Consider the following 56,411-nt stretch of genomic DNA (forward strand, 5'->3'; position numbering starts at 1 on the left):
CATTGGCGATGCGGTTGACCTGCTCGGCCAGGGCGCGGCCACGCTGACCGGCCTGCGCCAGCAGGGCGTCACGGCTCTGGGCCGGGAACTGGGCATAGAGCTCCAGCACATCATTGGCGCCGGCCATGATGGACACCAGTGCCTTGCTGTCGAAACCGCCGGCTGCAAAGGCCGCGTCCACCTGGGCCTTGACGCCCGCCACCTTGGCACCTGCCGTGGCGTAGATCTTGCCCGTGGGCGAAGCCACCTTGTTGGGATTGCACTCGGGGAACACCAGGCCGAAGGCGCTGGCCAGGGACTGCGTCCACAAGGGGTAGACCGCGCAATCCAGCGCATCGGTGCTGGTGAGCGCATTGACCATGTACTTGCGGCCCTCGGACGTGATCACGCTGGCCTCGTCGCCGAAGGCCATGATGCGTGTGGGCTTGAAGGGCTCGATCTGGCCGCCACCGCCGCCGCAGGCGGTCAACACGGCCGCAGCCGCCAGCGCCAGTGCGCCTTGCTTCAGAAACTTCATCAACTCTCCAGACATTGAAGACTGCATTCAGACGGGGTCCGACTCGCCCCCGGCGGCAAAGGCCGCGGCCGCGCGCGACAAGCGATCCTGCACACCGTCCCAGGCGCTGTCCGTGGGCGGCATCTCGATCCAGATTTCACGAGCACCGCCTGCATCCAGCTCGCGCAGCACCGCGAACAACTCGAAAGCCGCCGCCACCGCATCATCGGGCATGACTCGCCACTGCGTGATGCCGGCGGCCGGCGACAGCGTTCGGGAATATACCGCCAGCCCGTCGGGCCACTGCGCGGCCTGCGAAAGTCTCGATTTGAGCAACTCGGAGGGCAGCAAAGCGACCCGGGCCTGGGGCGCGTAATGCGCCGCCAGCGTGCCGGAGGCGCGCGGCGTGCCCCCGTCGCGGGCGCGCAGGGGCTCGCCGGCCGCGGCCTCGATCTGGGCCGGGGTCAGGATGCCGGGGCGCAGCAGCACCGGATGGCCACGGCTGCAGTCCACGATGCTGGACTCGATGCCGACGGCGCAGGCACCGCCATCCAGAATGAGCAGCTCGGGCCCGAACTCGCTGCGCACATGTTCGGCCCGCGTGGGGCTGACCTTGCCGAAGCGGTTGGCACTGGGTGCGGCCACCCCCAGCACGCCCAGGCTGCGCGCCTCGCTCAGCAGGGCGCGGGCCACCGGGTGGGCGGGGCAGCGCAGGCCCACACTGTCCTGGCCACCAGCGGCGGCCGCGGCCATGCCCGGCGCGCGCGGCACGATCACCGTCAGAGGCCCAGGCCAAAAGGCCTGCATCAGGCGCAGGGCGACCGGCGGCAGCTCGCGGCAAAAGGCCTGCGCGTCGGCCATGTCCAGCACGTGGACGATCAGGGGATGGTCGCTGGGCCGGCCCTTGGCCGCAAAGATCTTGGCCACGGCCGCGTCCTCGTCGGCGCGAGCCCCAAGGCCGTAGACGGTTTCGGTGGGCAGGGCCACCAGCTCGCCCGCGGCCAGGGCCTGGGCGGCCTGACGCAGGGCGTGGGGGTCGTGGCCGTCAAGCAGCATGGTTCACCAGGTTTCGGGCAGGCCCAGCAGGGCCGCCGCACGGCGGGCGGTGGCACGGGCCGCCTCGGGCGTGGCCGCGCTCACATTCAGATGGCCCATCTTGCGGCCACGTCGCGCGTTGGCCTTGCCGTAGAGGTGCAGATGAGTGCCCGGCAGGGCCAGCACACCGGCCCAGTCGGGCTCGCGGGCCGCGCTGGCGGGATCCTGCGGGTCGAACCAGAGATCGCCCAGCAGGTTCAGCATCACGGTCGGCGAGTGCAGGCGGGGCGTGATCAGGGGCAGGCCGGCCAGGGCACGCACCTGCAGCTCGAACTGCGAGGCGTCGCAGGCATTGAGCGTGTAGTGGCCCGAGTTGTGCGGGCGGGGCGCCATCTCGTTGACCACCAGACGACCATCCTGCAGCAGGAAGAACTCGATGCAGAGCACGCCCACATAGCCCATCTCGGTGGCGATGCGCGCGGCCGACTCGGCGGCACGGGCCTGCAGGGCCGCATCCACGGCCGGGGCCGGCACCTCGGTCACGGCCAGGATGCCGTCGCGGTGCAGGTTTTGCTGCACCGGGAACTGCACCACCGTGCCATCGCGGCCACGGGCCACGATCACCGACAGCTCCAGCTGCAGAGGCAGCAGTTGCTCCAGCACGCAAGCGACCTGCTTGAGCTCGCTCCAGGCGGCCTGCAGCTCGGCACGGCTGCGCACCCGCACCTGCCCCTTGCCGTCATAACCCATACGGGCGGTCTTCAGGATGCCGGGCAGCAGGCTGTCGGGCACGGCCTGCAGATCGGCCTCGGTGGCGATGACCGCATAGGGCGCGCCGTCCACACCGGCGGCGCGGAAATGCGCCTTCTCGGCCGCGCGGTCCTGGCAGATGGCCACGCAGCTCGCGGCGGGCGCCACCGGTCGCTGGGCGGCCAGCAGTTCCAGGGCATGCGCGGGCACGTTCTCGAACTCGGTGGTGATGGCGTCACAGGCCGCGGCCAGGGCGGCCAGGGCGGCCTCGTCCAGGTAGTCGGCGCGGATGTGTTCATGGGCCACGGCGCCGGCCGGGCTGTCCGCATCGGGGTCCAGCACCACGGTGCGATAGCCCAGGCTCTGCGCCGCATGCAGGAACATGCGACCCAGCTGGCCCCCACCGAGCACGCCCAGGGTGGCGCCGGGCAGCAGAACGTCGCTCATCAGACCAGGTCCTTCGTCATGGCGCGGGCCTTCTCGGTCTGGGCCACGCGGTAGGCGGCCAGCTTCTCGCGCAGGGCGGCATCACCGCTGGCCAGCATGGCCACGGCGAACAGGGCCGCATTGCCGGCGCCGGCCGTGCCAATGGCAAAGGTGGCCACCGGAATGCCCTTGGGCATCTGCACGATGGAGTGCAGGGAATCCACGCCCTGCAGATGGCGGCTGGCCACCGGCACGCCCAGCACGGGCACCGGGGTCTTGGCCGCCAGCATGCCGGGCAGATGCGCCGCACCGCCGGCCCCGGCAATGATGGCGCGCAGGCCGCGGCCCTCGGCGGCCTCGGCATAGGCAAACATCTCGTCGGGCATGCGGTGGGCCGAGACGACCTGCGCCTCGAAAGGGATGCCGAACTCGGAGAGAATGTCGGCGGCGTGCTTCATGGTCTCCCAGTCACTGCTGGAACCCATCACCACGCCGACCAGGGGGGAGACGTTGCTCACGGCTCGCTCCAATCGCTGAACAGGCGGAAAAGAAACCTTGAATTGTAGGCGGGTGCCGCCAAGTCCCCAGCCGAGCCCTCGAGACCCCCATGATCGACATCACCATACAGAACTTCGAAACCGAGCTGCTGCAGGCCTCCATGAGCCAGCCGGTGCTGCTGGACATCTGGGCCCCCTGGTGCGGCCCCTGCAAAAGCCTGGGCCCGGTGCTGGAGAAGCTGGAGACGGCCTACGGCGGCCGCTTCCTGCTGGCCAAGCTCAATAGCGACGAGCAGCCCGAAATCGCTAGCCAGCTCTCCCAGGCCTTTGGCGTGCGCTCCATTCCCTTCTGCGTGATGTTCGTCGGCGGCCAGCCGGTGGACGGTTTCGTGGGCGCGATTCCCGAGGCCCAGATCCGCGAGTTCCTAGACAAGCATGTGCCCAGCGGCGAGGCCCTGGAGGCCGAGGAAGAACTGGCCGAGGCCGAGGAGCTGCTGGCCGAAGGCGATCTGGATTCCGCCCTGGCCAAGCTGGCCCAGGCGGTGGATACCGATCCGGCCAACGAGACCGCACGCTTCGATCTGGTCAAGGCCCTGCTGGAACTGGGCCGCCTGGCCGAGGCCCAGGCCGCCTTCGCGCCCGTGGCCGCGCGTGCCGCCGACACCCTGACCCCGCACGCCCGCTTCGCCGCCCTGGCCCAGTGGATTGCCGCCATGGAGACCGCGGCCCGCGTCGATCCCGCGGCCCTGCAGGCCGCCATCGCCACCAACAAGCGCGACTTCGAGGCCCGCTACGCCCTGGCCCAGAGCCATATGGCGGCCCAGCGCTTTACCGAGGCCATGGACGAGCTGCTGGAGATCATCATGCGCGACAAGACCTGGAACGGCGAGGCCGCGCGCAAGCTCTATGTGGCCGTGCTGGAGCTGCTGAGCAAGCCCGCGCCCAAGCCGCAGGCCGGCGCCGAACCCAAGAGCACGCTAGAAATCGCCGGCCACGCCGTGGTGCCCACCAGCGACCCGCTGCTGGACCAGTACCGCCGCAAGCTGAGCATGGCCCTGTTCTGAGGGCCTGACACGCTCAGGGCCGGCCCAGACCGGCCGTGTCCAGTGTGGCCGCCCAGTGCGCCTGCTGGCGCTCGAACTCGGCCCATTCGGCCGCCGCCAATGCCGCGTGACGCTCGGCCGCGCTCGCATCACCCAGGGCGCCGTAGACCTGGGCCAGGCGGCTGTGGGTGGCGGCGCGGTCATCCACATCGCAGGCCGGATCCAGCTCGAATTCGGCCTCCTGGGCCTGTCGCAGAGCCTGCTCGCGCTGGCCCAGATTGACCCGGCACCAGGCCAGATCGGCCAGCAAGCTGCTGCCCAGACGCGCCAGCCCCAGGGCCATGGCCTGGGGCAGATAGGCCTCGTACAGGGCCTGGGCCTGGGCGTAGTCGCCCTGCACCACCAGGATCTGGGCTCGCAGCACCGGCGTGAGCTCGGACATGGCCGAGCCGCCGACGGCCGCGTCGTAGTGCTTGACCGAGTCGGCCCCCAGCAACAGCTCAGGCACCGGGCGGGCCGGATGGGCCAGACTCTCGCGGCGCTGCCGGGCGCAGCGCACCTCGATCATGTTGTAGATCAGGGCCGACTGGGTGGCGTCATCGCCCTCGGCGGCCGCATGGCGACGGGCCAGGCCGTACCAGGCCTGGGCGGTTTCAAGCCGCCCGGCAAAGTCGTAGGCCAGGCCCAGGGCCACGGCCAGACGGCTGCGCGCATCATGCTGGGCCTCGCCCGCCAGGCGCAGGCAGGTCTGGGCCTGATGGGCCACCAGCGCCACATCGTGCTGAACATAGGCGATATGGGCCAGCCAGGCCGCACACAGGGCCTCCAGCTGTCTCAGCCCGGCCATCTGCGCCATGGCCTGAGCCCGGCGGATCTTGTCACCCGCGGCGCTGCCAAAGTCGCTGAAATAGCTCATCAGGCCCTCGGCGTAATGCAGCCAGGCGCCGAGTATGGGATGCGGGTGCTGGAAGGCCAGCTGATGCAGGGCCGTCAAGGCCTCGCGCGCTTCGGCCATGCGCCCGTGACGCGCCAGCAGCACCGCGCGCTGCACGCGCCAGCTGCCCGCCAGGATGGGGTCACTGGCCCCGGCGATGGCCTGATCCAGACGTTGCAGCAGGCGGGAGCTGATGGCCATGACCGGACCTCAGCGGGTCAGGCGTTCCAGGGCCTCGCGGTACTTGGCCGCGGTGTTCGCTATCACCTCGGCCGGCAGGGTCGGCGCGGGGGCCACCTTGCCCCAGGGCTTGCCGTCCACCTGGGCCTGCTCCAGCCAGTCGCGCAGGAACTGCTTGTCGTAGCTGGGCGGGTTGCTGCCCACGGCATAGCTCTCGGCGGGCCAGTAGCGCGAGGAGTCGGGCGTCAGCACCTCGTCCATCAGGGTCAGGGTGCCGTCGGCATCCAGGCCGAACTCGAACTTGGTGTCGGCAATGATGATGCCCTTGGTGGCGGCATAGTCGGCCGCGCGCCGGTACAGGGCGATAGAGATGGTGCGCACGCGCTCGGCCAGGTCGGCACCGATGATCTCCACGCAGCGCTCGAAGCTGATGTTCTCGTCATGGTCGCCCATCTCGGCCTTGGTGGCCGGGGTGAAGATGGGCTCGGGCAGCTTGGAAGCATTGTTCAGGCCGGCCGGCAGCTTGACGCCGCAGACCTCGCCCTTGGTCTTGTATTCGGCCCAGCCGCTGCCGGCCAGATAGCCGCGCACCACGGCCTCGATGGGCAGGGGCTTGAGACGCTTGACCAGCATGGAGCGCTCGCGCACCTGCTCACGGTCGGCCTCGGTGCTGACGGCGGACAGCGGGTCGTCGCCGGTCAGGTGGTTGGGGACGATATCGCCCAGCTTCTCGAACCAGAACAGGGCCATCTTCGTCAGCAGCGCGCCCTTGCCGGGAATGGGCTCGCCCATGATGACGTCGAAGGCCGAGATGCGATCCGAGGCCACCATCAGGATGCGGTCCTCACCGACCGCGTAGTTCTCGCGCACCTTGCCGCGCGCGATCAGGGGAAGAGAGGTGAGCGAGGAGGTATGCAGGGCAGCGGTCATGGTGGGCTCGGGCGGAAAAACCGGATTTTAGGTCAGCCCGCCGCGCCGCCCTCCATTTGCGCAAAGCCCAGATAGCGGGCCTCGAAGCGCGCCTTGCCCGCGCGGGCAAAGGCCGCTTCGTCCCAGTCGCCCTCGCCCAGCCGGGCGCGGAGCTCGGGGCGGAAGCGGTAGACAAAAGCGTCCAGCACGCGCCCATCCTCCAGGTGCACCGCCACGCTCACGCGCTCGTACTCGGGGCCTTCGAAGGCATCCAGCCGCGCCCAGGCAGATTCGGGCACATCCAGATAAAGCCGACCCGCCACCTCGGCGCCGGGCGCGGGCTGCAGGCCCGGGTACTCCTGGCCCTGCACCGGATGGCGGGCATGGTCGGCCAGGCGTGCCGGCAGCGAGGCCGGCAGGGCCTGCGGCGCCAGGCCGCAGACACGCGCCATGATGTCGGCCCACATCAGCGAGCCGTAGGTGAAGGCATGCGCCACCGCAGGCTCGCGCGCCGGGACTTACTGGACGACCTGGGCCAGCTCGCCGCGGGCATAGGCCGCGGCGATGTCCACCAGGGTGCGCGGCTGGATCTTGCCAGCCTGGCCTTCGCAGCCGAACTCCAGATAGCGCTGCTTGCACACCGCCTTGGCGGCCTCGCGGGCGGGCTTGAGCCACTCGCGGGCATCGAACTTGTCGGGGTTCTCGGCCAGGAACTTGCGCACCGCGCCGGTCATGGCCAGGCGGATGTCGGTGTCGATATTGATCTTGCGCACGCCATGCTTGATGGCTTCCTGGATCTCCTCGACCGGCACGCCGAAGGTCTCCTTCATCTTGCCGCCGTACTGGTTGATGATGGCCAGCAGTTCCTGCGGCACGCTGGAGGAGCCGTGCATCACCAGATGGGTGTTGGGGATGCGGGCGTGGATTTCCTTGACGCGACTGATGGCCAGGATGTCGCCGGTGGGCTTGCGGCTGAACTTGTAGGCGCCGTGGCTGGTGCCGATGGCAATCGCCAGCGCGTCCAGCTGGGTGGCCTTGACGAAGGTGGCGGCCTCTTCCGGGTCGGTCAGCATCTGGCTGTGGTCCAGCTTGCCAACGGCACCGATGCCATCTTCCTCGCCGGCGTCGCCGGTTTCCAGATTGCCCAGGCAGCCCAGTTCGCCCTCGACGGTGACGCCCACCATGTGGGCCATCTCCACCACGCGGCGGGTCACGTCCACGTTGTAATCAAAGCTGGAGGGGGTCTTGCCGTCTTCCATCAGCGAGCCGTCCATCATCACCGAGCCGAAGCCCAGGTCGATGGCGCCCTGGCAGACCTTGGGGCTGGTGCCGTGATCCTGGTGCATGACCAGGGGGATGTGGGGGTACATCTCGGCGGCGGCCTGGATCAGATGCTTGATGAAGGGCTCGCCGGCGTACTTGCGGGCACCGGCGCTGGCCTGCAGGATGACCGGGGCGCCCACCTCGTCGGCCGCGGCCATCACGGCCTGCACCTGCTCGAGGTTGTTGACGTTGAATGCCGGGATACCGTAGCCGTTTTCGGCGGCATGGTCCAGCAGCTGGCGCATGGAAACGAGAGGCATGGTCGGCCCTCCAGGGAGTTGTGAATTCTTGGGCGCGGCTCCGGATCCCGTAACCACGCCGTAACTGCGCGGGATTCTAGCGGCCCCATCGCCGCCGCGCCCCCCGGAAATGCGGGCAAGCGCGCTTGCGCGCGCCGCGCCCGAAGGCTAGCCTAGTCCGCGTGACCGTTCGCCTCGACCTTGACCATCTCACCCTGTGGATGACCGCCGCAGCGCGCGAGCATTCCCTGGATCTGACCAACCATGTGGCGGAGCGAACCGGGGCCAGCCGCCGGGCGGTGCAGGCCGCACTGCGCCGCCTGGTGGACGCCCAGTGGCTGCGCCGCGAGGGCAGCCGCAGCCGGCCCGTCTACCACCCGGGGGCCCTGCGTCAGGTGGCGCGCAGCTACACCCTCTACGGCCTGCAGGAAGACATCCCCTGGCAGCGCGACTTCGCGCCACATTTCGAACTGCCCCGCCATGTGGCGCGCATGCTGCAGCATGGCTTCACCGAGCTGCTGAACAATGCCATCGACCACAGCGGCGGCAGCAGCGTTACCGTCTCCCTGCGCCAGACGCCCAGCCATGTGCAGCTGCTGGTCTCGGACGATGGCTGCGGCGTCTTCGACAAGATTTGCAGCAGCTTCGACATCACCGATGCCCAGCACGCCATGCTCGAGCTGAGCAAGGGCCGGCTCACCAGCCAGCCCGAGGCCCATACCGGGCGCGGCCTCTTCTTCTGCTCGCAGCTGGCCGATGTGTTCGACATCCACGCCAACAACACCGCCTACCAGCGCCGCGCCTGGGAGGCCAGCGGCTGGCAGGCCGGTCGCGCCCTGCCCCGCCAGGGCAGCTCCATCTATATGGCCATCGCCCTGGACACCACGCGCAGCCTGGACCAGGTCATGGAGGCCTGGAGCCTGGCGGGCGACGGCATCGAGTTCGACCACACCCGGGTGTGTCTGCGCCTGCTCGCGGGACCGGGCCAGGCCCTGGACTCGCGCGCCCAGGCACGCCGTGTGGCGGCCCGGCTACCCTCCTTCAAGCGGGTGGAAATCAGCTTCGAGGGAGTGGAAGACGTCGGACATGGCTTCACGGACGAGCTGTTCCGTGTGTTCGCCCGGGCCCGACCGGAGGTCGAGCTGGTGCCCACCCACATGACGCCCCGCATTGCGGCCCTGGTGGCCAGCGCGCGCAAGGGCTGAGCCTGCAGCTCAATCCACCCGGCAGACCTTGAGCATATTGGTGCCGCCGGGGTAGCCCATGGGCTCGCCGCAGGTGATGGCATAGGTGTCACCCGGCATCAGCACGCCGCGCTCCACCAGCAGCTGCTCGGCCGCCTTGAGGGCCTGGTCGCGGTCGTCAAACTTGGGCATCAAAAGCGGCCGCACATTGCGGTAGAGATTGAGCTTGCGCTGGCTCACCTCCTGGGTGGTCAGGGCAAAGATGGGCACATTGATGCGGTGGCGGCTCATCCACAGCGCAGTGGAGCCTGACTCGGTCAGGGCCACGATGGCCTTGCAGCCCAGGTGGTAGGCGGTGAACAGGGCGCCCATGGCGATGGACTGGTCGATGCGGCCAAACTGGCGGCCGGTAAAGTCGGTATCCAGGTTCACGAACTCGGCGCGCTCGGCCTCCAGCGCGATGGCGGCCATCTGCTCGATGGTCTCCACCGGGTACTTGCCGGCGGCGGTCTCGGCGCTGAGCATCACGGCATCGGTGCCGTCCAGCACAGCATTGGCCACATCGGACACCTCGGCGCGGGTGGGCACCGGGTTCACGATCATGGACTCCATCATCTGGGTGGCGGTGATGGTTACCTTGTCCAGCTCGCGGGCCAGCTTGATCATGCGCTTTTGCAGGGCCGGCACGGCGGCATTGCCCACTTCCACGGCCAGATCGCCGCGCGCCACCATGATGCCGTCGCTGGCCTTGAGGATGGACTCCAGCTGGGGAATGGCCTCGTAGCGCTCGATCTTGGCGATCATGGCCGGCTTGTGACGCCAGGGCTCGCCGGCCACATTGGCCAGCTGGCGGGCCATTTCCATATCGGTGGCATTCTTGGGGAAGCTCACCGCCAGGTATTCGCACTGGAAGGACATGGCGGTCTTGATGTCCTCCATGTCCTTGGCCGTCAGGGCCGGGGCGGTCAGGCCGCCGCCCTGCTTGTTGATGCCCTTGTTGTTGGACAGCTCACCGCCCAGCTTGACCGTGGTGTGCACCTGGGAGCCCTTGACCGAATCCACGGTCAGCACCAGCAGGCCGTCGTTGAGCAGCAGGGTGTCGCCGGGCTTCACATCGCGCGGCAGCTCCTTGTAGTCCAGGCCCACGATCTGCTCATTGCCCAGCTCGGTGCGGTCGGCATCCAGGATGAAGGGCGTGCCGGGAATCAGCTCGATCTTGCCGTTCTCGAACTTGCCCACGCGGATCTTGGGGCCCTGCAAGTCGGCCATGATGGCCACCGAGCGGCCGGCCGCGGCAGCGGCCTCGCGCACCATGCGGGCGCGGTCGATATGGTCCTGGGCCTTGCCATGCGAGAAGTTCAGGCGCACGACATCCACGCCGGCCCGGATCATGCGCTCCAGCACCTCCGGGGACGAGGAGGCCGGGCCGAGGGTGGCAACGATCTTGGTGGCGCGGGTCATGATGGGGCTGTCTCTCGCTGAAATCTAGTTACAGCGAAAGATTATGGACCGCAACATGGCCCGCGCCATGGTTTCAGCAGGTTTCAGCCGCGCGCCGCATGCACATCCGCGGCGGCCAGCGCCGTCATATTGACGATGCGGCGCACCGTGGCCGAGGGCGTGAGGATGTGCACCGGAGCCGCCGCGCCCAGCAGGATGGGGCCGATGGTCACGCCTTGGCCGGCCACGATCTTCAACACATTGAAGAGGATGTTGGCCGCATCCAGCGACGGCAGCACCAGCAGATTGGCCGCGCCCTGCAGCTTGCTGTCGGGCAGGAAGGTGGCGCGCACGCTCTCCGACAGGGCCGCATCGCCATGCATCTCGCCCTCGCACTCGATCTCGGGATGCGCCGCGGCGAACAACTCGTGCGCCCGGCGCATCTTCTGCGCCGAGGGCCGCTTGCTGGAGCCGAACATGGAATGCGAGACAAAGGCCAGCTTGGGCGGCAGGCCAAAGCGGCGCAGCTCCTCGGCCGCCATGGCGGCGATCTCGGTCAGTTGCTCCGCATCCGGGCTGTCATTGACGAAGGTATCAGTCACGAACAAGGTCTGCTTGTCCAGCATCACCGCGTTCATGGTGGCAAAGCAATGGGCCCCCTCGCGCAGGCCGATCAGGTCGGACACATGCTCCAGATGCGAGTCGAAGCGCCCCACCATGCCGCAGATCATGGCGTCGGCATCGCCCAGCTTGATGGCCAGGGCGCCGATGGTGGTGTTGGAGCGGCGCACCGCGGCCTTGGCCATGTCCGGCGTGACGCCGTTGCGCCCCATCAGCTGGTGATAGGTCTCCCAGTACTGGCGGAAGCGCGGATCGTTCTCGGGGTCGATCACCGCCACATCCTGGCCCAGCTTCAGGCGCAGGCCGGCGCGTTGCACGCGCATGGCGATCACCTCGGGGCGCCCGATCAGGGTGGGACGGGCCAGGCCTTCGTCCAGCACCACCTGCACCGCGCGCAGCACGCGCTCGTCCTCGCCCTCGGCGTAGATCACGCGCGCCGGCTTGGCCTTGGCGGCCGCGAACACCGGGCGCATGAACATGCCGGTCTGGTAGACAAAGCGCGAGAGCTCCTGGCGGTAGGCCTCCAGATCCGCGATGGGGCGCGTGGCCACGCCGGACTCGGCCGCGGCCTGGGCCACGGCCGGGGCAATGCGCAGGATCAGGCGCGCATCAAAGGGCTTGGGAATCAGGTAGTCGGGGCCGAAGGCCAGGTCTTGCCCGGCATAGGCGGCCGCCACCTCGTCGCTGGTCTCGGCCTTGGCCAGGGCGGCGATCTCGCGCACGCAGGCCAGCTTCATGGCTTCCGTGATCTTGGTCGCACCGCAATCGAGCGCGCCGCGGAAGATATAGGGGAAGCACAGGACGTTGTTGACCTGGTTGGGATAGTCCGAGCGGCCGGTGGCGATGATGCAGTCGGGCCGCGCGGCCTTGGCCAGCTCGGGACGGATCTCGGGCTCGGGGTTGGCCAGGGCCAGGATGATGGGCTTGTCCGCCATGGTCTTGACCATCTCGGGCGTCAGCACGCCGGCGGCCGAGCAGCCCAGGAAGACGTCGGCGCCCGCGATCACCTCGGCCAGGGTGGTGGCCGCGGTGGTCTGGCAGTAGCGCTGCTTGCTCTCGTCCAGCTTGCCGTCCTTGGCATCCTGGCGCCCTTCGCGGATCACGCCCTTGGAGTCGACCACAAAGATGTGCTCGCGCTTCACGCCCAGGCCCACCATCACATCCAGGCAGGCGATGGCCGCAGCCCCCGCGCCCGAGGCCACCAGCTTGACCTGGCCGATGTCCTTGCCCACCAGCTCCAGGCCGTTGAGCAGGGCGGCGGCGCTGATGATGGCCGTGCCGTGCTGGTCGTCATGGAACACCGGAATGTTCATGCGATCGCGCAGCTGCTTCTCGATATAGAAGCACTCGGGCGCCTTGATGTCCTCCAGATTGATGCCGCCCAGCGTGGGCTCCATGGCCGCGATGATCTCGACCAGCTTGTCGGGGTCGCGCTCGGCCAGCTCGATGTCAAAGACATCGATGCCGGCAAACTTCTTGAACAGGCAGCCCTTGCCCTCCATCACAGGCTTGGCGGCCAGGGGACCGATATCGCCCAGGCCCAGCACCGCCGTGCCATTGGTGACCACGCCCACCAGATTGGCGCGCGAGGTGTAGTCGGCCGCCAGCGAGGGATCGGCCTCGATGTCCAGACAGGGATAGGCCACGCCCGGCGAGTAGGCCAGGGACAGGTCGCGCTGATTGGACAGGGCCTTGGTGGGGGTGACGGAAATCTTGCCGCGCGTGGGGGCGCGGTGATAGTCCAGCGCGGCCTCGCGCAGGGCGGCCTCAGCCGGCGACAGATTGGACTTGTTGGGGCTGCTGCTCATCCCGCGTCTCCTCAATACAGGGCGGGCAAGATTACCCTGCTTATCCCTGCGCGCCGATGCCGAGTGTTTTGCCTGCCATGCAAAGATGGCAAGGTCCCCGCCGTCGACGTATGCCTGCGCCACAGGACTTCAGGTGGCGGAAAACCCCGTTCTGCGCCCCGCCTCGCGCCCGCGCGTGAATTGCGCACGCATGCAATCCTGCCGGCGCCGCGAAAATACCGCGCCTCTCCGAACGCCCCCATCATGTCCGACAAGCCTTACCTGCGGCGCCGCGCTTGGCTGCGCCAACAACTGCTCTTGCCGCTGCTGAGCTCGCTAGGCGGCGCTGCCGCGCTCATCCATGCCAGCTCGGCTCGAGCGCAAGCCACCGGCGCCCAGGCCGTCAATGGCTCGGGCGCCTCCTTCCCGTCCCTGGTCTATCAGCGATGGGCGGCCAGCTATCTAAAGGCAACAGGGCACCAGGTCAGCTATCAGCCCACCGGTTCCGGTGAGGGACAACGCCTGGTCAGCGCTCGCCAAGTGCACTTCGGCGGCAGCGATTCGCCGCTGCCGCCAGAAGAACTGAGCAAGCGCGAGCTGATTCAGATGCCCATGCTGGTGGGTGGCATCGTGCCCGTCGTCAACCTGCCGGGCCTCAGCGATGCCAGACTGCGCCTGAGCGGCCCCGTGCTCGCCGCGCTGATGAGCGGGGAGATTGAGCGCTGGAACGATGCCCAAATCAGCGCCCTGAACCCCGGGCTCAGCCTACCCGCTCTGCCCGTGCGGCGTGTGGTACGGGCCGACAAGTCCGGCACCAGCGAGGGCTTCACGCAATACCTGAGCACCGTGTCGCCAGGTTTTGCCAAGCGCGTCGGCGCGAGTTCACAGCCCAAGTGGCCCGGCGAAGTCGAGTCCGCCGAGGGCAATGATGGCGTGGTCAAGGCCTTGAAGGCCCGGGCCGGCACTCTGACGTATGTGAGCTACGACCGCGTGCAGCGAGACCGGCTCAGCAGTGCCAGCCTGCTCAACGCGGCGGGCCAGTGGGTCTCAGCCGGGGAAGCTGGTTTCCGCTCGGCCATTGCCAACAGCGATGTGGCCCGCAAAGGCGACGACCGGGCCTCTCTGATGAACCGTGAAGGGGCCGAGAGCTGGCCCATCACCATGACCAGCTTCATCCTGATTGACGCCCGTCCGCCCAGCGGCGCGGCCGCGACACCAGTGCTGCGCTTTCTGTACTGGTGTCTGATGCATGGAGACGAGTTGCTGCGCGGCACGGGCTTCGCACCGCTGCCAATCGCGCTTCAATCCAAGCTGGCTGCAAGACTGAGCTTGGTCAAACCCCGCGACAACAAGCCCCCGGTGTACCAAAGCGCTTGAAGCCTCAAGACTGCCAGTGGTGGTTCAGGCGCAAGCACTGGAAGTCAGGCAATCCGGCCAACCAGTCTGCAATACAACGTCGCTGCTCGCGATCGGTCTTGAGTGATCGCAGTCGCTGCAGAGGCTCGGCAGGTAGACAGCGCTCGGGATCGGCCCAACACGCCTGCAGCATCGCCTGAACCGTCGCGAGACTGCGGGACAGCGTCGGCGCTAGCTCGGGAGCATGAAAGACCTTGCGATTCACAAGCTCGCTGAGCTGTCTCAACCACAGCCGCGCCTGCGGCATAAGGCTTGCCTGATACCGCAGCAAGGGCGAGTCCAGACCGACCATCTCATCCACCTCGACCGAAACCACGAAGGCATTGACAAGAGCCCCGATCGCCCGGCGGCGACGCAACTCGGAGCTGCCAAACAATGCCTCTGAAACCGCAGTGTGATCGGCCACATCCACCGCGTTCGCCCAAGCTCGGTCCGGCATAAGCTTGCGCCAGTCATCCGGGCCGATCCGCCCGAGCACGATGCCGTCCTCCAACTCATGCACACCATGGGCGATCTCCGAGGCAAGGGCGACAATGCTGCTGTCCCAAGACGGAGTGCCCGCCTTGCCCGCATGGTGCGATTGAGCGGGAAGGGCGGGTCGAAGAAAGCGCTCTGCGTCAGCCGGAGACAGGCACTCCATCAACCAGCTTGCCGCCCCTGCATCCTCGTCATAAAAAGCGCCTGGCGGCAGCGTTCCATGGGGCCCAACGACGGAGCTCATTGCCGCAGGGTAAGCAAGACACCCTAAGAGCACGCGGCGCGACAAGTCCAGGCCATGACGCTCGGAATAACACTCCAGTGCGCTGACCGCACGAAAGGCCTGCGCATCAGTTTGATAGCCCCCGATGTCCGACGTCCAGCTTTGCAGGGCAATTTCTCCCCCTTTGCCCATGGGCGTACAGCCCAAGAAACGGGCAAAGGCAATGGCCTCGATCAGATTGGGATCAGGCATGACCTCGCGCCAAGCTGCATGAGGGGAGTGCAGTGCATCCAGGGCGCGCAGCAAGCCACGCGACAGCTGTGCCACTTCCAGCGCTTGGGTAAGCCGCGTCCGCATCAGGTCCCCCTGATCCAGACCGGGAAGGACGTACTTGCCCTGAAGTCGACGAAAGCCGGCACAGTGCAGGACGCGAGCCCTGTCACGGGCATAGGGATTGCGATAGCCCCCTCTGGCCCGACTGATTTCCTCGCCGGACCTCCGCTGCGACCACACCGCCATGGACTGGTAGCGAACGATCATTTCGGATTGCATGGTGGCTTCCATGGCGACTCCTCAGGGTGTGCGCTGATGGCAGACTCAATGCTCCCTGCTGCAAACCTTAGGCGCCGCCCCTCGCACCCAACAGGCTTGCTCGTGCGCGCAAGATCGGTTGGCGTGAAGCACGCCACGTTTTTACCCATGCTTGTGTCGGCTCAACTAGACTGCTGCGCCTCTTCTAGCCCGCTAAGCGGCAACCTCAGGGTAAAGCAACTCCCCTGCCCCGGGGTCGACTCCACCTCCAATCGGCCCCTATGCTTCTTGACGATGGAATAGGACAGCGACAAGCCCAGGCCCGTTCCCTTGCCCACGGGTTTGGTGGTGAAGAAGGGCTCAAAGATGCGCGCCATGACCTGCTCGCTCATGCCGCAGCCGTTGTCCCGGATGGCGATGCAGGCCCAATCGGACTCCTGCCAGGACCGGATGCTGATCTGTCCGGCAGACTCGATGGCTTGGCTGGCATTGACCAGCAGGTTCATCAGGACTTGATTGATCTGGGCGGCAAGGCAATAGACGGGAGGCAGCCGGGCCAGACCTTTGTGAACCACGGCCTTGAACTTGATCTCATGAGTCAGCATGTTCAGGGTGGACTCCACGCACTCGTTGAGGTCTGCGTAAACCCATTCCGCGGCATCCACCCTCGAAAAGTTCTTAAGGTCCTGAACAATACGCTTGACCCGCTGCAGGCCCTCAATGCTCTCTGCAATCATTCGAGGCATGTCTTCGGACAGATAGTCCAGATCCATGGACTGCGCCAAAGCCTGAGCACGCGCTCCAGCCCCCCCCTCCACCAAGGGCCCAGCCTGGCGGTAGAGTTGCAGCAGATCCAGCAAATCACGCACATCCCTGGCCAGGGAGCCCAGATTGCTGTTGACGAAGCCGATCGGGTTGTTGATCTCGTGGGCCACGCCAGCCGCGAGCTGGCCGATCGAGGCCATCTTCTCCTGAGCCGCCACCTGCCGCTGCAACTCCCCGAGCTGCTCATAGGCGCGTGCATTGTCCAGCGCCACGGCGGTATAGGCACAGAGGTTGCGAAAAATCAGTTGTTCATGCTCGCCAAAGCAGCCGGGTGTGGTCCCGACCACCCGCATCACACCCAGCTCGCGATCAGCGAGCTGCAGCGGCGCCACCATGCACTGCCCGCGCCCGGGTTCGGTCTGGGTTCCTTCACCCATCAACAGCACAGCTCGGCCGCTCAACACCCTCGCACATTCATGTTCCACATCGGCCACGGCAATCGGCCCCGGTGTGTCGCCGACGTCGGACTGACCGAAAGCGCAGCACAGCTGCTCGCCGCACTCATCGAGCAAATAGACCGTCAGTTGCTCCGCCTGAAGCAGATCGCGCACATGGCCTTGGAGCAACTGCAACACCCGCTCGGTGCTAAGTTGTGACGTGATTTCCTTGCCGCAATCACCCAGTCGCAGCAAAACGGAATGCAGACTCTGCAGGGCTGCGGCACGCTCAGCCTCAGACTGGGCCAGTTGACGCAGATGCTCCTGCTCCGCCCGAGCCTTCTCCACTTGGTGCTGCACATGCAGCAGTGCCGCCTGTTTTCCCGACTCCTCGGTAAAAACCTGTTGTCGCAGCTCGCTGGCACGCTGGCTCAAGACATAGGCTTGACTGAAATCACCCGTCTGCGCGTGCAGAGCCGCCGCCATTTCAAGTAGGGCCGGCGGTGGTCGGTAGCCCGACAGCGCCTCAGCTTGGCTCAGGGCAGCATCAGTCCAGGTCAGCAATTCCGAAGCACTGGAGCCAACGGCTTGGTCGATTTTCGCCAGCGTCCACAGAACGTCGACCAGGGTGCTGCGCTCTCGCTGCTGCTGCGCGACTTCTCGCGCATGCAGGCCGGCAGCACGCGCTTCGTCCAGTCGCCCCGCCCGCAACAGAGCGCGCGCCCGCCCCAAAGCGGCATCCGTGTGCAAGTCCTTGGAATCGACGCAAAGCGCGCACTCGGCGAGGCGTGTGAAATTCTCTAGAGCACGGTCGTTTTGCTCCAAATCGAGTTCAACCTCGGCCAGGTACTTCAGGGCCAGCAGTGCGCTGCGATTATGAGGATGTTCGATGAGTAAGCTCTGGCATTCCAGCAGCAGATCCCGCGCGGCAGAAAGCTGGCCGATGCGACGCATTGCATCCCCGGTTTGGGCCAACGCCAGTGACAGCGCCCCTGGCCAACGTGCCTGCCGCGCAAGGCCCAGCCCCTGCTGCAACCACTCAACAGCCCGCGGATAGTCGGACATGCTGGTGTAGGTGTAGCCCAGATTCGAGGCCACAGACATGGCGCGACGCAACTGTCCCGATTCCATGGAGAGCCGGAACGCCTCAATCAACCACTGCGCCGCCGGTGCGAAGTCCGCCGATAGCCCACATTGCAAGCCGCGAAAGTCTGCCAAAGCAGCAGCGCATGCGGGACGCAGGCCCTGCGTGGTGCGAGGTAGGCAATGGTCCCAGCTGGCATTGGCTTGCGCTTGGTCACGAAACAGCTCCGAACGCGCCAGCGTCATCTTCAAAAGTAGCAAGCGCTGGTCATCGCAAGCTCGTTCCGCCAGCAAGATCGCGGACCTCAGCGCCTCACGCAGTGCGTCGCCGTCACCACGGTCGGCCGCCTCGTAATGCTTCAGCCATTGCACATCGGCCTGCCCCTGCCAATCCTGCAGTGTTTCAAACAGAGCGCCGGCCTCCTGCAAGAGCGACCGGGCTGGATCGAGATGCATGTCCAAGAGACTGAGCTCGGCCAGCACCAGCGTCATCCGGGCGCGCACCCATAGGCCCTGCGGTCCATCCAGGGCTTCGAGATCCGCGCTTGCCAGCACTGACTGAGCAATCTGCCGGGCATGGTCGCCCTCACGCTGGCGCAGCGCCCATGCCAGTCGCGTCGAAAGCACGAGTGCATGCGCCGAATCCTGGACCTCCCCGCCGGGAAGCCCAGGCCCTGGAGGAAACAGCTCCAGATCAAGCAAGGACGCCATCGCACACCGCCCGGCAGGCTTCAGTGGTTCCGTCCACCCGCCCGGCCCCAGGCCTCCAGCATGTCCGTGGTCACAGACTTCGGACGTTCGATGGGATAGGCGAGCGCCCGATCCCAAATGATGTTCGCCAGCACCCCAATCGCACGCCCCACACCGAACAGCACGGTATAGAAGTCGTGCTCACGCAAGCCGTAATGCCATTGAACAACGCCACTGTGACTATCCACATTGGGCCAAGGATTCTTGGTCTTGCCGTGTTCACTCAACACCCTCGGCGCCACTCGGTAGATCATGTTGACGAGCCTGAACAAGGGATCGTCGGGCATGTGACGCTGACAGAATTCCATCTGGGCGGTGTATCTCGGATCAGTCCGCCGCAAGACGGCATGGCCATAGCCAGGAATCACCTGCCCGGCGCTCAAGGTTTCCCAAAGAGCCTCCCGCACCCGATCTTCATCGGGTAGCGTATCGCCCAGCGTTTGCTGGAAGTGCAGTATCCAGCTCAGTACCTCCTGATTGGCCAAGCCATGCAGAGGGCCCGCCAGACCATTGAGCCCCGCGCTGAAGCTGTAGTAGGCATCGCTAAGTGCGGAGGCAACCAGATGGGTGGCATGCGCGCTCACGTTCCCGCTTTCGTGGTCGCTGTGCAGGATGAAGTACATGCGCGCCACATCGTCGTAGGGCCGGGGAATGCCCATCATGTGGGCAAAGTTAGCGCCAAAATCCAGATCACTTCGTGCCCCGATGATGTCACCCTGCCGGTACTTGAGCCGGTAGATGAAGGCAGCAATCTCCGGCAGGCGCGCCAGGAGATCGCAGCAATCCTCGTACATCAACTCCCAGTACTGGGTCTTGCGGACCTCTCGATGCCGTGCCGCGAAAGCACTTTCCCGCTGCATGCAAAGCACAGCCATCGAGAGCAGTGTCATGGGATGCGTGTCCTCAGGCTGCGCACGTAGCACCTCGAAGACGTAGCGCGGCACGGCAGCTCGCCGGCTCAGATCGTCCTGCACCTCGCGCGCCTGCGCCAGGCTGGGAACCTCGCCAGTCAGCAAAAAGAACCAAAAGGCCTCAACGCTTGGATACTCACAACCCGCAGCTTTGGGCAATGCGGCAAAGGTCTCGGGGATGTTCTTGCCTCTAAAGCGTATGCCCTCTTGCGGATCCAGATAAGAGATATCTGTCACCAAGGCATGAATGTCCCGCGCCCCGCCCACGATCTGGCCTATGGTGACAGCGTCCACGACCACCTCAGACCACTCCCCGAGCAGTCTTGCGGTTCGAGGCCGATGCTCCGAGATCTTCTGCTCCAACAGGGACTTGAGTATCGTCATAAGACTCTCCTCTCGATCGCTTATCCCAGGCTAGCTACGGGCAGGCAGGGTGCACAGCCCTCAAGACCCGCAGATCGGACCTCGGCCCTTGCTGCTGGCACTCAGGCTACGCTCTCACCCGCAGACTGAACAGCCCGACAGAAACTCACAAGAGCCTCGCCGCGTGACCGAGTTCACATCCGGGGACGCTGAAAAAAAGAAAACGGGCGCTTATGCGCCCGCTTTCGGGTGTTGATGACCGGCCGCCGTCGGCACTCGCTCGTGCCTCAGCCCTGCGCGCGCCGGCTCAGAATCTCGAAGGCCGGCAGGGTCTTGCCTTCCAGCACTTCCAGGAAGGCACCGCCGCCGGTGGAGATATAGCCCACGTCCTTTTCGATGCCGTACTTGGCGATGGCGGCCAGGGTGTCGCCGCCGCCGGCGATGCTGAAGGCGTCGGACGCCGCGATGGCGCGGGCCACGGCTTCGGTGCCGCCGGCAAAGGCGTCGAACTCGAACACGCCCACCGGGCCGTTCCAGACGATGGTGCCGGCCGCCTTGAGCTTGTCGGCCAGGATGGCGGCGGTCTTGGGGCCGATGTCCAGGATCAGGTCATCGTCGGCCACCTCGGTGGCGGCCTTGGTGGTAGCCGGGGCGTCGGCCGCAAAGCTCTTGGCGGTGACCACGTCCACGGGGATGGGCACCTCGGCGCCGCGGGCCTTCATGGCCTCGATCACGGCCTTGGCATCGGCCAGCAGATCGGGCTCGGCCAGGCTCTTGCCGATCTTCAGGCCGGCGGCCAGCATGAAGGTGTTGGCGATGCCGCCGCCCACGATCAGGCCGTCCACATTCTTGGACAGGCTTTGCAGAATGGTCAGCTTGGTCGAGACCTTGGAGCCGGCCACGATGGCCACCAGGGGGCGCTTGGGCGCGGCCAGGGCCTTGCTGATGGCGTCGATCTCGGCGGCCAGCAGGGGGCCGGCGCACGCGATCTTGGCGAACTGGGCGATGCCATAGGTCGTGCCCTCGGCGCGGTGGGCGGTGCCGAAGGCGTCGTTCACATAGATGTCGCACAGGGCGGCCATCTTCTTCGCCAGCTCCTCGCTGTTCTTCTTCTCGCCCTTGTTGACGCGGCAGTTCTCCAGCAGCACCAGCTGGCCGGGCTGAACTTCGACGCCATCGACCCAGTTGGCCACGACGGGAACTTCACGCCCCAGCAGCTCGCCCAGGCGCTTGGCCACGGGAACCAGGGAGTCCTCGGGCTTGAACTCACCCTCGGTGGGGCGGCCCAGGTGCGAGGTCACCATCACGGCGGCACCGGCCTTCAGGGCGGCCTCGATGCAGGGGATGGACGCGCGGATGCGGGTGTCCTCGGTGATATTGCCGGCATCGTCCTGCGGCACATTGAGGTCGGCACGGATGAAGACGCGCTGGCCGGCCACCTTGCCGGCGGCGATCAGGTCGGAGAAACGCAGAACGTTCATGATCAGGGAATGACGCTTGGAGTTGAGAAACCGGTCGGGCACCGTCCCGGTGCCGCATCACCCTCAAGCTTACCAAGCGGCCGGCCCAGGGCCGGACAACAGCCGTGTTACCAACCCAGACCGATGCGCAGGGCCAGCATCACGGCCGTGCCGCTGATGATGGTGCCCAGGATGCCGCCGCGCCAGAGGAAATAGGCCGTGCCCACGGCGGTGGCATAGAGCCGCGCGTCCTTCCAGGTGCTGATCAGCTGGCCATTGCTCATCACGATCTCGGGCACGATCACGGCCGCCAGCGCGGCCAGGGGCGCATAGCGCAGGCCGTCCTTGAGCCAGTCTGGCAGGGGCAGCTCCTGCTGCGGAATCAGGAAGAAGGCCCGGGTCAAGAGGGTGATCAGGCCCATGCCCAGGATGGCCAACACGGTTTCCCAAGTGCTCATGCGGACCTCCTCTTCTCCGGCAACCATTTCTCCAGCAGCAGGCCGGCGGTCACGGCGGCGGCAATCGCCACCAGGATGTTCAGGCGCAGCGGCAGGGCATAGGCCGCCACCGCCGCACAGCCGGCCACGGCGGCCGAGACCCAGGTGTTGCGGTCCTTCAGCAAGGAGTAGGACAGGCCCAGCAGGGCCAGCACGCCCGCGAAGCCCAGGCCCCACTGCGTGGGCACATGGTTGGCCAGCAGGATGCCGGCCACCGAGGGGATCTGCCAGGCACACCAGTTCAGCGCCACGCCCCCCCAGAAATAGGGCAGCTGCTCCGGCGCGGGCTGCCCGTCCGGAAAACGCTTGAGAAAGGCCACATAGTTCAGGTCCGCCGCGAAATAGGCGATCCGCAGGCGCTGCGCCCGGGGCAGGTGGCCAAAGTACTGGCGCCACTGGGCGCTGAAGATCACGAAGCGCAGGTTCACGCAGAAGGCCGTGGCCCAGAGCACCCACATCGGGGCCCCGGCCGCAATCAGGGGCAAAGCCGCCAGCTGCGAGCTGCCGGCGAACACCACAAAGCTCATCAAGAGGGCCAGGGGTACGGACAGGCCGCTCTTCACCATGGCCACGCCCGTCACCAGCCCCCAGGCCGAGATGCCCAGGGTGATGCTCATCATGTCCCGCGCCCCCCGGCGGAACTCGGGGTGCTGCACGATGGCGCGGTGCGGGAGACTCATGCCCCGATTGTCGGGGGCGCCGCGGTTTCGTGGGCGCGCGCCTGTGCGCTAGGCGATCCAGCGCCCGCGCCCATCAACGGGTCAAGGGCTTGACGGTGCCGCTGCCGGCCACCGAACTGCTGATCTGGGCGCTGCCACGGTAGCGCACATCGCCCGAGCCGGCGATCGAGGCCTTGAGCTGCTTGTTGGCCTGGACCTGCACATCGCCGCTGCCCGCCACACTGACTCGGACCTCGTCCGCGGCCAGCTCGGCCGCCTTCACATCGCCGCTGCCGGCCACGGAGACCTTGAGGGCATTGACCCGGCCTTGAGCCTGGATATCGCCCGAGCCCGCAACACTGAAGGAGGCCTCCTCGCCGAAGAACTCGCTGATCAGCACATCGCCCGAGCCGGCGACGGCCACCTCCAGGCGCGGCGTCTTCATGCCCTCCACCCGCACGTCGCCGCTGCCGTCCACGGCCAGGCGACGCAGCACGAGCATGCCCACATTGATCTGCACGGGCTGGCGGCTGCTGACGCGATAGCCGCTCTTGGGCGCAATCTCCAGGGTCTTGAGCCCCCCCTTGCTCTCCACCACACGGGTCTCGATATAGGGCAGCAGATTCTTGTCGGCCGTGATCTCCAGCGTGTCGGCCCCGGCCTGGCGCACCTTGAGCTTGAAGTTGCCGCTCAGGCGTAAGGCCTCGAAGCCTCCCGGCGTACGACTCTCGCTGACCGGCTCGCCATTGCCGTCCACGCGCTCAGCATTGCCCCAGGACCAGGCTTGGGCGCTGACGCCCAGGCCCAGAGCCAGAGCTCCGAGCACGAGATGGCGACGAGTCTTGCTGCGAATCATGGTGGGCCTCCTGTGCCTGCATCTGTTATCGATGCAGCGCATCTTGCCCGGCCGTAGCGCCCCCTGCCCCCCAAACTGCGACCAAGTGCAGGTCGAGGCGACCGAACTGCGTCTCAGCTTGACTTGCTGCTGCGCTCGCGAGCCGCGCCCTTGGGCTCGGTCTCGATGGCCTCGTCACTGACGGCCGGCTTGGAGGCGCCGGGCCGCGGCACCTGGGGCGTCACGCCCTCCAGCTTGTTCTCGCGCATGTATTCATCCATCTCGCGCCAGCCGGCGAACACCGCCGCCTTCTGCGCCTTGGGATTGAGCACATAGCAGTCCTCGATGGCACGCATGGCATGGCGGCAGGCGCTGCCCACGGCCTTGCCCTCGGCCTCCTTGGCGGCCGCGACCTTGGCCGGATCCTCGATGCCCAGCTGCTCGCAGCCGGCCAGCAGCAGGGCCAGGCCGGGGAGCCATATCGTGAGCGAGAGGGGTGCGCGCTTCATCGCTGGATTATCGGCAGACGGGGTCGGGTCTTGAGTCGGCCGCCACCGGCGGGCCTCAGCGGCCGTTGCCGTTGGCCAGGGCCATCAGGCGCGCGATACGCTCCTCAGTGGCCGGGTGGGTGCTGAACAGGCCCTTGAGGCCGCCGCCCGAAAGCGGGTTCATGATCATCATCTGCGCCGTCTCGGGATGGCGCTCGGCGGCCTGCATCGGTATGCCCTGGGCATAGCGCTGGATCTTGTCCAGGGCCGAGGCCAGGGCACGCGGATCGCCCGAGATCTCGGCGCCGCCGCGGTCGGCCTCGAACTCGCGCGCACGGCTGATGGCCATCTGTATCAGGCTGGCCGCGATGGGCGCCAGGATGGCCACCAGCAGACCCACGATGGGGTTGGCCGGCCGGCCCTCGCTGTCGCGCGGGCTGAAGAACATGGCGAAATTGGCCAGCATGGAGATGGCACCGGCCATGGTGGCGCTGACCGTGGAGATCAGGATGTCGCGGTGCTTCACATGGGCCAGCTCATGCGCCATCACGCCGCGCAGCTCGCGCTCGGAGAGCACGCGCATGATGCCCGTGGTCGCCGCCACGGCGGCATGCTCGGGGTTGCGGCCGGTGGCGAAGGCGTTGGGGGCGTTCTCGTCGATGATGTAGACCTTGGGCATGGGCAGCTGGGCCTTGGCGGCCAGCTCCTGCACCATGGCGTAGAACTGTGGCGCCGTGCTCGCGTCCACCTCGCGGGCGTTGTACATCTTCAGCACCATCTTGTCCGAGAACCAGTAGCTGAAGAAGTTCATGCCCAGGGCCACCACCAGGGCCAGCATCATGCCCTGCTGCCCGCCCAGCAAGGAGCCGATGGCCATGAACAAGGCGGTGATGGCGGCCATCAGGATGGCGGTCTTCATCAGATTGAACATGGTCTATCCTCCTGGAGTTAGCGCAGTGTAGATGGGGCGGGTCCTCGGCAATTCAAGCCAGACGGCTGCCCGGCGCCAGGGGGCGAGACTGCAGGAAAGCCGCGGCCCCCAGGCGCTTGCCGCCGGCGCGCTGCAGCTCCAGCAGGCGCAGCGCGCCCTGGCCACAGGCCACCAGCAGCCCGCCGGCATCGGCCGCCAGCACCTCGCCGGGCTCGCCCCGGCCCTCGGCCGGCTCGGCCCGCCAGATCTTGAGGGTCTCGCCCTCCAGCTGGGCCTGGCCGCCCGGGAAGGGATCAAAAGCGCGCAAACGGCGCGCGATCTGGGCGGCATCCTGCCGCCAGTCGATCGCGCTCTCGGCCTTCTCGATCTTGTGGGCGTAGCTCACGCCGGCCTCGGGCTGGGGCGTGGCCTGCAGCCCCCCACAGGCGGCCAGTTCCAGGGCCTCGACGATCAGGCGCCCGCCCAGGGCGGCCAGTCGGTCGTGCAGGCTGGCGGTCGTGTCCTCGGCGCGGATGGGCTCGCGCTCGATCAGCAGCATGTCGCCGGTGTCCAGGCCCGCATCCATCTGCATGATGGTGATGCCGGTCTCGGCGTCGCCGGCCTCGATGGCGCGGTGGATGGGCGCGGCGCCGCGCCAGCGCGGCAGCAAGGAGGCGTGGATGTTCAGGCAGCCCAGACGCGGCAGGTCCAGCACCCATTGCGGCAGGATCAGGCCGTAGGCGGCCACCACCATCACATCGGGGCGGGCGTCCAGCAGGGCCTGGCGGCCGGCCTCGGCCTCCTCGGGGAATTTGCCATCCAGACGCAGGCTGCGCGGCTGGGCCACGGCCACGCCCTGCTCCAGGGCGAACTGCTTGACCGGCGACGCCTGCAGCTTCATGCCACGGCCGGCGGGCCGGTCGGGCTGGGTCAGCACCAACGGGATCTCGAAGCCCGCGGCCTGCAGGCGCTCCAGCGCCACCCGGGCGAACTCGGGCGTACCGGCAAAGACGACGCGCATCGCGGCGGCCTCAGCGGCGGCGGGCCTGAGCGGCCTGCTGCTCCTCGCGGCTCTTCTTGACCAGCTTGGTCTTGATGCGCTCGCGCTTGAGCGGGCTCAGGTACTCCACGAAAACCTTGCCCATCAGATGGTCCATCTCATGCTGCACGCAGACGGCCAGCAGGCCCTCGGCCTCGAATTCATAGGTCTTGCCCTCGCGGTCGAGGGCGCGCACCTTGACCTTGGTGTGGCGGGGCACCTTGTCGTAGATGGTGGGCACGGAGAGGCAGCCCTCCTCGCCCTCGCTCATCTGGGTGCTGGCCTCGATGATCTCGGGGTTGATCAGCACGCGGGGCTCGTTGCGGCCCTCCGACGTGTCCATCACCAGCACGCGCTCGTGCACATCCACCTGGGTGGCGGCCAGGCCCACCCCCTCGGCGGCGTACATGGTTTCCAGCATGTCGTCGGCGAGTTGCTGGATGCGCGCATCGACCGCCGCCACCGGCTTGGCCACGGTGTGCAGACGGGCATCGGGATAACGCAGGATATTCAGGATCGCCATGGACAGGATCTTCAGGGTTGGACCGGCGCTGTGGATTGCACACAACGCCGCGTTTGTAAGCGCTTGCAAGAGGCCCATCGGGTGGAGCGCATTCATTGCGACCACCTGTGAATCTGGGCAGAATCCCCTCAAGCCAGGCCGGATTTTCGCCGATCTTGGAATGAGCCTCCAGGATGAGGCTCTATCACCCCTTTTCAATGAGACAGCGCCAGCCCGGAAGCCGCGGGCCTCGCGGCGCGGGAGCGAGCTTGATGACCCAGAGGCGGCACTACAGCCAGTTCATGCCCCTGCTGCCCCTGGCGGCGGCCCTGCTGACAACGCCCGCCCTGGCGGCCAACTACCCCATCACCGCCAACCAACGCCAGACCGCCGAGCAGGTCGCCCAGGCCGGCGTGCCCTTGTCGGAGCTCGCGCCCAACGCGCCCGACGCTCACACCGTCAAACCCGGTGACACGCTGTGGGACATCTCCAAGCTCTTTCTCACCAGCCCCTGGCGCTGGCCCGAGCTCTGGGGCATGAACCGCGAGCAGATCAACAACCCCCATCTGATCTACCCGGGACAGGTGCTGGTGCTGGTCAAGCGCGATGGACGCGCCCAGCTTCAGCTCGCCCAGGCCCACGGGAGCAGCGCTCCCGACGGCACGGTCAAGCTGAGCCCGCAGATCCGGTCCAGCCAGCAGGACGCGAACCCCATCACGGCCATCCCGCAGCATCTGATCGAGCCCTTCCTGAACGAGGCCATCGTTTTCGACAGCGATGAGCTGGCGACGGCGCCGCGCATCGTGGCGGCCCAGGAGGGGCGCGTCATGCTGTCCAAGGGCGATATAGCTTATGCCCGCGGCGAACTGAGCCAGGTCAAGGACTACCGGGTTTTCCGCAGCGCACGCCCGCTGCGGGACCCCAGCACCCGCGAGATCCTGGGCTACGAGGCGCCCTACCTGGGCACGGCCGAGCTCACCCGCGCCGGCGAGAACCGCGAGCAGGCCAATGGCAAGACCGAGATCGTCCCGGCCACCCTGCGCATCATGTCCAACAAGCAGGAAATCGGCGTGGGTGATCGGCTCTCGCCCGTGCCGCAGCGCAACTTCTCGCGCTATGTCCCGCATGCACCGGCCCAGCCCATCTCCGGTCAGATCGTTTCCGTCTATGGCGACGCCCTGAGCGCGGGCCAGAACCAGATCGTGGCCTTGAATCGGGGCTCTCGCGACGGGCTGGAACGCGGCCATGTGCTGGCTCTCTGGCGCGACGGACGGCGGGTGACCGATCGCACCGCGGAAAAGCGCGAGGAGATCAAGCTGCCGGACGAGCGGCACGGCGTGCTCTTCGTGTTCCAGACCTATTCGCGCGTGTCCTACGCCCTGATCATCTCCGTCCAGGAACCCGTGGGCGCGGGTGACCGCTTCACCCAGCCCTGACCCAGGCGGCGCCATCATGGAGCGCCGCGAACTTGCCGCCTGGCTACGCTTGCAGCTCACGCCGGGCCTTGGATCTGCCGCCCAGCGCCGCCTGCTGGCCGCACTGGGCACGCCCGAGCAGATCCTGGCCGCCCCGCCTGCGGCCCATCGCAGCGTGCTGACACCGGCCGTGGCCGCCGCCCTGGCGCAGGAGCCGCCGGGGCTGGCGGAACTGCTGGACCGCAGCTGGAACTGGTTGCAGGCCTCGCCCCGCCGCCAGCTACTCAGCCTGGGTGATGCCCGCTATCCCGCCTCCCTGCTCCAGACCGCCGACCCACCGCCCCTGCTCTACGCGGAGGGCCAGCTGGATTGGCTGCATGTGCCCGCGCTGGCCATTGTTGGCAGCCGGCGCCCCACCGCCCAGGGGCGGGATACGGCTCGCGAACTGGCTCACGACCTGGCCGAGGCCGGCCTGTGCATCGTCTCCGGCCTGGCACTGGGCATAGACGGCGCCGCGCATGAGGGGGCACTGCAAGGCGGCGGCGGCACCATCGCCGTGCTGGGCACCGGACTGGACCGGCTGTATCCCCCCACGCACCGCGCCCTCGGCCTGCGCATCGCCGAGCAGGGTCTGCTGCTCAGCGAATACCCGCCGGGCACGCCGCCACTGCCCGCCCATTTCCCGCGGCGCAACCGCATCATTGCCGGCCTGAGTCAGGGCTGCCTGGTGGTTGAAGCAGCCCTGCAGTCGGGATCCCTGATCACAGCCCGCCTGGCGGCCGAGGCGGGGCGCGAGGTCTTTGCCGTGCCGGGCTCCATCCATGCCGCGCAGAGCCGTGGCTGCCACGCCCTGCTGCGAGAGGGCGCCAAGCTGGTGGAAACCGCCCTGGATGTGCTGGAAGAGCTGCACCCGACCCGGCCCCGCCCGCCTCGCGGCCCGGCCGCGCGTGCCACACCCCTCGTCGAGCCCGCCAGCCCCGCCCCCCAGCTCCCGCCGACCCTGGAAGCGGTGCTGGCGGCCATGGGTCACGACCCGGTCAGCCTGGATGCGCTGCAGGCTCGCGGCGGCTGGCCCACCGGTGAGCTGAATGCCCTGTTGCTGGAGCTGGAGCTGGCCGGTGCGGTGGCCCGCCTGCCAGGCTCCCTGTTCCAGCGCCGCGCCCAGGGCTGAAACCGGGGCGATCCGCCGCTAGTCGACGGCCGAACTGCGCGGTTTTCGCGCGGCTGTTGGCGTCCCGGGGCTTTTGGGGGGTGGGTTATAGTGCTTGCATGTTCGACGTGCTGGTCTATCTCTACGAAACCTATTGGCGCCCGGACGCCTGCCCGGACCACGCCCAGCTGACCCGCAAGCTCTCTGCCGTCGGCTTCGAACGCGATGAAATTCAGGAGGCCCTGTCCTGGCTGGACGGGCTGGCCGCGACGGCCGGCAGCCATCAGGGCGAACAGGGCCGGCTCAGCCTGCGCGTCTACTCCAAGGACGAGCTGGAGCACCTGGGCGAGGCCTCGGTGGGCTTCATCAGCTTTCTGGAATCGGCCGGCGTGCTGCCGCCGCCCATGCGTGAGATTGTGGTCGATCGTGCCATGGCCATTCCCGGCGCCCCGCTGGATCTGGAGGACCTGAAGATCATCGTGCTGATGGTCTTCTGGAGCCTGGGCGAGGAGCCCGACGCCCTGATCCTGGACGAGCTCTTCGTCGCGCCGGAAGAGCGCTTGATCCACTGAAACCTGGCAGGCGGCTGTTGTCGCCCTCCCGCCCCACCCGCTAGTTCAGCAAGCGACTGGGATCCGCATCCAGCTTGGCCAGGGCATTGCGCGTGGCCTTGACGGTCAGGGCCTCGTCCTGAGCCGGCAACAGCAGGCCGGCCTGCAGGAAGGCCGCCAGGCGGCTGAGCTGGAAGAGCACGCCGCGCCCCTGAGGCGAGACAAAGAGCGTGAGCTGGTGGCGCATGCCGCGCCAGGCCAGCTGCACGGCCTCGTTCCGCCCCCGATAGTCCAGCATGTACCAGCTGCCCACCTGCAGCTCCCGGGCCCAGGCCAGCATGGCCGGCGTGGGGGTGGAGCCGCCCTCGGCCACCACCTCCAGATCCTCGCTTTCATGGCCCGAGAGGTCGCGCACCAGCGACTCGTTGATCTCCAGGCCCCCCTCGGGCAGCAGGGCCTCCAGGGCCTGGAGCTGATCCATCAGCTCCTCCAGACGCTCGCGCGGGATGGTGGCGGCCTTGGCCGTGAAGGCGGCCGCCAGGGAGTTGTTGAGGGCGCGAATCTGCTCGTCCTGCTTGCTGGCGGGCAGGCCGGCCTGGCCCATGCCATCGCGCAGGGTCTTGAGCAGGGGCGGCAGCCGGCGGATCACCTCGGCCCGCTCCTCACGCGAGACCTTGGCGCTGGCGGACCAGATGAGGTCGGCTGCCGCGCGCTTCATGGCCTTGGTCTCCTCGGAGTGCGCGGCGGTGCGCACGGCCGTGACCGCCAGCACATCGGCCCACACCTGGAACAGGAACTCACGGACTCCATCCTGCACCGGCACCTCATTGAGCATCTTGCGCAGCTCGATGGTGTACTGGATGGCCAGGGTCTCACGCTGCTCCACCTGCTGGGCCAGGGACACGCCCTTCATGGAGGCCTGGTTCTCGTTCTCGAAGTAGTTATCCAGGAACTTCTCGAATTCGGTGAGCACGGTCTGGAACACACGCCGGCCGGTGTCGGGATAGGCCTCGACCACCTGCACGATGCGCTTGATCTCGCGCTCAAGCGCCTCGCCCACACCGCTGCCGGACTGGGTGTTGAAGCCCATGACACATGCGCCCATGCGGTCGATCAGGGCACGGGCCGGATGGTCGGCCGCGGCAAAGAAGTCGGGCTCGCTAACCGCCACCCGCAGCACCGGCATCTGCAGGCGCGCAAACCAGACCCGCACCGAGGCCGGAATGCGCTCCTCCTGCAGGATGCTCTGAAACAGCAGGGCCACGATTTCGATGGTGGCGCGCTCGGCCGGCGTGCCGGCCGCTTGCTTGAGCACCTGCTTGAAAGCCTGGCTGCGCGCGTTCAGCTCCTCCAGCTGCTGGGCGGCGGGCAACTCGATATCCGGCGCGCTCGCGGCTTGGCTGCGCCTGTGCATGGCTTCCTGCGCGTGATGCATGGCCGCCGCCAGGCGCGAGGGGCGGGCCTGCTCCAGGCTGGGCGGCTGCGACATCAGCACCGTGGGTGCGTGGGAGGTGGGCGTGGCGGCAGCGAAGCCTGGCACCTGGCGGCTGACCACGCGCTGCAGCAAGGCCATGACTTCGCCGGCGGCCGCACTGGCCTGGCTGCGCTGCAGCTCGGTCGGCGCCACCTGCCGCGCCATGAAGGGGGTTTCGCCGGCCGCGTCCGAGGGGCCGCGCCCCGCGGCGCCGCTGCCGCCCGACTCCGCGGTGCGCCGGATAAAGGGGCGCAGATCGACCTCGGGCATCACCCCCTGGTCGATCAGCCAGTGATTGGTCTCGTGATAGGCGCCACCCAGGAGCTGGGCCAACTCAAGGTGCAAGGGCGCCTTGAGCAACTGCCACTCGGACGAGCCCAGGCCGCTGCGATACCAGGCATCCAAGGCCACACTGGCCACCACATGGGCACGCAGCAGATCATCGGTCCCCAGCTCGTCGCGCCCCTCCAGCTGCTGGATGCGGGTGCGCAGATCGGTGAACTCCCAGGACGCCTTGTCCATCATGGCCAGGGCAAGGCGGGAGGCAATGATCTCGCGCTCGATGGTGTCGTCGTCCACCAAAGACAAGGCCGCCGTCAGGCTGCTGGGGCCTTGTGCGGCGGCGGCGCGGGCATCACAGACACCACCGGGCGATGCGGCCTGCCTCAGCCCGGCGGCAAAACCAAGCTGCCAGCCCGGCCCATGCTGGTTCCAGGCCGCCACACCATCACGCCGCGCCTGGGCCACGTGGTACTCGGCGGGCAGCAGCAGCAGTTGCTGGGCGGCCTCGCCCAGGACACTGCCGACCTGCACGATCCCACGTACCAGGGCATCCAGATAGACACGCCGCGCTTGGGAAGCCAGGGCTTGTTGGCGGGCGGCGGTCATGTAGGCGAATAGCGGCGCATCAGGATTTGCAAATGACTCTACACCACCGCTCCGGCGTTGGGATCGTCAGGGTCCTCCTTGTTGACCGGACCCTTGATCAGATCCTCGCGCTTGACGCCCAGCCACATGGCGATCGCTGCGGCCACGAACACGGAGGAGTAGATGCCGAAGCAGATGCCGATGGTCAGGGCCAGGGCAAAGTGGTGCAGGGTCGGACCGCCGAAGATCAGCATGGACAGCACCACCAGCTGGGTCGAGCCGTGCGTGATGATGGTGCGGCTCATGGTGGAGGTGATCGCGTGGTCGATCACCTGCGGCGTGTCCAGCTTGCGGTACTTGCGGAAGGCTTCGCGCACCCGGTCAAAGATCACCACCGACTCGTTCACCGAATAGCCCAGCACCGCCAGCACCGCCGCCAGCACCGCCAGCGAGAACTCCCACTGGAAGAAGGCGAAGAAGCCCAGGATGATGATGACGTCGTGCAGGTTGGCGATGATGCCGGCCACGCCGAACTTCCACTCGAAGCGTATGGCCAGGTAGATCACGATGCCCAGCACCGTGAAGCCCAGGGCCTTGGCCGCGTCCCAGGCCAGCTCGGCACCGACGGCCGGACCCACCACCTCGGAGCGCGAGAGCTTGATCGGCTCGACCTGGCTGGCATTGGTGCAGACCGGCTTGCTGATGGCCTCGCCCTTGTCGCTGATCAGCTGGCGCACGCTCACGGTGCCGTCCTCGGCCTTGCAGAGCTCGGCGAAGACCTTGTCCACCACCTCGGTCTGTTTCTCGCCTTCACGCACGGGCAGGCGGATCATCACATCGCGCGAGCTGCCGAAGTTCTGCACCTGAATTTCGCCATAGCCCATCTTCTCAATGGTCTGGCGGATCTTCTCGGTATTGGCGGCTTGCGGCGTCTCGACCTCCATCACCGTCCCGCCGGTGAACTCGATGGAGAAGTGCAGGCCGCGGGTGACCAGGAAGAACACCGCGACGGCAAAGGTGATGAAGGAGATCGCGTTGAACAGCAACGCGTGCTTCATGAACGGGATATCCCGTTTGATGCGGAACAATTCCATGTCTGTGTATCCCTTGCTCAGACCTTGGGGGCCTCAGGCGCCTGGGGCGCCGGCTTCCACACCTGACCGATGGCCAGGGACTTGAGCTTCTTCTTGCGGCCGTACCACAGGTTCACCAAGGCACGGGAGAACACCACCGAGGACAGCAGCGAGGTCAGGATGCCCAGGCAATGCACCACGGCAAAGCCCTTGATGGGACCCGAACCGAAGGCCAGCAGCGCCACGCCCGCGATCAGGGTGGTGACGTTGGAGTCCAGAATGGTGGCGAAGGCACGCTCATAGCCGGCGTGGATGGCGGCCTGCGGACTGGCGCCGTTGCGCAGCTCCTCGCGGATGCGCTCGTTGATCAGCACATTGGAGTCGATGGCCATGCCCAGGGCCAAGGCCATGGCGGCAATGCCGGGCAGGCTCATGGTGGCCTGCAGCATGGACAGCAGGGCCATCAGCAGCAGCAGGTTGAAGCCCAGGGCCAGGGAAGAGAACAGGCCGAAGAGCATGTAGTACACGCACATGAACACGGCAACCGCCACAAAGCCCCAGGTCACGCTGTTGATGCCCTTGGCAATGTTCTCGGCACCCAGGCTGGGGCCGATGGTGCGCTCCTCGATGATCTCCATGGGCGCGGCCAGCGAGCCGGCGCGCAGCAGCAGGGCCGTGTCATTGGCCTCCTGCGTGCTCATGGCGCCAGTGATCTGGAAGCGATTGCCCAGCTCGGAATTGATGCGCGGCGCCGTGACGACTTCACCCTTGCCCTTCTCGAACAGGATGATGGCCATGCGTTTGCCGATGTTCTCGCGCGAGACCTCCTTCATGATGCGGGCGCCCTTGGCGTCCACGGTCAGATTGACCGAAGGGTTCTGGTTCTCGTCGAAGCCGGCCTGGGCGTCGTTCAGGTTGTCACCGGTCAGCACCACCTGGCGCTTGACGATGATGGGGCCGAAGCCGCGGTCCATATAGCGCTCGGTCCCGAAGGGCACGGGGCCGGAGCCGCTGAGTGCGGCTTGGGCCTCGGCGCTGTCGTCCACCATGCGCAGCTCCAGCGTGGCGGTGCGGCCGATGATGTCCTTGGCGCGGGCCGTGTCCTGCACGCCGGGGAGTTGCACGACGATGCGGTCCAGGCCCGATTGCTGGATCACCGGCTCGGTGGTGCCCAGCTCGTTGACGCGGTTGTGCAGTGTGGTGATGTTCTGCTTGAGTGCCGCTTCCTGCACCGCGGCCTGGGCCTGGGGCTTGAGGCTGCCGGTCAGCGCCGGTTCGGCGGCCGAGCCGGTGGGCTCCCACTGAACATCGGGCAGCGAGTCCGTCAGCAGACGGCGGGCAGATTCCAGCGTCTGGGCGTCGCGGAAGGCGACCACCACGCTATTGCCATCCCGGCTGATGCCGGCATGGCGGATGTTCTTTTCGCGCAGCTGGCTGCGCACATCACCGGTCAGGGCATCGGCCTTCTTGGTGAGGGCGGCCTTCATGTCCACCTGCATCAGGAAGTGCACGCCACCACGCAGGTCCAGCCCCAGATACATGGGGAAGGCATGCAGCTTGGACAGCCATTGCGGCGAGCGCGAGAGCAGGTTGAGTGCGACGATGTAGCTCGGATCGGCCGGATCGCGATTGACCGCCTTGGCGATCACGTCCTTGGCCTTGATCTGCGTGTCGGTATCGGCAAAGCGCGCCTTGATCGAGGTGCCGTCAAGCTGCACAAAGTCAGCCTCGATGCCGGCGCTCTTGAGCGCCTCTTCAATCCGGCCCACCATGGCGCTGTCAACCTTGACGGTCACCTTGGCGCTGGAGACCTGAACGGCCGGCGCCTCGCCGAAGAAATTGGGCAGCGTGTAGATGGTGCCGATCAGCAGCGCGACGATCAGCATCGCGTACTTCCACAGCGGGTAACGGTTCATGAGGACATCCTCTGAGGCCTGCGCCTGAAACAAGCCCGGCACCATGAGCTCACGGCGCCGGGCTGGGCGGATGGGGCGCAGCCGCGCCTCATCCTGGTCAAAGTGCTGGAAGTGCTGGGCGGCGAATTACTTGCCGACCGTGCCCTTGGGCAGCACCTGGACCACGGCCGAACGCTGGATCTGGATCTCCACGCCCGTGCTGACTTCCAGGTGCACAAAGCTCTCGCCCAACTTGGCCACCTTGCCCAGCAGGCCACCGGCAGTCACGACCTCATCGCCCTTGGCCAGGGCTTCGATCATGGCCTTGTGCTCCTTCTGGCGCTTCATCTGGGGCCGGATCATGACGAAGTACAGCACCACGAACATCAGCACCAGAGGCAGCAGGCTCAGCAGGCTGGATTCGGTGCTGCCCGCCGCCGGTGCGGCCTGGGCAAAAGCGTTGGAAATAAACACGTCGCTATCCTTTGCTTTGGAAAATGCCGTCTCTGCGGACGGAAGAACCTTCGATTGTATGTGGCCCGCTCCAGGCATCACCCGGCAAACCATCGGTGTGGACCCACCCCCAGGCGGACACCCAGGTCGTTGATCGGCCACCGCGGGCAAGATGGGGTTGACAAGCCGAACTTCAAAAAATATTCTGAAAATATATTTAACAACCGCGGCGCAGCAGATGCGCACACGCGCAAGACTGTGAGCAGCGAGACCAAACGGCGGGTGGCCGACCAAGCCTATGACCTGCTGGAAAGCATGATCGCCACCCTTCAGCTCAAGCCGGGGGCGCCGATTGTCGAGTCCGAGCTGATCGAGCGCATCGGCCTGGGGCGAACGCCGACCCGAGAGGCCCTGATGCGCCTGGTCTCCAACGGCCTGATTGTCCAGCTGCCACGCCGCGGCCTGCGGGTGGGCGATCTGATGCTGGCCGAGCATCTGGATCTGATCGAGGCCCGGCGCGTTCTGGAGCGCCTGATCGCCTGCACCTCCGCCCGCCGCGCCACCCCGGACCAGCGAGACGCACTGCTGCAGCAGGCCCAGGCCATGGTGCTGGCCAGCGAGCGCGACGATCTGAGCGGCTATATGGAGGCCGACCAGGCGCTGGACCGGATCAATCACGCCGCCTGCCGCAGCCCCTTCGCCGTGGCTGCCATCGTGCCCATGGTGATTCAGTGCCGACGCTTCTGGTACGCCTATCGGCACCAGGGTGACACGCGCCAAGGCGCCCAATGCCATCTGGCGCTGGCGCAGGCTATTGCCGCCGGGGACGGCGAGCGAGCCGCTGCCGCCAGCGATGCGCTGATGGACTACCTCCGTAAATTCGCCCAGGCCGTCATCGAATGAACAACACGCCCACCCGCATCATCGACTCCCACACCGGGGGCGAGCCCACGCGCATCATCGTCTCGGGCGGACCGGACTTGGGCGGCGGCTCGATGGCCCAGCGGTTGCAGCGCCTGCGCGAGCAGCACGACGGCTGGCGCCGTGCGGTGGTGAATGAGCCCCGCGGTTCCGATGTCATCGTGGGCGCCCTGCTCTGCGAGCCCGAGTCACCCGAGAGCGTGGCCGGCGTGATCTTCTTCAACAACGTCGGCTATCTGGGCATGTGCGGTCACGGCAGCATCGGCCTGATCGCCACCTTGGCTTATCTGGGCCGCATCCAGCCCGGCACTCACCGCATCGACACGCCGGTAGGCCCCATCAGCGCCGAGCTGCACGCCGATGGCAGCGTCAGCATCGCCAATGTGCCGGCCTATCGCCTAGCCCGGCAGGTACCGGTGCGCCTAGGCTCGCGCGTGCTGCATGGCGATGTGGCCTGGGGTGGCAACTGGTTCTTTCTTTGCGAGGACCATGGCGAGGCCCTGCTGCCCGAACATGTCGAGACCCTCACAACGCTGAGCTGGTCCCTGCGCCAGGCCCTGCGCGAGCAGGGCATCACGGGTGCAGAAGGCGCCGAAATCGATCACATCGAGCTCATCGGCCCGCCGCAGGCCCCCGGCAACCAGGGGCGCAACTTCGTGCTCTGTCCCGGCAAGGCCTATGACCGCAGTCCCTGCGGTACCGGCACCAGTGCCAAGCTGGCCTGCCTGGCCGCCGAAGGCAAGCTGGCCCCGGGCCAGCTCTGGCGCCAGGAAAGCGTGATCGGCAGCGTGTTCGAAGCCAGCTATCAGCCGGGCGAGCAGGGGCAGGTCTTGCCCACCCTGCGGGGCCGCGCCTATGTCAACCTGGACGCCACACTGGTCTTGGACCCTGAGGACCCCTTTGCCTGGGGCCTGCCCGCCAAAGCCTGAGTTCAGGCCGCCTTGCGGGCGGCGCCCAGATAGGTCTCGATCACGCGCGGGTCGCGTGCCAGCTCGGCGGCCGGACCTTCCAGGCCGATCTCGCCGGTCTCCAGCACATAGCCGTAATCGGCGACCTCCAGCGCGGCACGGGCGTTCTGCTCGATCAGCAGGATGGACACGCCGGTCTCGCGCAGGCGCGAGACGATGCGGAAGATCTCCTTGACGATCAGGGGCGCCAGGCCCAGGCTGGGCTCGTCCAGCATCAGCACCTTGGGGCGGGCCATCAGGGCGCGGCCCACGGCCAGCATCTGGCGCTCGCCGCCCGAGAGCGTGCCGGCCAGTTGCTCGCGCCGCTCTTTGAGGCGGGGGAAGAGTTGGTAGACCTGCTCCAGGCCCTCCTTCCAGTCGCGCTGACCCAGCTTCATGGGCCTGAAGCCGCCCAGCACCAGGTTGTCCTCGACGCTCATGGTGGTGAAGAGCTCGCGCTTCTCGGGCACCAGGGCCAGGCCCTTCATCACGCGCGCTTCCAGGCTCAGCGCGCCGATGTCCTCGCCCGCGAACTGCACCTGGCCACGGCTGGGCAGCACACCCATCAGGGCATTGAGCGTGGTGCTCTTGCCCGCGCCATTGGGGCCAATCACGGTGACCACTGCGCCCTCGGGCAGGCGCAGGTTCAAACCCGACAGCACCTCGGCCCGGCCATAGCCGGCGCGCAGGTCCTTGACGTTCAGCAGATCCGCCATCTCAGTGCTCCGTTCCCAGATAGGCCGCGCGCACGGCCGGGCTGGCCTGCACCTCGGCAGGCGTACCCTCGATCAGCTTGGTGCCGAACTCCATCACCACGATGCGGTCGGTCAGGCCCATCACGAACTCCATATCGTGCTCCACCAGCAGGATGCTCATGCCCTCGCGCTTGAGCTGGCGCAGCACCTCGGCCAGGGCCTGCTTCTCCTTGTGGCGCAGGCCGGCGGCGGGCTCGTCCAGCAACAGCAAGGCCGGGTCGGTACACAGGGCGCGCGCGATCTCCATCAGGCGCTGCGGGCCCAGGGCCAGATTGCCGGCCAGCTCGAACATCTTGTCGCCCATGCCGATGCGCTGCAGCTGGCGCTCGGCCTCTGCGAAGAGTCGCTTCTCCTCCTCGCGGTCCAGGCGCAGCATGGCGCGCGCCGTGCTGCTCTGTGAGCGCAGATAGCCGCCCAGGGCTACGTTCTCCAGCACGGTCATGTCGGGAATCATCTTGACGTGCTGGAAGGTGCGCGACATGCCACGGCGCGCGATCTCGCGCGAGGCCAGGCCGCCCACCGCCTGACCGCGGAAACTCACTGCCCCGCTGCTCAGGGGCAGCACGCCCGAGATGAGGTTGAAGGTGGTGCTCTTGCCCGCGCCGTTGGGGCCGATCAGGCCGATGATCTCGCCGGCGCGGATCTGGAAGCTCACATCGTTGACGGCCACCAGGCCACCGAACTGCTTGCGCACCTTGTCCACATCCAGCAGCAGCTCGCCGGGCTGGGGCTTGTCGCGTGCGGCCAGGGGCGCGGCATCGGCCCAGTTGCGCTCGCGCCGCGCCTCGGGCACCCAGCGGGCGAAGAAGCCGCTCAGATAGGGCCACAGGCCCTTGGGTGCGTACTTGAGCATCAGCACCAGGACCACGCCCAGCACGATGATCTCGAAGTTGCCATTGCTGCCCAGCAGGGCCGGCAGCAGCTCCTTGAGCTGGTCCTCGATGATCTTGACCACACCAGCGCCGATGAAGGCGCCCCAGACCGTGCCCACGCCGCCCACCACGGCCATGAACAGGTATTCGATGCCCATCTTCAGCGCGAAGGGGCTGGGGTTCACCGTGCGCTGGAAATGCGCAAACAGCCAGCCCGAGACCGAGGCCAGCAGGGCTGCCAGCACGAAGATCACGACCTTGTAGCGAAAGGTCGAGACGCCCATGGCTTCAGCCATCGTCGTCGCGCCGTTGAGCGCACGTATCGCGCGACCGGGGCGTGAGTCCAGCAGATTGCGCACGCCGAGCGCCGCCAGGATGGCGATGACCCAGATCAGGTAGTAGATGGCGCGACCATCCTGCAGGCTGATGCCCAGGAGCTGTAGCGCCGGCAAGCCCTGGATGCCGTCGTACTTGCCGAGGAACTCCATATTCCCCATCAGGTAGTACAGGCTCAGCGCCCAGGCGATGGTGGCCAGCGGCAGGTAGTGCCCGGACATGCGCAGGGTCAGCAGGGCCAGCACCAGGGCCACGACGGCGGTGATCACGAGCCCCACCAGCAGAGCCAGCCAGGGCGAGACCGCATGGGCGGTACTCAGCACCGCGGTGGTGTAGGCGCCGAGGCCCACGAAGGCCGCCTGGCCGAAGGAGGTCAGGCCGCCGACACCGGTCAGCAGCACCAGGCCCAGGGCCACGAGGGCGAACAGACCGATGTAGTTGAGCTGGGTGATCCAGAACTCCGGCACCGGCAGCAGGGGCAGGACGAACAGCAGGGCAGCGCCCACCAGAGGGAACAACTTGCGCATCTCAGCTCACTCCTCGTCTTTGTGCGGATCGCGCAAGGAACGCCACAACAGCACCGGCAGGATGAAGGTGAACACGATCACCTCCTTGAAGGCACTGGCCCAGAAGGAGCTGAAGGACTCCAGCAGCCCCACCAGCAGCGCACCGAGCGCCGCGCCGGGGTAGCTCGCCAGCCCGGCGAACACCGCCGCGACAAAGCCCTTGAGGCCGATCAGGAAGCCGCTGTCATAGTTGATCGTCGTCGTCGTGCTGATCAACAGACCGGACAGCGCACCGATGAAGGCCGCCATCGTGAAGGAGAGCTTGCCGGCGGCCGTGCTGGAGATGCCCATCAGGCGCGCCCCCAGGCGGTTGACCGCGGTGGCGCGCAAGGCCTTGCCGTAGAGGCTGTGCTCAAAGAACAGCCACAGCATCACGATCAGCGCGATCGAGGTGCCGATGATGATGAGCGTCTGGCCGGACAGGCTCAGCGGCCCCAGGCTGAAGCTCGCATCCCAGAAGCTCGGGTTGCGCGAGCCCTCTGCCCCAAAGAACACCAGGCCCAGGCCGGTCAGCGCGAAATGCACGCCCACCGAGACGATCAGCAGCACCAGCACCGAGGCGTCCGCCAGCGACTGGTAGGCCAGGCGATAGACCAGGGGGCCCATGGGCGTGACGATGGCCAGGGTCAGCAGCGCCTGCAGGAACAAGGGCAGCTTCTGCGGTGCCGCCCACAGCGCCAGCAGGCCGATGGCCAGCGGCAGCAGCGCGGCGCGCAAAACCTTCAGCGGCTGCGGCCGGCCGGCGCGCCAGCCGTCCCAGAGGTCCAGGCCGGCCACAACCACCGCCATCGCCAGCAAGAACCAAATCGTCAACGGGGTCTGACCCAACTGCAGTCCGGCCATCGTCAGCGCGCCAAAGGCGACGTACTCCCCCTGGGGGATGAAGACGATGCGGGTGACCGCAAAAACCAGCACCAGACTCAGCGCCAGCAGGGCATAGATCGCCCCGTTGGTGACGCCGTCCAGCGCGAGGATGCTCGCTATCGTGAAGTCCATGAACGCTTGTCTCCAGGAACGGATGCGGGCTCTGCGGCCCGCTCTGGGTTTGAAACCACTCTAAACAAATGCCCCGGGAATGCCCCTAGTGCGAGGCCGCATTGACAAAGCGCAAATTTTCGTCCGACCAGTCGGTCGAATTTACCAAGGCGAGCTGCCTCTAGACTCCGCCCATGCCCGATGCCCACGCTCCCTCGCTGCAAATTGATGGCCCACTGGCCTGCATCACCCTGCGCCGCCCCCGTCAGGCCAACCGCCTGGAGCTGGGCGATCTGCAGACGCTGGAGCAACATCTGGCTCAAGTCGAAGCGGATCAAGCGGTGCGCGTCCTGCTCTTGAAGGGCGAAGGGCGCCACTTTTGTAGCGGCTTCCACATCGATGCCGTTCCCGGCGTGGACGCCGGCGCCCTGTTCGAAGCCCTGGCCCAGGCCTGGGAGAACGCGCGCCCCGTCACCATCGCGGCCATCCAGGGCGGGATTTACGGGGGGGCCACCGATCTGGCCCTGGCCTGCGACTTTCGTCTGGGCACCCGCGCCTGCGAGATGTTCGTGCCGGCGGCCCGACTCGGCCTGCACTTCTACCGCGGCGGTCTGGAGCGCTACGTCAACCGTCTGGGCCTGGCCGCGGCCAAGCAGGTGCTGCTGGCCGGCCAGACCCTGGACGCCCAGGCCATGCGCGACTGTGGCTTTCTGGACCAATTGCTGGAGGATGCCGCCGGCCTGCAGCAGGCCAGCGACGCCCTGTGCGAAGGGCTGCTGGCCGCAGCCCCGCTGGCCCTGCTGGGCATGAAGCGCCACCTCAATGCGATTGCCGCCGGTCGCCTGGACGCGGCCGCCCTGGCGGCCGACATCGCGCGCGCCAATGCCTCACAGGATCTGAGCGAAGGCGTGCAGGCCTGGCAGGAAAAGCGGGCGCCCAAGTTTCGCGGTTGCTGAGCCTGCGCCCCCCCAAGAGGGGGCGTCCGTAGAGATCCTGTGCCGACATGGGGCCACATGGTGGAAAATACGGCCCTCGGGGCGTGGCGGCCGGAATCGACGAAAATATCGGCTGTTGCGGCAGCCCGGCTCGCCGCGAGCATTCCATCTCACACTCACCAGGACCAGCGTGGCCAAGGAAAGTACCAAAACGACCATCGAAGCAGATGGCCTGCGTTACCGCTCTAAAGCTCCCGGTTCGCCCTTCGCGGCGACCTCCTCCTTCGGGGCGGCCACCATGTCGTGCTTCCTCTGCGGCAAGCACCGTCCGCGCGCGATGCTGAAGTCGCGCAAGCTGCTGGGCAAGTCTCAGCCGGTCTGCGCTCCCAGCTGCAAGGAGCTGGAAGAGCAGCTCAACCAGAAGTAAGCCACCACCCTGCGCACTCGCGCAGGGGATTCGGGGCAGCCTCAGCCCTGACGGAAGCAGCGCCCGCACACGGCGCGATAGCGGGCATTGCCCCCCACTTCCACCTGCGCGCCCTCAGTGACGCGCCGCATTGACGCGTCCAGCCGCATATTCATCGTGGCCTTGCGTCCACACTCGCAGATGGTCTTCATCTCGTCCATCTCATCCGCCAGCGCCAGCAGCATGGCCGAGCCGGGAAACAGCTCGCCTCGAAAGTCGGTGCGCAAACCGTAGCAGATGGCCGGCAGGCCATGCAGATGCGCCAATTCGTGCAGGGCGCGCACCTGGGTCGCGCTGAGGAACTGCGCCTCGTCCACCAGCACGCAGGCCACGCCGGGACGCAGCTGCCCGGCCTCCAGAAAGGTCGCCAGGAAATCGGTCTGTGCGTCAAAGGTCTCGGCCACGCGCTGCGGACCCAGGCGCGAGGTCACATAGCCGCTGCCATACCGGTCATCCAGGCGGGCGGTAAAGATGCGCACCTGGTGGCCGCGCTCCTCGTAGTTGTGTGCCACCTGCAGCAGGGCGGTGGACTTGCCGGCATTCATTGCCGCATAGCGAAAAAACAGTTTTGCCATCGATTTCGTTCAGCGCAGGCCGCGATTGTGCGCTGTTCGCGCCACACATACGCCGGCATCGGTGCAAGCGAGGGGGCGCGCTGTCATCTGCGCAGCCTAATATGGCTCACGGAGGGATCCCAATGAGCAAAGATACCCACACCAGCGTGAGCGATGACGGCCTGCGCTACTCGAGCAAGCTGGGCGGTTCGCCTTTTCTGGGCAGCGGCCACACGCGCTCCTGCTTCAAGTGCGGACGCCATCGTCCGCCCAGCAGCTTGCAATCGGTGCGTCTGCTGGGACGTACCGAGCTGGTCTGCAAACCAAGCTGCGCAAAGCCCAAAGATCACACACCTTGAGCCGCTTTGAGGCTGGGTAGACGGGGCGGCCGCTTTCACGCCCCCTATCATCGGCGCCGCCATGTCGATGCGCCCCCCGCCTTTTGATGGCCCCGCCACCCAGGCCTTGCTTACGGAGCTTCAGACCGGGGCCAGCGCCGCCTATTCCGCCGAGAACTGGTCGCTATGCCTGGACTTCGCCCAGCGCCTGATGGCGGCATCGCGGGCCGCGGGGTCTCTGGAGAGCGAGGTTCTGGCCCATGTCTGGACCACGCATGTGGCCCAGCGCCGGGGTGAGCATGACAGCGCCGCCAGCCACGCCACCAGCGCCTTGGGTCTGGCTCAGCAGGTGGATGACCCCGTCCTGCTGGCCCGGGCCCGCTTGGCCGCGGCCCGCGTGTGTTGGAGCATCGGCGACAGCGACCAGGCCTTGCAGGAACTCGAGGCCGCCCTGCCCACCTGCCGCGAGAGCGCAGACGCCGAGCTGCTTTTTGACACCCTCAACCTGCTGGGCATTGTCTACGGCGAGCTGAACCAGGCCGAGACCGCCCTGGAATGGCATCAACGCGCCTTGGCCCTGGCTCAGAGCCAAGGCCAGACGCGCCTGCTGGCCATCTCCCACGCCAATCTCGCGGGACGCGAACTCGACCTGGGCGAGCGCTGGCGTCGGGCCGGGCGTGAGGCCGAAGCCCGCGATGCGCTGCAGCGCTCGCTGAGCCTGAATGAGATGGCCCTGGAAATCGCGCAGCGGGCCCAACTGCAAAGAGTGCTGATCGTGGTGCACAGCAACCGGGGCGCGGCCCTGGCCCTGCTGGGGCGGCGCGAAGAGGCCCTGGTCGCTTTCGGCCAGCAGCTGCGCCTGACCGAGGCCAGCGGCGATGAAGGCCCGCGCCTGCAGCGCGCCCAATACCTGGCCCAGATGTATCGCGAGGCCGGTGAGCTGGACATGGCACGCCGCGCCGCCAGCGAGGGCCTGGAGCGCGGCGAGAAGGCTCGCAGCAAGCACCTGCTGATCGCGCTCTATGAGCTGGCCTCCGAACTGGCCGAAGAGGCCGGCGACTATGCCCATGCGCTGCGCCTGTACAAGCGCTTCCATGTGCTGCGCAGCGAGCATGCCCTGGACAAGGCGCAGCTGCGTGCCCGCGTGCTGGCCGTGCGGCTGCAAACCGAGCATGCCCTGGCCGAGGCCGCCGCCGAGCGCCTGCAGGCTCACGCGCTGCGGCTGGCCAATGAGGAGCTGGCCCGTCGGGCCGAGGCGCTGGGCCGCGATGCGCTGCAGGACCCGCTCACCGGCCTGGCCAACCGGCGCCGGCTCGATACCGAGCTGGCGCTGCGGCATCAGGCCGCCCGTGCGGCGGACCTGCCCCTGTGCGTTGCCCTCATCGACCTGGACCATTTCAAGTCCGTCAACGACCGGCACTCACATGCCGTGGGCGATCAAGCCCTGCGCCAGCTGGCGGCCCTGCTCCAGGCACATTGCCGCAGCCAGGACCTCGCGGCGCGTTATGGCGGCGAGGAATTCCTGATCGCGCTGGACGCCGTGACGCCCGAGGCGGCGCGGCAGATCTGCGAGCGTCTGCGCCTGGCCGTGGAACGCCATGATTGGTCCACCCTGGCGCCCGGTCTTGCCATCACCACCAGCGTGGGGTTGGCCGATCTGAGCCGCCACAGCAGCCTGGAGCAAGGCCTGCAGGAGGCCGATACGCAGCTCTACCGCGCCAAGCGCGAGGGCCGCAATCGCGTCTGCTGCGCCGACGGGTTTGCCTCGCCCCCCGCGGCCTAGGCACAATCGAGGCTTTCCATCTTCTCAAGCGCGGCGGCCAAGAGCCGCCCTCCTGCCTATGTCGTCCCCCACCCCCACCGGCGCTCCCGCTCAGGTCGCCCCCCAGGATCTGAGCCCAGCCGCCGCCCTGCAGCAACTCAAGGCCCTGTTTCCGGCCTTGTTCGACGGTCCGCCCAAGCCGCTGAAGCTGCGCATCCAGGCCGACATCCAGGAGCGTGCTCCGGGTCAGTTCAGCAAACCCCTGCTCTCGGCCGTGCTGCGTCGCTACACCGGCGGTACCGGCTATCTGGTGGCCCTGAGCAAGGCCAAGCAACGCTTTGATCTCGACGGCCAGCCGGCCGGTGAGCTCAGCGACGAACACCGCGAGGCCGCCGCCACCGAGCTGGCCCGCCGCCGCGGCCTGGCCGAGGAGCGCCGCGCTCAGGAGCAGCAGGAGCGCCGCCAGCGCGCCAATCTGCTGCGCGACTTCGAGCACACCACCCTGACCCGTGCCAATTTCTGCGCGCTCAAGGGCGTGAAGGACGAGGAACTGGACGGCCTGCTGGAAATCGCCCGCAAGGAGATCGAGGAAGACCGCATCCGCCGCGCCGCCCAGCCCCAGGGCGAGCAGCGCCGCGGCCCGCATGAGCGCCGTGGTGAGGGCCGTGGCGAGGGTGCGCGCCGCGACGGCGGCCAGCGCCCCCCGCGCCGTGAAGGCGGTGGGGGTGGCGCCCGCCAGGGCAAGCCGCGCGCCCCACGCCCGGCGCCCGAGAACAAGGGCTGACAGCGCCTGTCAGAAACAACAACGGCCGGGCTGCATGCCCGGCCGTTTTCATTTCGGCGCCGCAAAGGCTGCAAGGCTGCAGCCTTTGGACCTAGGGCAGCAGCGCCTCGCGCAGCAGCTTGACGCTGAGGATCTCGGGCAGCAGTTCCGGCGCGCCGGCTCCCGGGCGATAGACGGCATAGACCGGCACACCGCTGCGCCCCAGGCGGTTGATCTCCTGGCTGATGGCCGCATCACGGCGGGTCCAGTCGGCGCGCAGCAGCAGCACCTTGCGGGACTCCAAGTCGGCCAGCAGCTGGGCGTCCGCCAGGGCGCCGCGCTTGTTGAACTGGCAGGTCACACACCAGGCGGCCGTGAAGTCCACCAGCACGGTGCGCCCCTCGGCCTGAGCCTGGGCCACCTTGTCGGCGGACCAAGGCTGCCAGCCGGGGCCAGCCTCGGCCTGCACGGCGCTGGCGGGCGGCGCCTCGCGCAGCGCGGGCCAGGCCCAGAGCGCGGTGGCGGCCAGCACGACCAGGGCGATGGCGCCCAGCACGGTGCGGCCGCGCGGCTTCAGGTCCGGTGCGCCGAACACCCAGGCCGCCAGGGCCAGGGCCAGCAGCAGGCCCAGCAGGGCCACGGCGCCGTCGATGCCCACCTGCTGACCCAGCACCCACAGCAGCCACAGCACGGTGGCGAACATGGGAAAGGCCATCAGGATCTTGAAGTGCTTCATCCAAACGCCCGGGCGGGGCAGCAGGCGCGCCAGACCCGGCCACAGGCAGGCCGCCAGATAGGGCACCGCCATGCCCAGGCCCAGGGCCGCGAAGATGGACAGGGCCCCCAGGGCCGGCAGGGTGAGCGCCGCACCCAGGGCCGCCCCCATGAAGGGCGCCGTGCAGGGCGAAGCCACGACCACGGCCAAGACGCCGGTCAGACCATGGTCCAGCAAGGGGTGGGACAGGCGCAGCCCAGCCAGATTGCCCGGCAGCACGCTGCGGAACTCGAACACCCCGAGCAGATTCAGACCGATCACGCCAAAAAGCAGGGCCAGGGCCGCCACAAAGCCCGGCGACTGCAGCTGGAAGCCCCAGCCCAGCTGGGCGCCCCCGGCCCGCAGTGCCAGCAGCAGCCCGGCCAGGGCCAGAAAGCTCAGCAACACACCCGCGGTATAGGCCAGGCCACCGCCGAGCAGCTGGCGGCGGTCCTGGGCATGCTGCGCAAAGCCCAGCACCTTGAGCGAGAGCACCGGGAACACGCAGGGCATCAGATTCAGCAGCAAGCCGCCGCCAAAGGCCAGCAGCAGGGCCAGCGGCAGGGAGGAGGTGCCAGCAGCACCGCCGGCGTCGGCCTCCACGGGCTGCAGGGCCGGGGCCGGCGCCGCTCCCGGTAGGGCCGGCCAGGCCGGGGCCGCCACGCTCAGCCGCAGCCCGCCCTGCTCGGGCGCACTGCCCTCCTGGCGCAGCACCAGGGCCAGCTGAGCCGGGCCCTCGCTGCGCTGGGCGGAGATTGGCAGCGTCAGGAGCAGCTTGGCCCCGTCCCAGCGCTGCTGGGGGGCCGCCGCGTGATCGAAGACACCGGCCGCCTCGGGAAAGACCTGCAGGCTCTTGCCCTGCCAATCGGCGGGCAGGCCCTCAAGGCTGAGCTGCAGACCGGACGCCTCCAGCCGGCTCTCGGCGCGAGCGGCCGGCACATCGCGCGGCTGGGCCAGGCGGCTGCGCTCGAACAGCGCCGCATGCGCCGCGGTGGCGGCCGCCACGGGCAGCTTGAGCGTGAACTCGCCCGACTCGGGGATGCAGACCTCCTTGCACACCAGCCAGTCCGCGCGCAGCTTGACCACCAGGGTCTCGCCCTTGAACTCGGGGCTCACCGTCAGCGGCACGGGCAGCAGCAGCTCGCCCTCGTAGCCGTAGTTCACCAGCGGCCCCACGGGCAGGCGCTGCGGCACGGGCCACTGGATCTCGCCGGCCGTCACGCCCGGGGGCAGCTCCCAGCTCAGCACCGTGGGCAGGCCGGAGTCGCCGGGGTTCTTCCAGTAGGTGTGCCAGTGCGGCTGGTGACGGACCAGCAGGCCCAGCCAGACCGGCTTGCCGGGCTCGATGCCCTCGCTCGCCTGGGCCACGAGTTCGGCGCGCACCTGCTCGGTCGTCACGACGGCGCCCCCCAGGGCGGTCGCGGCGGGGGGCAGGCAGGCCAGGGCCAGCCAGCACATGATTCTTTGCAAGAAGCTCATCGGGATCAGGAAGTGGCACAGGCGCCGATGCGGCAACCCTCATGAGGTCGTCACCCCTCGCAGCCAGCCAGTAGTGAATGGAAAACCGCAAGTATCGATCAGACGCGTTGCGCCCCGTCCGGTAGGGGTGTAGGCCCCCTCGCGCTGCGCGGCACAATGCCGGCTCCGCCCAACACCGCGCTCCCCCCATGACCTTGCTCGCCCCCGAATTCCAAGCCCGTCACGATGCCAGCCTGCCCGGCCACCTGGGCATCGTGGTCCAGCATCTCGCCGCTGGCGAGGCGCGGGCCGAACTCGCCGTGGCGCCACACCTGATGGCGCCCAATGGCTATCTGCATGCCGGCAGCGTGGTCACGCTGGCCGACACGGCCTGCGGCTATGGCTGCATGGCCAGCCTGCCCGATGGCGCGCAGAGCTTCACCACCATCGAGCTCAAGTCCAACCACCTGGGCACGGCGCGCGAGGGCGTGGTGGAGGTGGTGGCCACGCTCTATCACGGCGGCCGCACGACCCAGGTCTGGGACGCCGTGGTCACCCACCGCGACAGCGGCAAGACCCTGGCCCTGTTCCGCTGCACGCAGATGATCCTCTACCCACGCGGCTGAGCGGCGCGGGCGGGCCCTGCGGGCTCAGATGCAGCGCCCGCCGTCCACCTCGAGGGCCACGCCGGTGATGAATTCGGCCTCATCGCTGGCCAGGAAGGCCGCGGCACGCGCCACATCCAGGGGCGTGGACAGGCGCCCCAGGGGAATGGTGGCGATGATCTTGGCGCGGGTGGCTTCGCTGTCCTCGCCGGGCAGAAAGTCCTGGATCAGGCCGGTGACCCCCATCACCGGATTGACCGCGTTCACGCGTATGCCCTCGGGCGCCAGCTCCACCGCCATGCCCTTGGTGAGATTGACGGCCGCGCCCTTGCTGCCGTTGTACCAGCTCAGGCCCGGGCGCGGCCGCACGCCCGCGGTGGAGGCGATATTGATGATCACCCCGCCGCGGCGCCCGGCCGCCGCCTGCTTGCGGAACTGCGGCACGGCATGCACCGCGCCCAGATAGATGCTCTTCACATTGGTGGCATAGACGCGGTCGAAGGTGGCTTCGTCCACCTCCAGCATGGGCCGGTTCTTGTGCGTGGTGCCGGCGTTGTTGACCAGGATGTCCAGGCCGCCGAAGGCTTCCACCGCGGCCGCCACCATGGCGCCCACCGACTCGTTGCGCGTCACGTCCGCCCCCACCGCGATGGCCTGGCCGCCCGCGGCCTGGATGGCCTGGGCCACGGCTTGCGCCGCCTCCAGCCGGATATCGGCCACCACCACCTTGGCGCCACGCTCGGCCATAAGCTTGGCGATGCCTTCGCCAAAGCCGCTACCCGCGCCGGTCACGATGGCCACGCGGTCCTGCAGATTCTTCGCTGTCATGGGGGTGCTCTCCTTAGCCATGCGAGATGGCAATGGTCTTGATGGTGGTGAAGCTGCGCAGGCCCTCGAAGGCCTTCTCGCGTCCGTAGCCCGAATGCTTCATGCCGCCGAAGGGCAGCTCGATGCCGCCGCCGGCGCCGTAGTTGTTGATGAAGACCTGGCCGGCCTCGATGGCATGGGCGCAGCGCAGCTGACGCGCGCCGTCACGGGTCCAGACGGCGGCGGTCAAGCCGTAGGGCGTGCCATTGGCCAGGGCGATGGCCTCTTCCTCGCTGTCAAAGGCAAAGGCCGCCAGCACCGGGCCGAAGAGCTCCTGCTGGGCGATGGCGTGATCGGGCGGCACGCCGTCCAGCAGCAGGGGCGCAAAGTAGAAGCCCCCGGCCGGCGCCTCGGGGGCGAGCTGAGCCCGGGCCACGGCCTGGATGCCATCGGCCAGACCGCCCTCCACCAGGGCCTGCACCCGCGCCAGCTGGCGCGCATTAATCAGCGGGCCACAGTCCAGGCCCGCCAGACCGGGGCCGGTGCGCAGGGCCGCGAAGCGCGCGGCCAGCGCCTCCATCACCTGGGCATAGATGCGGCGTTCGATCAGCACCCGGCTGCCGGCCGCGCAGGTCTGGCCGGCGTTCTGCACGATGGCGTTGAGCAGCACGGGCAGGGCCAGGTCCAGATCGGCATCGGCAAACAGGATCTGGGGCGACTTGCCACCCAGCTCCAGCGTCACCGGCACATGGTTGAGCGCCGCCGCCTGGGCCACGGCCGTGCCGGTGCCAGGCGAGCCGGTGAAGGAGATGTGGTTGATGCCCGGGTGCGCGGCCAGGGCCGCGCCGGCTTCCACGCCCAGGCCGCAGACCATGTTCAGCGCGCCCGGCGGCAGGCCGGCCTCCAGGGCCAGGGCGGCGATGCGCAAGGGCGTGAGGCAGGCGTCCTCGGCCGGCTTGACCACGCAGGCATTGCCGGCGGCCAGGGCCCCGCCCACCGAGCGGCCGAAGATCTGGGCCGGGTAGTTCCAGGGAATGATGTGGCCGGTCACGCCATGCGGCACGCGCAGCGCGATCACGGTGCTGCCGGCCGCATAGGGAATGCTCTCGCCATGCAGCTTGTCGGCCGCGCCGCCGTAGTACTCGAAGTAGCGGGCGCAGGCCGTGATGTCGGCCCGGGCCTGCTGGATGGGCTTGCCGGTGTCGCGGCACTCCAGCTGGGCCAAGGCCTCGTGCTGCTGCAGGATCAGGGCTGCGAGCCGGCTGAGCACGCGGCCGCGCTCGGCGGCCGTGGCCCGACCCCAGGGGCCGTGGAAGGCGCGACGCGCGGCCGCCACCGCGGCGTCCACATCGCGCGCATCGCTGCGCGGCAGCCGGGTGAAGACCTGGCCATCGGCGGGGTCCAGCACCGGGAGCGTCTGGCCGGACTCCGCGGGCAGAGGCCGGCCGTCGATCAGATTGCTGGGAACTTCGCAGGCGTCGGCAGGCATGGGCATTCCTTCAGCGCTGGGTGGCCCGGTAGGGCTCGAACCATGCCAGGCCCGCCGAGGTGTCGGCCTGGCCGGGCCGGTACTCGCAGCCCACATGGCCGGCATAGCCCAGCTCGTCCAGCAGGGCCAGCAGATAGGCGTGGTTGAGCTCGCCCCGATCCGGCTCATGGCGCTCGGGCACGCCGGCGATCTGGATGTGCGCCACCCGCCCGCCAGGGATGTATTGACTCAGCTTGCTGGCCAGGTCCCCCTCGACGATCTGGCAGTGGTAGAGGTCCATCTGCACCTTGAGGTTGGGGCGCTTGAGCTCGGCCACGATGGCGTGAGCCTCCTCCTGGCGGTTGAGAAAGTAGCCCGGCATGTCGCGGGTGTTGATGGGTTCGATCAGCAGCTCGCGGCCGGCAGCGCGGGCCTGGTCGGCCGCCCAGGCCAGGTTCTCCAGATAGGTCTCGCGTAGGCGCGCGCGCGCCACACCCTGGGGCGCCAGGCCGGCCATCACATGGATGCGCGGACAGTCCAGGTCCTGCGCATAGGGCAGGGCCTGATGGAGCAGGCCCGCACGGAACTCGGCCTCCCGCCCGGGCAGGCAGGCCAGACCGCGCTCGCCCGCGGCAAAGTCCCCAGGGGGCGCGTTGAACAGGACCTGGCGCAATCCATGCTCACGCAGCTCGCGCGCCAGCAGCGCCGCCTCATGTTCATAGGGGAAGAGGTACTCCACCGCCCGAAAGCCATCGCGCGCCGCAGCGGCAAAACGCGCCACAAAGGGGTGCTCGGTGTACATCAGGCTGAGATTGGCGGCGAACAGGGGCATGCGGGCTTTCCTCTTGCGGCCCCTCACGCTAGCAGATGCCGGGCGGGACGGGCCCCCTACACTGTCGCCCCCATTGCGCACAGCCACCGCCCATGCAAGCCCTGCTTGACACCATTGCCACCCTGCCCCACCCGCGTGAAGCCGGCCGCCACTTCCATGGCCGCGGCGGTCTGCATCCGGGCTGCGAGGCCTGGACCCTGGACTGCTATCCACCCGTGTGGCTGCTGACCAGCTTCGCCCCGATGGACGAGGAGGCCCTCGCGCGCATCGGCGCGGCCCTGGCGGCGCGCTGGGCCGAGATCGCACCGGGCGAGCCGCTGAGCTGGGTCTACCAATGCCGCGACGAGGCCGGCGCCAGCAACCGCCTGATGAGCGGCCAGGTGCCCGAGCCCCATGTGGTGGAGGAAGCCGGCGCGCGCTACGGCGTGCACCTGATGCGGGGGCAGAACCATGGCCTCTTCCTGGACATGGCCGAGGGCCGGCGCTGGGTGCGCGACTGGGCGCGGGCTCAGCCGGGCGGCAAGGTGCTGAACCTCTTCGCCTACAGCTGCGCCTTCTCGGTGGCGGCCCTGCAGGGCGGCGCGGCCCAGGTCTTCAACTACGACATGGCACGCGGCGCGCTGGAGAGCGGACGCCGCAACCACCAGCTCAACGGCCTAGCGGGCGCGCAGTTCCTGGCGCATGACATCTTCAGCTCCTGGGGCAAGATCCGCCGCAGCGGGCCCTATGAGCTGGTCATCATGGATCCGCCCAGCTACCAGAAGGGCAGCTTCATCGACACCAAGGACTATCCCCGCCTGCTGCGCCGCCTGCCCGAGCTGCTGGCACCCGGCGGCCACGCCCTGATCTGCCTGAACTCGCCCAAGCTGGACAGCGAGTTCCTGCGCGAGGGCGTGGCGCGCGAGGCGCCGGGCCTGGTCTTCGTGGAGCGCCTGGCCAATCCGCCGGTGTTTGCCGATGTGGCGCCGGAGCGCGCGCTCAAGGTGCTGGTCTACCGCCAGCCCTGATCAGCGCCCGGCAGGCCGTGTACGGCCAGAAAGTCAAAGGCTCGGGCCAAGGTGTCCTCGTAGGCCGAGCGACCTTGCAGTGCCGGCTCCGGCGTGCGGCGGTGATAGAAGCTGTGCCCCAGGCCCGGATAGCGCTGCAACTCACAGACGCGGTCACGCGCCCGTGCGCGCTCGCAGAAAGCCTGGACACTGGCAATCGGCACGACCACATCGGCTTCCCCGTGCTGGATCAAGGTGGGCGGCAAATCCCAGACCGGCAGCTGGCTGGGGGAGATGGAGAGCGCCACCGGCTTCAGATACCAGGGCGCAGGCCCCACCAGGTCCACGGCCGGATTCAGCAACCACAAGGCCGCCGGCTGCTCGCCACGGAGCACGGCCTTCTGAGCGGTGGCCAGGGCCAGATGGCCGCCAGCCGAACCACCGGCCAGCACGATGCGATCGCGGTCCACACCCAGTTGCAAGGCCTGATCGCGCAACCACGCATAAGCCGCAACGGCGTCCTCCAGGGAATCCAGGGGCGTGCTGCCATCACGGCATTTGACGCGGTAGTCGGCCAGCAGGGCCACATAGCCAGACTGCACAAAGGCGCGGGCTTGCCGCTCGAAGGACTCCACCCGGCCGGCGCGCCAACCGCCACCAAAGAAGAAGAGCACGGCCGGGCGCAGGCCGGGCTGGGCGGCACCGGGCTGTGGCGCGGGCTCGAACACATGCACGCGAAGACTGCGGCCCGCGGCCCGCGCATAGGTGAAGCTGCGCGCCCCGGCCAGCGTCTCGGGCTGGGGCTTCACATCGCGACAGCCGCCAAAGACAGCGGCGAGCGCCGGGTCTTGCACATCGCCGGCCTGTTCCGCGGGCCTCGGTGGCGTCTGGGCACAAGCACTCAGCAGCAGGGCAAGCCCCAGGGCGGACAGGCAATTGAGGGAAGGCATCGCAACGTTGAAGCAGTGGAGAGACGGCCGGGATTCTAGGAACAGCCGGCTGGGCGCACAGCGCATGGGCCGCATGATGTGCGCTCCGGAAACAGGTATCGTCAGCAAGACCCGCTGACGGCGCTGGGCGCTGCGGGCCAGGCAAGCCCGATTGATTTTGACGAGACACCCGATGAGCAGAAGCTACAAGATCGCCGTGATCCCCGGCGATGGCATTGGCAAGGAAGTGATGCCCGAGGGCCTGCGCGCCCTGCAGGCGGCCTCACAGCGTTTCGGCTTCCAGCTGGAACTGGAACACATTGAATGGGCCAGCTGCGACTACTACGCGGCCCATGGCCAGATGATGCCGGACGACTGGAAGGCCCGGCTCTCGGACAAGGACGCCATTCTCTTCGGTGCGGTGGGCTGGCCGGCCACGGTGCCCGACCATGTTTCGCTCTGGGGCTCGCTGCTCAAGTTTCGCCGCGAATTCGACCAATACATCAATCTGCGCCCCGTGCGTCTCTTCGAGGGCGTGCCCTGCCCTCTGGCCGGCCGCAAGCCGGGCGAGATCGACTACCTCGTGGTGCGCGAGAACACCGAGGGCGAGTACACCAATCTGGGCGGCGTGATGTTCGCGGGCACGGAGCGCGAGATCGTGATCCAGGAGTCCGTGTTCTCGCGGCATGGCACCGACCGGGTGCTGCGCTACGCCTTCGAGCGCGCCCAGAGCCGGCCCCGCAAGCAGCTGACCGTGGCCACCAAGAGCAATGGCATCGCCATCAGCATGCCCTGGTGGGATGGACGGGCCGATGCCGTGGGGCAGGACTTCCCTGGTGTGCGAGTGGACAAGCAGCACATCGACATCCTCAGTGCCCGCTTCGTGCTTCAACCCGAGCGCTTCGATGTGGTGGTGGCCAGCAATCTCTTCGGCGACATCCTGTCCGATCTGGGACCGGCCACCACGGGCACCATCGGCCTCGCGCCCTCGGCCAACCTCAATCCCGAGCGCCGCTTCCCCTCGCTGTTCGAGCCCGTGCACGGCTCGGCACCGGATATCTACGGGCAGAACATCGCCAACCCGGTGGCCATGATCTGGTCGGCCGCGCTGATGCTGGACTTCCTGGGCGAGCGTGCGGCTCATGACGCGATGCTCGGCGCTATCGAGACCGTGCTGGCACAGGGCCCACGCACGCGCGATCTCGGCGGACGGGCCAGCACCACCGAGATGGGCACGGCCGTGGCCACGCTGATTTGAATCGGCACGGCGGCGGGGGCGCCCTGCGCACGCCCGTGGGGCAATTGGGCCCCATGTGAGCTGCATCACAGCGCCGCCATGGCGCTTTTGTGAGAATTTGCGCAAGGCCCTCGCTCCTGGGGGCCAAGCCCTGAGTCACACGGGGGATCGCACAGCGGTCCGGGCCCGTGTGCGTTGCGTCACTTGCTGCCCCATTTCCGCACTGCTTCCGCCGGCAGGGACACGCCCTGCGGCCATTGTGTGATCGCCCCGCATTGCCCGGTACAGGCCTACCGGCAGCGCCTGCCTGGGCGGGAGCTGCCCTCGGTCAGCGCCCGCAGCATTGCGCGCATGTGCCGCGTGCAGCAACAGGGCGAGCAGGCCAGCACCCTGCGCATCGTGAAGTCGGGGCTGCTGGCCATTCTGCTGCGCGGCCCCGAGGGGCGTGAGCAGCCGATCGCCGTGATCGGCCAGGGCGATCTGCTGGGTCGTTCGGCCGCATCGGGGCAGTCCAATCTGATGAGTGTTCAGGCGCTCACACCGGTGGCCATTTGCGAGTTCCCGGTATCGCTCTGGCATGAGCTGGATGCGCTGGGCGGCCAGCATCCCTGGACCATGGGCCGCCAGAGCCGGCGCGCCGTGCAGACCCTGGCCGAGTGGAGCCATCTGGTGCGCCTGCCCGGACTGGAGCAGCGCCTGGCCAGCGCCCTGCAGCTGCTGGCCGGGCTTCAGCCTCGGGAGGCCGTGCAACTGCCCAGCCAGGGCATGCTGGCCGAGCTGCTGTGCGTCACCCGCGAGAGCATCAACCGCACCTGGCGCGAATTCGAGGCGCGTGGCCTGGTCAGGCGCCGCCATCGCCACTTCGTGCATCTGGATGTGCAAGCCCTGGCGCAGATCGCCGCGGGGTCTTCATCCTGACTGTGCGCTGGCGCACAGCAGAGGTCGATTGGGGCGATCGCCCCGGATGGAAGCCGCGGCCTTTTTGACGATAGTCAGCTCCAACCCGGCGACGCTTCTGCTCGGAAGCAGGTCGCGACGGGTGCAGCATGTGAGAAGGAGCAGCCCGCAGCATGGATCAGCATCCGCCCTCGGTCAGCCAGCGCGAGTACCGTTTTCCGGCCGGCGCCACCCTGATGTCGACCACGGATGTGCACAGTCACATCCAGTACGCCAATGCCGCCTTTGTGGAAGCCAGTGGCTATAGCGGCGAGGCCCTGATGGGCTCGCCGCACAAGCTGGTACGGCATCCGGACATGCCGCCCCAAGCCTTTCATGACCTCTGGGCCACGGTGCGGGCCGGCCTGCCCTGGACGGGGCTGGTCAAGAACCGCCGGCAGGATGGCGATCACTACTGGGTGAGAGCCAATGTGGCGCCGGTGGTGCGCGCAGGCCAGCTGCGGGGCTATATCTCGGTTCGCACCGAACCCTCGCGCGAAGAGGTGGCGGCCGCCGAGCGGCTCTACAGCGGGCTGCGCAGCGGAAGCCTTCGGGGACTCAAGCTGTTCCGTGGTCTGGTGCTGCGCCCTGGCCTGCCCCGGCTGCGCGAGCAGGGGCGACTGCTGTCGGTGGGCACCGTGCTGCGCCTGGGCGTCGCCGGCCTGGGCCTGGGGTTGCTGGGGCTGTGCGCCCTGGCAGGCGTGCCCGCTGGCGCCTGGCCCATGCTCCTGAGCGGCGTGGCCCTGCTGCTGCTGGGGGCCGACTTCCTGGCTCAGCGCCATATCGCCGCGCCGCTGGCCCTGGTCAGCCGCCAGGCCACGGCCGTGGCCGCGGGGCACTTCGATGCCAATGTGCGTCTGGACCGGGTGGATGAGATCGGGCTGATACTGCGCGCCATCAATCAGGCCGGGCTGAATGTGCGCTCCCTGGTGGCCGATGTGGGCACCCAGGTCCATGGCCTGCAGAGCGTGGCCTCCCAGCTCTCGGCCGCGAATGCCGACCTGGGCGAGCGGACGCAGCAGACATCGCAGAGCCTGGCCGAGGCGGCCTCGTCCCTGACCGAGCTGACGGCCAGCGTGAGTCACTGCGCTCAGACCGCGGCCCAGGGCGGCGAGGCCGCG

General features: G+C 67.8%; 52 protein-coding genes (2 of these 52 running past the window's edge). 18 read left to right on the forward strand and 34 right to left on the reverse strand.

Annotated features, from left to right (window positions below; genetic code table 11):
• The 4 genes in view from DFR39_RS19905 to purE are tightly spaced (at most 27 nt apart) and all read right to left on the reverse strand, a layout consistent with a single transcriptional unit that may run on beyond the window.
• Positions 1–517: the 5' portion of an SGNH/GDSL hydrolase family protein gene (locus DFR39_RS19905; RefSeq protein ID WP_162849566.1), read on the reverse strand. It extends 416 nt beyond the left edge of the window; only the first 517 of its 933 coding nucleotides appear in the window; the start codon lies at positions 515–517; its stop codon lies beyond the left edge, outside the window.
• Positions 518–544: 27 nt separating this feature from the next.
• Positions 545–1,552 carry an L-threonylcarbamoyladenylate synthase gene (locus DFR39_RS16705; protein ID WP_133604989.1) on the reverse strand — a complete coding sequence of 336 codons (1,008 nt, stop codon included), beginning with the start codon at positions 1,550–1,552 and terminating at the stop codon, positions 545–547.
• Between the two features lie 3 nt (positions 1,553–1,555).
• Positions 1,556–2,728, reverse strand: coding sequence for a 5-(carboxyamino)imidazole ribonucleotide synthase (locus tag DFR39_RS16710; RefSeq protein ID WP_133604990.1), 1,173 nt, complete (start codon positions 2,726–2,728; stop codon positions 1,556–1,558).
• The gene (gene purE / locus DFR39_RS16715) at positions 2,728–3,192 is read right to left on the reverse strand and encodes a 5-(carboxyamino)imidazole ribonucleotide mutase (protein WP_133605115.1); all 465 of its coding nucleotides are present in this window, start codon (positions 3,190–3,192) and stop codon (positions 2,728–2,730) included. The genes DFR39_RS16710 and purE overlap by 1 nt, the downstream gene beginning before the upstream one ends.
• A 122-nt stretch (positions 3,193–3,314) precedes the next feature.
• Here purE and DFR39_RS16720 point away from each other — a divergent pair, with 122 nt between their 5' ends.
• Entirely contained in the window at positions 3,315–4,268 is a 954-nt protein-coding gene (locus DFR39_RS16720) for a tetratricopeptide repeat protein (protein WP_133604991.1), read from the forward strand.
• A 13-nt stretch (positions 4,269–4,281) separates the two neighbouring features.
• Here DFR39_RS16720 and DFR39_RS16725 read toward each other — a convergent pair whose 3' ends face one another.
• From DFR39_RS16725 to fba, 4 genes are read right to left on the reverse strand one after another with little or no spacing between them, the layout of a single operon-like run.
• Positions 4,282–5,382, reverse strand: coding sequence for a tetratricopeptide repeat protein (locus DFR39_RS16725; protein WP_133604992.1), 1,101 nt, complete (start codon positions 5,380–5,382; stop codon positions 4,282–4,284).
• Positions 5,383–5,391: 9 nt separating this feature from the next.
• Complete coding sequence (locus DFR39_RS16730; protein WP_133604993.1) at positions 5,392–6,291, reverse strand: phosphoribosylaminoimidazolesuccinocarboxamide synthase; 900 nt, start codon at positions 6,289–6,291, stop codon at positions 5,392–5,394.
• 32 nt (positions 6,292–6,323) lie between these two features.
• Complete coding sequence (locus tag DFR39_RS16735; protein WP_133604994.1) at positions 6,324–6,767, reverse strand: gamma-glutamylcyclotransferase family protein; 444 nt, start codon at positions 6,765–6,767, stop codon at positions 6,324–6,326.
• Between the two features lie 21 nt (positions 6,768–6,788).
• On the reverse strand, positions 6,789–7,853 hold the full coding sequence (gene fba, locus DFR39_RS16740) for a class II fructose-bisphosphate aldolase (RefSeq protein WP_133604995.1): 1,065 nt from the start codon (positions 7,851–7,853) through the stop codon (positions 6,789–6,791).
• A 161-nt stretch (positions 7,854–8,014) separates the two neighbouring features.
• On the opposite strand from fba, the gene DFR39_RS16745 reads away from it, so the two are divergent.
• Positions 8,015–9,037 (forward strand): ATP-binding protein, encoded by a 1,023-nt coding sequence (locus DFR39_RS16745; RefSeq protein ID WP_133604996.1) that lies wholly within the window; start codon positions 8,015–8,017, stop codon positions 9,035–9,037.
• A 9-nt stretch (positions 9,038–9,046) separates the two neighbouring features.
• Here DFR39_RS16745 and pyk read toward each other — a convergent pair whose 3' ends face one another.
• Both pyk and DFR39_RS16755 read right to left on the reverse strand, forming a co-directional pair.
• Positions 9,047–10,477: a pyruvate kinase gene (gene pyk / locus DFR39_RS16750; protein ID WP_133604997.1), complete on the reverse strand. Its 1,431-nt coding sequence runs from the start codon at positions 10,475–10,477 to the stop codon at positions 9,047–9,049.
• Positions 10,478–10,560: 83 nt separating this feature from the next.
• A complete protein-coding gene (locus DFR39_RS16755; RefSeq protein WP_133604998.1) occupies positions 10,561–12,885 on the reverse strand; it encodes an NADP-dependent malic enzyme in 2,325 nt (774 codons plus the stop codon).
• 243 nt (positions 12,886–13,128) lie between these two features.
• Here DFR39_RS16755 and pstS point away from each other — a divergent pair, with 243 nt between their 5' ends.
• Positions 13,129–14,241 carry a phosphate ABC transporter substrate-binding protein PstS gene (gene pstS / locus DFR39_RS16760; protein WP_133604999.1) on the forward strand — a complete coding sequence of 371 codons (1,113 nt, stop codon included), beginning with the start codon at positions 13,129–13,131 and terminating at the stop codon, positions 14,239–14,241.
• 4 nt (positions 14,242–14,245) lie between these two features.
• Here pstS and dgt read toward each other — a convergent pair whose 3' ends face one another.
• From dgt to def, 11 genes are all read right to left on the reverse strand, one after another.
• Positions 14,246–15,544 carry a dGTP triphosphohydrolase gene (dgt, locus tag DFR39_RS16765; RefSeq protein WP_133605000.1) on the reverse strand — a complete coding sequence of 433 codons (1,299 nt, stop codon included), beginning with the start codon at positions 15,542–15,544 and terminating at the stop codon, positions 14,246–14,248.
• Between the two features lie 149 nt (positions 15,545–15,693).
• On the reverse strand, positions 15,694–18,498 hold the full coding sequence (locus DFR39_RS16770; RefSeq protein WP_162849567.1) for an ATP-binding protein: 2,805 nt from the start codon (positions 18,496–18,498) through the stop codon (positions 15,694–15,696).
• Positions 18,499–18,527: 29 nt separating this feature from the next.
• Complete coding sequence (locus DFR39_RS16775) at positions 18,528–19,841, reverse strand: citrate (Si)-synthase (RefSeq protein WP_133605002.1); 1,314 nt, start codon at positions 19,839–19,841, stop codon at positions 18,528–18,530.
• Between the two features lie 266 nt (positions 19,842–20,107).
• Positions 20,108–21,301: a phosphoglycerate kinase gene (locus tag DFR39_RS16780; protein WP_133605003.1), complete on the reverse strand. Its 1,194-nt coding sequence runs from the start codon at positions 21,299–21,301 to the stop codon at positions 20,108–20,110.
• A gap of 107 nt (positions 21,302–21,408) precedes the next feature.
• Positions 21,409–21,738: an AzlD domain-containing protein gene (locus tag DFR39_RS16785; RefSeq protein WP_133605004.1), complete on the reverse strand. Its 330-nt coding sequence runs from the start codon at positions 21,736–21,738 to the stop codon at positions 21,409–21,411.
• Positions 21,735–22,457 (reverse strand): AzlC family ABC transporter permease, encoded by a 723-nt coding sequence (locus tag DFR39_RS16790; RefSeq protein WP_133605005.1) that lies wholly within the window; start codon positions 22,455–22,457, stop codon positions 21,735–21,737. Before DFR39_RS16790 ends, DFR39_RS16785 begins: the two co-directional genes overlap by 4 nt.
• A gap of 73 nt (positions 22,458–22,530) precedes the next feature.
• The gene (locus DFR39_RS16795) at positions 22,531–23,292 is read right to left on the reverse strand and encodes a head GIN domain-containing protein (protein WP_162849568.1); all 762 of its coding nucleotides are present in this window, start codon (positions 23,290–23,292) and stop codon (positions 22,531–22,533) included.
• A gap of 113 nt (positions 23,293–23,405) precedes the next feature.
• A complete protein-coding gene (locus DFR39_RS16800; RefSeq protein WP_133605007.1) occupies positions 23,406–23,780 on the reverse strand; it encodes a hypothetical protein in 375 nt (124 codons plus the stop codon).
• Positions 23,781–23,835: 55 nt separating this feature from the next.
• Entirely contained in the window at positions 23,836–24,690 is an 855-nt protein-coding gene (gene htpX, locus DFR39_RS16805; protein WP_133605008.1) for a zinc metalloprotease HtpX, read from the reverse strand.
• A gap of 52 nt (positions 24,691–24,742) precedes the next feature.
• Positions 24,743–25,690 (reverse strand): methionyl-tRNA formyltransferase, encoded by a 948-nt coding sequence (gene fmt, locus DFR39_RS16810; RefSeq protein ID WP_133605009.1) that lies wholly within the window; start codon positions 25,688–25,690, stop codon positions 24,743–24,745.
• 10 nt (positions 25,691–25,700) lie between these two features.
• Positions 25,701–26,231, reverse strand: a complete 531-nt coding sequence (gene def / locus DFR39_RS16815; protein WP_133605010.1) for a peptide deformylase — start codon at positions 26,229–26,231, stop codon at positions 25,701–25,703.
• Between the two features lie 251 nt (positions 26,232–26,482).
• Here def and DFR39_RS16820 point away from each other — a divergent pair, with 251 nt between their 5' ends.
• The 3 genes from DFR39_RS16820 (at position 26,483) to DFR39_RS16830 (ending at position 29,347) form a co-directional block, all read left to right on the forward strand.
• Positions 26,483–27,646 (forward strand): LysM peptidoglycan-binding domain-containing protein, encoded by a 1,164-nt coding sequence (locus tag DFR39_RS16820; protein ID WP_133605011.1) that lies wholly within the window; start codon positions 26,483–26,485, stop codon positions 27,644–27,646.
• A gap of 16 nt (positions 27,647–27,662) precedes the next feature.
• Positions 27,663–28,796, forward strand: a complete 1,134-nt coding sequence (dprA, locus tag DFR39_RS16825) for a DNA-processing protein DprA (protein ID WP_133605012.1) — start codon at positions 27,663–27,665, stop codon at positions 28,794–28,796.
• A 98-nt stretch (positions 28,797–28,894) separates the two neighbouring features.
• Complete coding sequence (locus DFR39_RS16830; protein WP_133605013.1) at positions 28,895–29,347, forward strand: Smg family protein; 453 nt, start codon at positions 28,895–28,897, stop codon at positions 29,345–29,347.
• A gap of 40 nt (positions 29,348–29,387) precedes the next feature.
• Here the strand turns inward: DFR39_RS16830 and DFR39_RS16835 are convergent, their stop codons facing one another.
• From DFR39_RS16835 to yajC, 4 genes are all read right to left on the reverse strand, one after another.
• On the reverse strand, positions 29,388–31,688 hold the full coding sequence (locus DFR39_RS16835; RefSeq protein WP_133605014.1) for a DUF1631 family protein: 2,301 nt from the start codon (positions 31,686–31,688) through the stop codon (positions 29,388–29,390).
• Between the two features lie 38 nt (positions 31,689–31,726).
• Positions 31,727–32,761, reverse strand: coding sequence for a protein translocase subunit SecF (gene secF / locus DFR39_RS16840; RefSeq protein WP_133605015.1), 1,035 nt, complete (start codon positions 32,759–32,761; stop codon positions 31,727–31,729).
• 17 nt (positions 32,762–32,778) lie between these two features.
• The gene (gene secD / locus DFR39_RS16845) at positions 32,779–34,656 is read right to left on the reverse strand and encodes a protein translocase subunit SecD (protein ID WP_133605016.1); all 1,878 of its coding nucleotides are present in this window, start codon (positions 34,654–34,656) and stop codon (positions 32,779–32,781) included.
• A gap of 126 nt (positions 34,657–34,782) precedes the next feature.
• Positions 34,783–35,109 carry a preprotein translocase subunit YajC gene (gene yajC / locus DFR39_RS16850; protein WP_133605017.1) on the reverse strand — a complete coding sequence of 109 codons (327 nt, stop codon included), beginning with the start codon at positions 35,107–35,109 and terminating at the stop codon, positions 34,783–34,785.
• Between the two features lie 237 nt (positions 35,110–35,346).
• Here yajC and DFR39_RS16855 point away from each other — a divergent pair, with 237 nt between their 5' ends.
• Both DFR39_RS16855 and DFR39_RS16860 read left to right on the forward strand, forming a co-directional pair.
• Entirely contained in the window at positions 35,347–35,991 is a 645-nt protein-coding gene (locus tag DFR39_RS16855) for a GntR family transcriptional regulator (RefSeq protein ID WP_281277267.1), read from the forward strand.
• Entirely contained in the window at positions 35,988–36,938 is a 951-nt protein-coding gene (locus DFR39_RS16860; protein ID WP_133605018.1) for a proline racemase family protein, read from the forward strand. The genes DFR39_RS16855 and DFR39_RS16860 overlap by 4 nt, the downstream gene beginning before the upstream one ends.
• 2 nt (positions 36,939–36,940) lie before the next feature.
• On the opposite strand, the gene DFR39_RS16865 is transcribed toward DFR39_RS16860, so the two are convergent.
• The 3 genes from DFR39_RS16865 to DFR39_RS16875 are packed head-to-tail and all read right to left on the reverse strand — an operon-like array spanning position 36,941 to position 40,481.
• Positions 36,941–37,672, reverse strand: a complete 732-nt coding sequence (locus DFR39_RS16865) for an ABC transporter ATP-binding protein (protein WP_133605019.1) — start codon at positions 37,670–37,672, stop codon at positions 36,941–36,943.
• Position 37,673: 1 nt separating this feature from the next.
• Entirely contained in the window at positions 37,674–39,446 is a 1,773-nt protein-coding gene (locus DFR39_RS16870) for a branched-chain amino acid ABC transporter ATP-binding protein/permease (RefSeq protein WP_133605020.1), read from the reverse strand.
• Between the two features lie 6 nt (positions 39,447–39,452).
• Positions 39,453–40,481: a branched-chain amino acid ABC transporter permease gene (locus tag DFR39_RS16875; protein ID WP_133605021.1), complete on the reverse strand. Its 1,029-nt coding sequence runs from the start codon at positions 40,479–40,481 to the stop codon at positions 39,453–39,455.
• 173 nt (positions 40,482–40,654) lie between these two features.
• Here DFR39_RS16875 and DFR39_RS16880 point away from each other — a divergent pair, with 173 nt between their 5' ends.
• The gene (locus DFR39_RS16880) at positions 40,655–41,416 is read left to right on the forward strand and encodes an enoyl-CoA hydratase/isomerase family protein (protein ID WP_133605022.1); all 762 of its coding nucleotides are present in this window, start codon (positions 40,655–40,657) and stop codon (positions 41,414–41,416) included.
• A 169-nt stretch (positions 41,417–41,585) separates the two neighbouring features.
• A complete protein-coding gene (locus DFR39_RS16885; protein ID WP_133605023.1) occupies positions 41,586–41,822 on the forward strand; it encodes a hypothetical protein in 237 nt (78 codons plus the stop codon).
• A gap of 41 nt (positions 41,823–41,863) precedes the next feature.
• Here DFR39_RS16885 and DFR39_RS16890 read toward each other — a convergent pair whose 3' ends face one another.
• Entirely contained in the window at positions 41,864–42,436 is a 573-nt protein-coding gene (locus DFR39_RS16890; protein WP_133605024.1) for a thymidine kinase, read from the reverse strand.
• Positions 42,437–42,558: 122 nt separating this feature from the next.
• On the opposite strand from DFR39_RS16890, the gene DFR39_RS16895 reads away from it, so the two are divergent.
• The 3 genes from DFR39_RS16895 (at position 42,559) to DFR39_RS16905 (ending at position 45,299) form a co-directional block, all read left to right on the forward strand.
• A complete protein-coding gene (locus DFR39_RS16895) occupies positions 42,559–42,774 on the forward strand; it encodes a hypothetical protein (protein WP_133605025.1) in 216 nt (71 codons plus the stop codon).
• Between the two features lie 61 nt (positions 42,775–42,835).
• Positions 42,836–44,536, forward strand: a complete 1,701-nt coding sequence (locus tag DFR39_RS16900) for a tetratricopeptide repeat-containing diguanylate cyclase (protein ID WP_133605026.1) — start codon at positions 42,836–42,838, stop codon at positions 44,534–44,536.
• A 58-nt stretch (positions 44,537–44,594) separates the two neighbouring features.
• On the forward strand, positions 44,595–45,299 hold the full coding sequence (locus tag DFR39_RS16905; protein ID WP_133605027.1) for a ProQ/FINO family protein: 705 nt from the start codon (positions 44,595–44,597) through the stop codon (positions 45,297–45,299).
• A 91-nt stretch (positions 45,300–45,390) separates the two neighbouring features.
• Here DFR39_RS16905 and DFR39_RS16910 read toward each other — a convergent pair whose 3' ends face one another.
• Positions 45,391–47,511 (reverse strand): protein-disulfide reductase DsbD family protein, encoded by a 2,121-nt coding sequence (locus DFR39_RS16910; RefSeq protein ID WP_133605028.1) that lies wholly within the window; start codon positions 47,509–47,511, stop codon positions 45,391–45,393.
• 188 nt (positions 47,512–47,699) lie between these two features.
• Here DFR39_RS16910 and DFR39_RS16915 point away from each other — a divergent pair, with 188 nt between their 5' ends.
• On the forward strand, positions 47,700–48,116 hold the full coding sequence (locus tag DFR39_RS16915; protein WP_133605029.1) for a PaaI family thioesterase: 417 nt from the start codon (positions 47,700–47,702) through the stop codon (positions 48,114–48,116).
• A gap of 24 nt (positions 48,117–48,140) precedes the next feature.
• Here DFR39_RS16915 and DFR39_RS16920 read toward each other — a convergent pair whose 3' ends face one another.
• Genes DFR39_RS16920 through otnI form a run of 3 tightly spaced genes read right to left on the reverse strand, consistent with a single transcriptional unit; the run spans position 48,141 to position 51,202 of the window.
• Entirely contained in the window at positions 48,141–48,923 is a 783-nt protein-coding gene (locus DFR39_RS16920) for a glucose 1-dehydrogenase (protein ID WP_133605030.1), read from the reverse strand.
• A gap of 13 nt (positions 48,924–48,936) precedes the next feature.
• Positions 48,937–50,391, reverse strand: a complete 1,455-nt coding sequence (locus DFR39_RS16925; RefSeq protein WP_133605031.1) for an aldehyde dehydrogenase family protein — start codon at positions 50,389–50,391, stop codon at positions 48,937–48,939.
• A 10-nt stretch (positions 50,392–50,401) separates the two neighbouring features.
• Positions 50,402–51,202, reverse strand: coding sequence for a 2-oxo-tetronate isomerase (gene otnI / locus DFR39_RS16930; protein WP_133605032.1), 801 nt, complete (start codon positions 51,200–51,202; stop codon positions 50,402–50,404).
• 92 nt (positions 51,203–51,294) lie between these two features.
• Here otnI and DFR39_RS16935 point away from each other — a divergent pair, with 92 nt between their 5' ends.
• A complete protein-coding gene (locus DFR39_RS16935; RefSeq protein ID WP_133605033.1) occupies positions 51,295–52,209 on the forward strand; it encodes a class I SAM-dependent methyltransferase in 915 nt (304 codons plus the stop codon).
• Here DFR39_RS16935 and DFR39_RS16940 read toward each other — a convergent pair.
• Complete coding sequence (locus tag DFR39_RS16940) at positions 52,194–53,138, reverse strand: alpha/beta hydrolase (RefSeq protein ID WP_162849569.1); 945 nt, start codon at positions 53,136–53,138, stop codon at positions 52,194–52,196. The two genes, DFR39_RS16935 and DFR39_RS16940, sit on opposite strands and share 16 nt — an antisense overlap.
• Before the next feature lie 172 nt (positions 53,139–53,310).
• Between DFR39_RS16940 and DFR39_RS16945 the strand changes: the two genes are divergently transcribed.
• From DFR39_RS16945 to DFR39_RS16955, 3 genes are all read left to right on the forward strand, one after another.
• Positions 53,311–54,375: a tartrate dehydrogenase gene (locus DFR39_RS16945; RefSeq protein WP_133605035.1), complete on the forward strand. Its 1,065-nt coding sequence runs from the start codon at positions 53,311–53,313 to the stop codon at positions 54,373–54,375.
• A gap of 240 nt (positions 54,376–54,615) precedes the next feature.
• Complete coding sequence (locus DFR39_RS16950) at positions 54,616–55,272, forward strand: Crp/Fnr family transcriptional regulator (RefSeq protein ID WP_133605036.1); 657 nt, start codon at positions 54,616–54,618, stop codon at positions 55,270–55,272.
• A gap of 152 nt (positions 55,273–55,424) precedes the next feature.
• On the forward strand, positions 55,425–56,411 hold the 5' portion of the coding sequence (locus DFR39_RS16955; protein WP_133605037.1) for a methyl-accepting chemotaxis protein. Its footprint extends 567 nt past the window's final position; 987 of the gene's 1,554 nt are visible here — the first part of the coding sequence; the start codon lies at positions 55,425–55,427; the stop codon falls past the right edge of the window.

This window comes from Roseateles asaccharophilus (genome assembly GCF_004362405.1).
Classification (GTDB): Bacteria; Pseudomonadota; Gammaproteobacteria; order Burkholderiales; family Burkholderiaceae_C; genus Kinneretia; species Kinneretia asaccharophila.

Excerpts from the sequence above, each read along its gene's own strand:
- DFR39_RS16705 (WP_133604989.1), bottom strand. The coding sequence starts at position 1,552 with ATGCTGCTTGACGGCCACGACCCCCACGCCCTGCGTCAGGCCGCCCAG.
- DFR39_RS16710 (WP_133604990.1), bottom strand. The coding sequence starts at position 2,728 with ATGAGCGACGTTCTGCTGCCCGGCGCCACCCTGGGCGTGCTCGGTGGG.
- purE (WP_133605115.1), bottom strand. The coding sequence starts at position 3,192 with ATGGGTTCCAGCAGTGACTGGGAGACCATGAAGCACGCCGCCGACATT.
- DFR39_RS16720 (WP_133604991.1), top strand. The coding sequence starts at position 3,315 with ATGATCGACATCACCATACAGAACTTCGAAACCGAGCTGCTGCAGGCC.
- DFR39_RS16725 (WP_133604992.1), bottom strand. The coding sequence starts at position 5,382 with ATGGCCATCAGCTCCCGCCTGCTGCAACGTCTGGATCAGGCCATCGCC.
- DFR39_RS16730 (WP_133604993.1), bottom strand. The coding sequence starts at position 6,291 with ATGACCGCTGCCCTGCATACCTCCTCGCTCACCTCTCTTCCCCTGATC.
- fba (WP_133604995.1), bottom strand. The coding sequence starts at position 7,853 with ATGCCTCTCGTTTCCATGCGCCAGCTGCTGGACCATGCCGCCGAAAAC.
- pyk (WP_133604997.1), bottom strand. The coding sequence starts at position 10,477 with ATGACCCGCGCCACCAAGATCGTTGCCACCCTCGGCCCGGCCTCCTCG.
- DFR39_RS16755 (WP_133604998.1), bottom strand. The coding sequence starts at position 12,885 with ATGAGCAGCAGCCCCAACAAGTCCAATCTGTCGCCGGCTGAGGCCGCC.
- pstS (WP_133604999.1), top strand. The coding sequence starts at position 13,129 with ATGTCCGACAAGCCTTACCTGCGGCGCCGCGCTTGGCTGCGCCAACAA.
- dgt (WP_133605000.1), bottom strand. The coding sequence starts at position 15,544 with ATGGAAGCCACCATGCAATCCGAAATGATCGTTCGCTACCAGTCCATG.
- DFR39_RS16775 (WP_133605002.1), bottom strand. The coding sequence starts at position 19,841 with ATGACGATACTCAAGTCCCTGTTGGAGCAGAAGATCTCGGAGCATCGG.
- DFR39_RS16780 (WP_133605003.1), bottom strand. The coding sequence starts at position 21,301 with ATGAACGTTCTGCGTTTCTCCGACCTGATCGCCGCCGGCAAGGTGGCC.
- DFR39_RS16785 (WP_133605004.1), bottom strand. The coding sequence starts at position 21,738 with ATGAGCACTTGGGAAACCGTGTTGGCCATCCTGGGCATGGGCCTGATC.
- DFR39_RS16790 (WP_133605005.1), bottom strand. The coding sequence starts at position 22,457 with ATGAGTCTCCCGCACCGCGCCATCGTGCAGCACCCCGAGTTCCGCCGG.
- DFR39_RS16795 (WP_162849568.1), bottom strand. The coding sequence starts at position 23,292 with ATGATTCGCAGCAAGACTCGTCGCCATCTCGTGCTCGGAGCTCTGGCT.
- DFR39_RS16800 (WP_133605007.1), bottom strand. The coding sequence starts at position 23,780 with ATGAAGCGCGCACCCCTCTCGCTCACGATATGGCTCCCCGGCCTGGCC.
- htpX (WP_133605008.1), bottom strand. The coding sequence starts at position 24,690 with ATGTTCAATCTGATGAAGACCGCCATCCTGATGGCCGCCATCACCGCC.
- fmt (WP_133605009.1), bottom strand. The coding sequence starts at position 25,690 with ATGCGCGTCGTCTTTGCCGGTACGCCCGAGTTCGCCCGGGTGGCGCTG.
- def (WP_133605010.1), bottom strand. The coding sequence starts at position 26,231 with ATGGCGATCCTGAATATCCTGCGTTATCCCGATGCCCGTCTGCACACC.
- DFR39_RS16820 (WP_133605011.1), top strand. The coding sequence starts at position 26,483 with ATGACCCAGAGGCGGCACTACAGCCAGTTCATGCCCCTGCTGCCCCTG.
- dprA (WP_133605012.1), top strand. The coding sequence starts at position 27,663 with ATGGAGCGCCGCGAACTTGCCGCCTGGCTACGCTTGCAGCTCACGCCG.
- DFR39_RS16830 (WP_133605013.1), top strand. The coding sequence starts at position 28,895 with ATGTTCGACGTGCTGGTCTATCTCTACGAAACCTATTGGCGCCCGGAC.
- DFR39_RS16835 (WP_133605014.1), bottom strand. The coding sequence starts at position 31,688 with ATGACCGCCGCCCGCCAACAAGCCCTGGCTTCCCAAGCGCGGCGTGTC.
- secF (WP_133605015.1), bottom strand. The coding sequence starts at position 32,761 with ATGGAATTGTTCCGCATCAAACGGGATATCCCGTTCATGAAGCACGCG.
- secD (WP_133605016.1), bottom strand. The coding sequence starts at position 34,656 with ATGAACCGTTACCCGCTGTGGAAGTACGCGATGCTGATCGTCGCGCTG.
- DFR39_RS16860 (WP_133605018.1), top strand. The coding sequence starts at position 35,988 with ATGAACAACACGCCCACCCGCATCATCGACTCCCACACCGGGGGCGAG.
- DFR39_RS16865 (WP_133605019.1), bottom strand. The coding sequence starts at position 37,672 with ATGGCGGATCTGCTGAACGTCAAGGACCTGCGCGCCGGCTATGGCCGG.
- DFR39_RS16870 (WP_133605020.1), bottom strand. The coding sequence starts at position 39,446 with ATGCGCAAGTTGTTCCCTCTGGTGGGCGCTGCCCTGCTGTTCGTCCTG.
- DFR39_RS16875 (WP_133605021.1), bottom strand. The coding sequence starts at position 40,481 with ATGGACTTCACGATAGCGAGCATCCTCGCGCTGGACGGCGTCACCAAC.
- DFR39_RS16880 (WP_133605022.1), top strand. The coding sequence starts at position 40,655 with ATGCCCGATGCCCACGCTCCCTCGCTGCAAATTGATGGCCCACTGGCC.
- DFR39_RS16890 (WP_133605024.1), bottom strand. The coding sequence starts at position 42,436 with ATGGCAAAACTGTTTTTTCGCTATGCGGCAATGAATGCCGGCAAGTCC.
- DFR39_RS16895 (WP_133605025.1), top strand. The coding sequence starts at position 42,559 with ATGAGCAAAGATACCCACACCAGCGTGAGCGATGACGGCCTGCGCTAC.
- DFR39_RS16900 (WP_133605026.1), top strand. The coding sequence starts at position 42,836 with ATGTCGATGCGCCCCCCGCCTTTTGATGGCCCCGCCACCCAGGCCTTG.
- DFR39_RS16905 (WP_133605027.1), top strand. The coding sequence starts at position 44,595 with ATGTCGTCCCCCACCCCCACCGGCGCTCCCGCTCAGGTCGCCCCCCAG.
- DFR39_RS16910 (WP_133605028.1), bottom strand. The coding sequence starts at position 47,511 with ATGAGCTTCTTGCAAAGAATCATGTGCTGGCTGGCCCTGGCCTGCCTG.
- DFR39_RS16915 (WP_133605029.1), top strand. The coding sequence starts at position 47,700 with ATGACCTTGCTCGCCCCCGAATTCCAAGCCCGTCACGATGCCAGCCTG.
- DFR39_RS16920 (WP_133605030.1), bottom strand. The coding sequence starts at position 48,923 with ATGACAGCGAAGAATCTGCAGGACCGCGTGGCCATCGTGACCGGCGCG.
- DFR39_RS16925 (WP_133605031.1), bottom strand. The coding sequence starts at position 50,391 with ATGCCTGCCGACGCCTGCGAAGTTCCCAGCAATCTGATCGACGGCCGG.
- otnI (WP_133605032.1), bottom strand. The coding sequence starts at position 51,202 with ATGCCCCTGTTCGCCGCCAATCTCAGCCTGATGTACACCGAGCACCCC.
- DFR39_RS16935 (WP_133605033.1), top strand. The coding sequence starts at position 51,295 with ATGCAAGCCCTGCTTGACACCATTGCCACCCTGCCCCACCCGCGTGAA.
- DFR39_RS16940 (WP_162849569.1), bottom strand. The coding sequence starts at position 53,138 with ATGCCTTCCCTCAATTGCCTGTCCGCCCTGGGGCTTGCCCTGCTGCTG.
- DFR39_RS16945 (WP_133605035.1), top strand. The coding sequence starts at position 53,311 with ATGAGCAGAAGCTACAAGATCGCCGTGATCCCCGGCGATGGCATTGGC.